General features: G+C 74.2%; 45 protein-coding genes and 2 pseudogenes (1 of these 47 running past the window's edge). 30 read left to right on the forward strand and 17 right to left on the reverse strand.

Annotation, left to right across the window (positions count from 1 at the left end):
- Both ACNTMW_RS25865 and ACNTMW_RS25870 read left to right on the forward strand, forming a co-directional pair.
- A protein-coding gene (locus ACNTMW_RS25865) for a hypothetical protein (protein WP_426636405.1) crosses the window boundary here: on the forward strand, positions 1-544 show its 3' portion. 236 nt of this gene lie to the left of the window's left edge; the window shows 544 of its 780 coding nt (coding positions 237-780); its start codon lies off the left edge, out of view; it ends in the stop codon at positions 542-544.
- Positions 545-635: 91 nt separating this feature from the next.
- A complete protein-coding gene (locus ACNTMW_RS25870) occupies positions 636-1,904 on the forward strand; it encodes a multidrug effflux MFS transporter (RefSeq protein ID WP_426636406.1) in 1,269 nt (422 codons plus the stop codon).
- Positions 1,905-1,918: 14 nt separating this feature from the next.
- Here the strand turns inward: ACNTMW_RS25870 and ACNTMW_RS25875 are convergent, their stop codons facing one another.
- On the reverse strand, positions 1,919-3,040 hold the full coding sequence (locus ACNTMW_RS25875; protein ID WP_426636407.1) for a DUF3866 family protein: 1,122 nt from the start codon (positions 3,038-3,040) through the stop codon (positions 1,919-1,921).
- A gap of 119 nt (positions 3,041-3,159) precedes the next feature.
- Here ACNTMW_RS25875 and ACNTMW_RS25880 point away from each other — a divergent pair, with 119 nt between their 5' ends.
- The 6 genes from ACNTMW_RS25880 to ACNTMW_RS25905 all read left to right on the forward strand — a co-directional run bounded on the left by ACNTMW_RS25880 (position 3,160) and on the right by ACNTMW_RS25905 (position 8,076).
- Positions 3,160-4,155 carry a helix-turn-helix transcriptional regulator gene (locus ACNTMW_RS25880; RefSeq protein WP_426636408.1) on the forward strand — a complete coding sequence of 332 codons (996 nt, stop codon included), beginning with the start codon at positions 3,160-3,162 and terminating at the stop codon, positions 4,153-4,155.
- Positions 4,152-5,114, forward strand: a complete 963-nt coding sequence (locus tag ACNTMW_RS25885) for a helix-turn-helix transcriptional regulator (RefSeq protein WP_426636409.1) — start codon at positions 4,152-4,154, stop codon at positions 5,112-5,114. Before ACNTMW_RS25880 ends, ACNTMW_RS25885 begins: the two co-directional genes overlap by 4 nt.
- Positions 5,115-5,299: 185 nt before the next feature.
- Positions 5,300-5,545: a hypothetical protein gene (locus ACNTMW_RS25890; RefSeq protein ID WP_426636410.1), complete on the forward strand. Its 246-nt coding sequence runs from the start codon at positions 5,300-5,302 to the stop codon at positions 5,543-5,545.
- Positions 5,546-5,812: 267 nt separating this feature from the next.
- Positions 5,813-6,067, forward strand: a complete 255-nt coding sequence (tatA, locus tag ACNTMW_RS25895; protein WP_426636412.1) for a Sec-independent protein translocase subunit TatA — start codon at positions 5,813-5,815, stop codon at positions 6,065-6,067.
- Between the two features lie 30 nt (positions 6,068-6,097).
- Positions 6,098-7,060 (forward strand): twin-arginine translocase subunit TatC, encoded by a 963-nt coding sequence (gene tatC, locus ACNTMW_RS25900; protein WP_426636413.1) that lies wholly within the window; start codon positions 6,098-6,100, stop codon positions 7,058-7,060.
- A 104-nt stretch (positions 7,061-7,164) separates the two neighbouring features.
- Positions 7,165-8,076: a diacylglycerol kinase family protein gene (locus ACNTMW_RS25905; protein ID WP_426636459.1), complete on the forward strand. Its 912-nt coding sequence runs from the start codon at positions 7,165-7,167 to the stop codon at positions 8,074-8,076.
- A gap of 69 nt (positions 8,077-8,145) precedes the next feature.
- On the opposite strand, the gene ACNTMW_RS25910 is transcribed toward ACNTMW_RS25905, so the two are convergent.
- Positions 8,146-8,946 (reverse strand): HAD family hydrolase, encoded by an 801-nt coding sequence (locus ACNTMW_RS25910; RefSeq protein ID WP_426636415.1) that lies wholly within the window; start codon positions 8,944-8,946, stop codon positions 8,146-8,148.
- A gap of 211 nt (positions 8,947-9,157) precedes the next feature.
- On the opposite strand from ACNTMW_RS25910, the gene ACNTMW_RS25915 reads away from it, so the two are divergent.
- Both ACNTMW_RS25915 and ACNTMW_RS25920 read left to right on the forward strand, forming a co-directional pair.
- Positions 9,158-11,947 carry a DEAD/DEAH box helicase gene (locus tag ACNTMW_RS25915; RefSeq protein ID WP_426636416.1) on the forward strand — a complete coding sequence of 930 codons (2,790 nt, stop codon included), beginning with the start codon at positions 9,158-9,160 and terminating at the stop codon, positions 11,945-11,947.
- 739 nt (positions 11,948-12,686) lie between these two features.
- Positions 12,687-14,069 (forward strand): DivIVA domain-containing protein, encoded by a 1,383-nt coding sequence (locus ACNTMW_RS25920; RefSeq protein WP_426636417.1) that lies wholly within the window; start codon positions 12,687-12,689, stop codon positions 14,067-14,069.
- Positions 14,070-14,094: 25 nt separating this feature from the next.
- Here ACNTMW_RS25920 and ACNTMW_RS25925 read toward each other — a convergent pair whose 3' ends face one another.
- Positions 14,095-15,006, reverse strand: coding sequence for a 5'-3' exonuclease (locus ACNTMW_RS25925; protein WP_426636418.1), 912 nt, complete (start codon positions 15,004-15,006; stop codon positions 14,095-14,097).
- A gap of 271 nt (positions 15,007-15,277) precedes the next feature.
- On the opposite strand from ACNTMW_RS25925, the gene ACNTMW_RS25930 reads away from it, so the two are divergent.
- Both ACNTMW_RS25930 and ACNTMW_RS25935 read left to right on the forward strand, forming a co-directional pair.
- Positions 15,278-15,724, forward strand: a complete 447-nt coding sequence (locus tag ACNTMW_RS25930; RefSeq protein WP_426636419.1) for a hypothetical protein — start codon at positions 15,278-15,280, stop codon at positions 15,722-15,724.
- Between the two features lie 44 nt (positions 15,725-15,768).
- Entirely contained in the window at positions 15,769-16,065 is a 297-nt protein-coding gene (locus ACNTMW_RS25935) for a hypothetical protein (RefSeq protein ID WP_426636420.1), read from the forward strand.
- A gap of 164 nt (positions 16,066-16,229) precedes the next feature.
- On the opposite strand, the gene ACNTMW_RS25940 is transcribed toward ACNTMW_RS25935, so the two are convergent.
- A complete protein-coding gene (locus tag ACNTMW_RS25940) occupies positions 16,230-16,670 on the reverse strand; it encodes a DUF7144 family membrane protein (protein WP_426636421.1) in 441 nt (146 codons plus the stop codon).
- Positions 16,671-17,375: 705 nt separating this feature from the next.
- Between ACNTMW_RS25940 and ACNTMW_RS25945 the strand changes: the two genes are divergently transcribed.
- Positions 17,376-20,039 carry a winged helix-turn-helix domain-containing protein gene (locus tag ACNTMW_RS25945; protein WP_426636422.1) on the forward strand — a complete coding sequence of 888 codons (2,664 nt, stop codon included), beginning with the start codon at positions 17,376-17,378 and terminating at the stop codon, positions 20,037-20,039.
- A gap of 289 nt (positions 20,040-20,328) precedes the next feature.
- Here the strand turns inward: ACNTMW_RS25945 and ACNTMW_RS25950 are convergent, their stop codons facing one another.
- The 4 genes from ACNTMW_RS25950 to ACNTMW_RS25965 all read right to left on the reverse strand — a co-directional run bounded on the left by ACNTMW_RS25950 (position 20,329) and on the right by ACNTMW_RS25965 (position 26,691).
- Entirely contained in the window at positions 20,329-21,276 is a 948-nt protein-coding gene (locus ACNTMW_RS25950; protein ID WP_426636423.1) for a DUF7144 family membrane protein, read from the reverse strand.
- 425 nt (positions 21,277-21,701) lie between these two features.
- Positions 21,702-22,877: a PP2C family protein-serine/threonine phosphatase gene (locus ACNTMW_RS25955; RefSeq protein WP_426636424.1), complete on the reverse strand. Its 1,176-nt coding sequence runs from the start codon at positions 22,875-22,877 to the stop codon at positions 21,702-21,704.
- Positions 22,878-23,069: 192 nt separating this feature from the next.
- Positions 23,070-25,718 carry a winged helix-turn-helix domain-containing protein gene (locus tag ACNTMW_RS25960; protein ID WP_426636425.1) on the reverse strand — a complete coding sequence of 883 codons (2,649 nt, stop codon included), beginning with the start codon at positions 25,716-25,718 and terminating at the stop codon, positions 23,070-23,072.
- A 760-nt stretch (positions 25,719-26,478) separates the two neighbouring features.
- Positions 26,479-26,691: a hypothetical protein gene (locus tag ACNTMW_RS25965; protein WP_426636426.1), complete on the reverse strand. Its 213-nt coding sequence runs from the start codon at positions 26,689-26,691 to the stop codon at positions 26,479-26,481.
- Positions 26,692-26,730: 39 nt separating this feature from the next.
- Here ACNTMW_RS25965 and ACNTMW_RS25970 point away from each other — a divergent pair, with 39 nt between their 5' ends.
- Positions 26,731-27,882 (forward strand): acyl-CoA dehydrogenase family protein, encoded by a 1,152-nt coding sequence (locus ACNTMW_RS25970; protein ID WP_426636460.1) that lies wholly within the window; start codon positions 26,731-26,733, stop codon positions 27,880-27,882.
- A gap of 114 nt (positions 27,883-27,996) precedes the next feature.
- Complete coding sequence (locus ACNTMW_RS25975; RefSeq protein ID WP_426636427.1) at positions 27,997-28,440, forward strand: Lrp/AsnC family transcriptional regulator; 444 nt, start codon at positions 27,997-27,999, stop codon at positions 28,438-28,440.
- A gap of 9 nt (positions 28,441-28,449) precedes the next feature.
- On the opposite strand, the gene ACNTMW_RS25980 is transcribed toward ACNTMW_RS25975, so the two are convergent.
- On the reverse strand, positions 28,450-29,022 hold the full coding sequence (locus ACNTMW_RS25980) for a histidine phosphatase family protein (RefSeq protein WP_426636428.1): 573 nt from the start codon (positions 29,020-29,022) through the stop codon (positions 28,450-28,452).
- Between the two features lie 79 nt (positions 29,023-29,101).
- On the opposite strand from ACNTMW_RS25980, the gene ACNTMW_RS25985 reads away from it, so the two are divergent.
- Entirely contained in the window at positions 29,102-30,724 is a 1,623-nt protein-coding gene (locus tag ACNTMW_RS25985; RefSeq protein WP_426636429.1) for a DUF885 domain-containing protein, read from the forward strand.
- A complete protein-coding gene (locus tag ACNTMW_RS25990) occupies positions 30,721-31,281 on the forward strand; it encodes a GNAT family N-acetyltransferase (protein ID WP_426636431.1) in 561 nt (186 codons plus the stop codon). The genes ACNTMW_RS25985 and ACNTMW_RS25990 overlap by 4 nt, the downstream gene beginning before the upstream one ends.
- 71 nt (positions 31,282-31,352) lie before the next feature.
- Here ACNTMW_RS25990 and ACNTMW_RS25995 read toward each other — a convergent pair whose 3' ends face one another.
- Positions 31,353-32,015 carry a hypothetical protein gene (locus ACNTMW_RS25995; protein ID WP_426636432.1) on the reverse strand — a complete coding sequence of 221 codons (663 nt, stop codon included), beginning with the start codon at positions 32,013-32,015 and terminating at the stop codon, positions 31,353-31,355.
- A gap of 87 nt (positions 32,016-32,102) precedes the next feature.
- On the opposite strand from ACNTMW_RS25995, the gene ACNTMW_RS26000 reads away from it, so the two are divergent.
- The gene (locus ACNTMW_RS26000; RefSeq protein ID WP_426636433.1) at positions 32,103-32,813 is read left to right on the forward strand and encodes an HAD family hydrolase; all 711 of its coding nucleotides are present in this window, start codon (positions 32,103-32,105) and stop codon (positions 32,811-32,813) included.
- A 221-nt stretch (positions 32,814-33,034) separates the two neighbouring features.
- On the opposite strand, the gene ACNTMW_RS26005 is transcribed toward ACNTMW_RS26000, so the two are convergent.
- On the reverse strand, positions 33,035-33,619 hold the full coding sequence (locus ACNTMW_RS26005; RefSeq protein ID WP_426636434.1) for a DinB family protein: 585 nt from the start codon (positions 33,617-33,619) through the stop codon (positions 33,035-33,037).
- Positions 33,620-33,920: 301 nt separating this feature from the next.
- Between ACNTMW_RS26005 and ACNTMW_RS26010 the strand changes: the two genes are divergently transcribed.
- Together ACNTMW_RS26010 and ACNTMW_RS26015 are read left to right on the forward strand one after the other, a co-directional pair.
- Positions 33,921-34,538, forward strand: a complete 618-nt coding sequence (locus ACNTMW_RS26010) for a TetR/AcrR family transcriptional regulator (RefSeq protein WP_426636435.1) — start codon at positions 33,921-33,923, stop codon at positions 34,536-34,538.
- Positions 34,535-35,788, forward strand: coding sequence for an MFS transporter (locus ACNTMW_RS26015; protein WP_426636437.1), 1,254 nt, complete (start codon positions 34,535-34,537; stop codon positions 35,786-35,788). Before ACNTMW_RS26010 ends, ACNTMW_RS26015 begins: the two co-directional genes overlap by 4 nt.
- 278 nt (positions 35,789-36,066) lie before the next feature.
- Here the strand turns inward: ACNTMW_RS26015 and ACNTMW_RS26020 are convergent, their stop codons facing one another.
- Positions 36,067-37,440 carry a KamA family radical SAM protein gene (locus tag ACNTMW_RS26020; protein WP_426636438.1) on the reverse strand — a complete coding sequence of 458 codons (1,374 nt, stop codon included), beginning with the start codon at positions 37,438-37,440 and terminating at the stop codon, positions 36,067-36,069.
- 94 nt (positions 37,441-37,534) lie between these two features.
- Between ACNTMW_RS26020 and kdd the strand changes: the two genes are divergently transcribed.
- From kdd to ACNTMW_RS26065, 9 genes and pseudogenes are all read left to right on the forward strand, one after another.
- Positions 37,535-38,563: an L-erythro-3,5-diaminohexanoate dehydrogenase gene (kdd, locus tag ACNTMW_RS26025; protein WP_426636439.1), complete on the forward strand. Its 1,029-nt coding sequence runs from the start codon at positions 37,535-37,537 to the stop codon at positions 38,561-38,563.
- Positions 38,564-38,568: 5 nt separating this feature from the next.
- Entirely contained in the window at positions 38,569-40,122 is a 1,554-nt protein-coding gene (locus tag ACNTMW_RS26030) for an amidohydrolase (protein ID WP_426636440.1), read from the forward strand.
- Positions 40,119-41,666 (forward strand): annotated as a pseudogene (gene kamD / locus ACNTMW_RS26035) (lysine 5,6-aminomutase subunit alpha); the annotation flags it as partial. The gene ACNTMW_RS26030 and the pseudogene kamD, both read left to right, overlap by 4 nt.
- 101 nt (positions 41,667-41,767) lie before the next feature.
- Entirely contained in the window at positions 41,768-42,514 is a 747-nt protein-coding gene (kamE, locus tag ACNTMW_RS26040; RefSeq protein ID WP_426636441.1) for a lysine 5,6-aminomutase subunit beta, read from the forward strand.
- Positions 42,511-42,894, forward strand: coding sequence for a 3-aminobutyryl-CoA ammonia lyase (kal, locus tag ACNTMW_RS26045; RefSeq protein WP_426636442.1), 384 nt, complete (start codon positions 42,511-42,513; stop codon positions 42,892-42,894). Before kamE ends, kal begins: the two co-directional genes overlap by 4 nt.
- A gap of 101 nt (positions 42,895-42,995) precedes the next feature.
- Positions 42,996-44,339: a glutamate mutase L gene (locus ACNTMW_RS26050; protein WP_426636461.1), complete on the forward strand. Its 1,344-nt coding sequence runs from the start codon at positions 42,996-42,998 to the stop codon at positions 44,337-44,339.
- 472 nt (positions 44,340-44,811) lie between these two features.
- Complete coding sequence (gene lnt / locus ACNTMW_RS26055; RefSeq protein ID WP_426636443.1) at positions 44,812-46,536, forward strand: apolipoprotein N-acyltransferase; 1,725 nt, start codon at positions 44,812-44,814, stop codon at positions 46,534-46,536.
- Complete coding sequence (locus ACNTMW_RS26060; protein ID WP_426636444.1) at positions 46,533-47,339, forward strand: polyprenol monophosphomannose synthase; 807 nt, start codon at positions 46,533-46,535, stop codon at positions 47,337-47,339. The genes lnt and ACNTMW_RS26060 overlap by 4 nt, the downstream gene beginning before the upstream one ends.
- 15 nt (positions 47,340-47,354) lie before the next feature.
- Positions 47,355-47,864, forward strand: coding sequence for an FxsA family protein (locus ACNTMW_RS26065; RefSeq protein WP_426636445.1), 510 nt, complete (start codon positions 47,355-47,357; stop codon positions 47,862-47,864).
- Positions 47,865-47,939: 75 nt separating this feature from the next.
- On the opposite strand, the gene ACNTMW_RS26070 is transcribed toward ACNTMW_RS26065, so the two are convergent.
- The 4 genes from ACNTMW_RS26070 to ACNTMW_RS26085 all read right to left on the reverse strand — a co-directional run bounded on the left by ACNTMW_RS26070 (position 47,940) and on the right by ACNTMW_RS26085 (position 51,037).
- Positions 47,940-48,281 (reverse strand): RNA polymerase-binding protein RbpA, encoded by a 342-nt coding sequence (locus ACNTMW_RS26070; RefSeq protein WP_426636446.1) that lies wholly within the window; start codon positions 48,279-48,281, stop codon positions 47,940-47,942.
- A 183-nt stretch (positions 48,282-48,464) separates the two neighbouring features.
- A complete protein-coding gene (locus ACNTMW_RS26075; protein WP_426636448.1) occupies positions 48,465-49,571 on the reverse strand; it encodes a hypothetical protein in 1,107 nt (368 codons plus the stop codon).
- Positions 49,572-49,641: 70 nt separating this feature from the next.
- Positions 49,642-50,055: a hypothetical protein gene (locus ACNTMW_RS26080; RefSeq protein WP_426636449.1), complete on the reverse strand. Its 414-nt coding sequence runs from the start codon at positions 50,053-50,055 to the stop codon at positions 49,642-49,644.
- A 61-nt stretch (positions 50,056-50,116) separates the two neighbouring features.
- On the reverse strand, positions 50,117-51,037 hold the full coding sequence (locus tag ACNTMW_RS26085) for an EamA family transporter (RefSeq protein ID WP_426636450.1): 921 nt from the start codon (positions 51,035-51,037) through the stop codon (positions 50,117-50,119).
- Between the two features lie 74 nt (positions 51,038-51,111).
- On the opposite strand from ACNTMW_RS26085, the gene ACNTMW_RS26090 reads away from it, so the two are divergent.
- Entirely contained in the window at positions 51,112-52,005 is an 894-nt protein-coding gene (locus tag ACNTMW_RS26090) for a LysR family transcriptional regulator (protein ID WP_426636452.1), read from the forward strand.
- On the opposite strand, the pseudogene ACNTMW_RS26095 reads toward ACNTMW_RS26090, so the two are convergent.
- Positions 52,000-52,114, reverse strand: a pseudogene (locus tag ACNTMW_RS26095) (IS5 family transposase); the annotation flags it as partial. The gene ACNTMW_RS26090 and the pseudogene ACNTMW_RS26095 sit on opposite strands and share 6 nt — an antisense overlap.

The raw sequence follows: 52,114 nt of genomic DNA on the forward strand, positions 1-52,114 counted from the left end.
GTGTTCCGGGCCCGACGCCGGGCCGGGCGGCCTCGTTCCGGCGGGGACGGCCGTCTTCAGCGCGTCCGCGGAGTCGCCCGGCAGTGCCGCTGCCACGTCGCGCGCGCCGGCGGCGACCACGGACGGCTGCCATGGGATCGTCACGGCGGCCCAGGTGTCGAAGGCGGCCGGTTTCGAGGCGGTGGGTGCGGGTGGGGACGCCGCGGCCGCGGTCACGGCGTACGCCGAGACGCTGCGCGCGCGGGGGCTCGCCGCCACCGTGCACGTCTGCCCGTTCGTCGGAACCCACGGCGACCAGGTGCACGTCATGGCCCTGGTCTTCCCCGACGCCCGGCAGGCCGAGCGGATGTACGCGGACACGAAGGTGGGGACGAAGGCGCTGTCGGGCGTCGGGGACGCGGCGGTCACCGATGGCGCGCGGACGTTGTCGGCGCGGCGCGGGCGCAGCGTGGTGCTCGTCCAGTTGATCCGGGTGGCCAGCCCCACCGCCGACAACACGGCGCCGCTGCGGGCGCTGGCGCTCGCCGCGCTGGCCAAGGTCTGACGGACCCCGAGGTCCGGGGCGACCGCTCTCAGGATCCAGCGGTACCGGCGCTCCGCACGGCTCTTTTTTAGCATCGCTTACTGTCTGTGGGGTGTGCGAAGCCCAGACGCGGGACCGTGTCGAGGTCCGACGACCAGGCTGGCTACTGGTACTCCTCGGGGCGGTGACCGGTATCGGGCCGTTCTCGATGGACATGTACCTGCCGGCGCTGCCCCGCATCAGCGACGAGTTCCACACCGGAGCCGCACAGATCCAGCTCACCCTCACCGCGTGCCTCGTCGGTCTCGCGGCGGGTCAGTTGCTGGTCGGCCCGCTCAGCGACCGGTGGGGCCGGCGTCGCCCGCTGCTGGCCGGTCTCGGCCTGTACGTGGTGACCTCGCTCCTGTGCGTCGCGGCCACCTCGCCGGCCACCCTGACGCTGGCCCGGCTGGGGCAGGGCCTGGCCGGCGGCGCGGCCGTCGTCATCGCCCGTGCCGTCGTCCGTGACCTGCACAGCGGGGCAGCCGCGGCGGCGTACTTCTCTCGCCTGGTCCTGGTCTTCGGGGTCGCGCCGGTCATCGCACCGAGCGTGGGTGGCATCGCCCTGCGGGCCACCGGCTGGCGCGGAATCTTCCTGATCCTCGCCGCGATCGGCCTGCTGGTGCTCGTCGCCGCCGCCACGGGACTGCCGGAGACGCTGTCCGTCGCGCGCCGCCAGGCCGGTGGCCTGGCGGAGACCGGCCGTGGCGTACGGGCACTGCTGCGCGACCGCTCGTACGTCGGGTACGCGTGCGCACTGGGTCTCGCGGGCGCCGGGCTGTTCGCGTACATCTCCGGGTCGTCGTTCGCGCTGCAACGCGTCTACGGTGCCTCACCCCAGGTCTACGGCCTGCTGTTCGGGGTGAACGCCCTCGGGTTCGTGCTCGTCGGCCAGCTCAACGGCCACCTGGTGCGCCGAGTACCGCCCCGCCGCCTGCTGGCGACCGGGTTGGTCGTCCTGGTCGCCGCCGCGCTCGCCCTGCTGCTCGTGACGCGCTGGCACAGCCTGTTCGCGGTGGCGGTACCGCTGTTCGTGTTCATGTCCGTGCTCGGCATGGTGCTGCCCAACACCACGGCGCTGGCCCTGGACCTGCACCCGGGCCTGGCGGGTACGGCCTCCGCGCTGCTGGGGGCGGCGCAGTCGCTGTGCGGGGCGGTCAGCGCGCCGCTGGTCGGTCTCGGCGGCGGCGCGACGCCCATGGCGCTCGCCATGACGGCCGGCGCGGCCGGCGGGATGGCCGCCTTCCTGCTCGCCGCGCGCGGCCCCCGCGGTGACCGCGGCCCCCGCGGTGACGTGCACGAGGACGTCGCCGAGCGCGGGGTGCGCGGGGGCACCAGCTAGACCGGGGGCACCAGCTAGACCGGGGGTGCGTCGGCCTGCTGGACCGGGGGTGCGCCGGCCTGCCCGATCAGGGTGGCCGCGTGCCGGCCCGCCGCCGCCGCGGCCAGGAAGTACGTGTAGTCGGCGTCGAGGCCGCGGCCCATCGTGGACAGCTTCACCGGCAGCGCCCGCAGCGCCTCGTCGAGCCCGTCGACGCCGACGGTCACCACCCGGTGCCGGTGCCGCAGCGGTGCGAGGGCGGCGTCGACGTCCAGGGACTCGTCGATCCCGGCCGGTACCACCAGGTCGGCCGGGGCGAGTGCGACCCGGCCGTAGGCGGTCAGGCTGTGATGGGAGACGCCGCGGTGGCGGGGGCGAGGGTCGGCATCCGAGATGCGCAGCGACCCGACCGGCCGGCCGGAGAGCACCGCCGTCGCGTTGACCGCCTCACCCACGGCGACCCCGGAGAAGCCCCAGGGCGTACCGGTGCCGAGGTTGCCCGGGCCCTGCGCGACGACCGCCACGTCGGCGCGCAGCACGTGGCGGGCGGCGAGCAGGCCGCTGTGCACGTTGGTGGCCTCCAGGTCCCCGCCGAACGCCTGCCCCACGGTGACCACCCCGGCGAGCCGGTCGGCGAGGGCGTCGAGGGTCCGCGAGAACCAGGCGGGCAGCGCGCCGCCGTCGGTCATGACGTAGGCGACCCGCACGTCGGCGCGGTCGGCGTGCACCCCGGCGACCACGGCGGGCAGCGCGGAGTGCAGGTCCGCGGCGACCACCGGCATCCCGTCCAGCGTGTCCGCCGGCGCCAGTACGTCCCGATGCGGGGAGTCGTCCTCGTCGGCGGCCAGGACGACCGCCTGCAGCGGCGTGTAGCGGGCCTTCACCACGTGCCCGGGCCGGTCGGTGTCCTCGGGCAGCCGGTCGGGCAGGGCGACGACCAGCGCGTACCCGCCGGTGCCCAGGCCGAGCGCCAGCGCGTTGGTGTTGAGCAGGACGGCGTCGCCGACAGCGGGCAGGCCCACCAGGGCCGGGTAGGCCAACGCGCGGACCGTGGGCGGGTCGTCGGGGTGCCGGCGGTCGAGGGCCACGTCGAGTTCGACCGCGCCACGCCAGGACCGGCGCAGCCCGGTCACGGTGCCACGCCGCCATCGGATCACCGTGTCACGCTAACGCACCCATCGGCGGGGCCGTCTCCGAGTCGGTCGATCGTACGAATGTTCGGGTAGAGGAGGGTGGGTACCGGCAGATCTCCGGCAACGCTGCTAGCGTCGCTACCGTGTCGCGCAGCCGCACCGAACGCCTCGTCAATCTGGTCATCTGCCTGCTGTCCACGCGCCGCTTTCTGACCGCGGCGCAGATCGCCGCGACCGTGCCCGGATACGAGCACGATCCGTCCGATCCGCGTGACCACGAGGCGTTCCAGCGCAAGTTCGAGCGGGACAAGGCCGAACTGCGTGATCTCGGGGTGCCCCTGGAGACGGGTACCGCCAGCATCTTCGACGCCGAGCCGGGGTACCGGATCGGCCGCGGGGAGTATGCCCTGCCCGACATCCACCTCGAGCCCGACGAGGCGGCCGCGGTCGGCATCGCCGCCCGGACCTGGCAGCACGCCGGCCTGGCCGCCGCGGCGTCGTCGGCGCTGGCGAAGCTGCGCGCCGCCGGCATCGACGTCGACCCGCACGCCACCCTCGGGGTGGAGCCGGTGGTGCGGGTCGACCCGGCGTTCGAACCGCTGACGGCCGCGGTACGCGACCGGCAGGCGGTCCTGTTCGACTACCGCACCCCGTCCGACGACCAGCCCCGTACCCGCCGCCTGCAGCCGTGGGGCGTGGTGTGCTGGCGTGGCCGCTGGTACGTGGTCGGCCACGACCTCGACCGCGACGCGGCCCGCTGCTTCCGCCTGTCGCGGGTGGTCGGCGCGGTGCGCCGCGCCGGCGACCCGGGCGCGTACGAGCCGCCGCAGGTCGACCTGATCAGTTACGTCGCGACCTGGTCCGGCCCGCGTGAACGCACCTACCGGGCCACGGTCCTGGTCCGCCCCGGCCGGGCCGCCGGCATCCGCCGCTACGCCGAGCAGGTCGTCCCCGCCGCCGACGGCGACCGGGTGGTGCTCACGTACGCCGACGCCGAGGGACTGGCCGCCTGGCTGGTCGGGTACGGCGCCGACGTGCTCGTGCTCGACCCACCGGAGGTGCGCGACTTCGTGGTGAAGCGGCTGCACGAGATCGCTGGCGCCCATCCCGGTTCGCGACAGGAGGTGACGCTGCCGTGAGCGGTTCCGCCGACCGGCTTTCCCGGTTGCTCAACCTGGTGCCCTACCTGCTGGCCCGGCCCGGCATCGCCGTCGCGGAGGCGGCGGCCGACCTCGGTGTCACCGAGCGGCAGCTACGCGACGACCTGGAGTTGCTGTGGGTGTGCGGCCTGCCCGGGTACGGCCCGGGCGACCTGATCGACATGGCGCTCGACGGTGACCGGGTCACCATCACCTACGACGCCGGCATCGACCGGCCGCTGCGGCTGACCCGCGAGGAGGCGCTGGCCCTGGTCGTGGCGCTGCGGCTGCTCGCCGAGACCCCCGGCGTCGGGCACCGGGACGCGATCGAGCGCGCCCTGGCCAAGATCGAAAGCGCCGCGGGCGACGAGGCAAGCCCGCCGGTGGCCGTCCGGCTGCCCGGCAACCGCGACCGGCTCGCCGCGCTGCGCGGCGCCGTCGAGCGCGGGCGGGCCCTGCGGATCACGTACTACACGGCCGCCCGGGACGAGACCACCGACCGGGTGGTCGACCCGATGCGCGTCCTCGTCGTCGGTGACCGGGCCTACCTGGAGGCGTGGTGCCGTCGGGTCGAGGCGGTCCGGCTGTTCCGCGCCGACCGCATCGATGCCTTCGAGGAGCTGACCGAACCGGCCGCCGTGCCGGCCGAGGCGCAGCCGACCGACGTCAGCGCCGGCGTCTTCCGGGCCACCCCGGACCAGCCGCTGATCACGCTTCGGATCAGCCGGGGAGCGCGGTGGATCACCGAGTACTACCCGTGCGAGGAGGTCCGTGCCGAGCCCGGTGAGCACTGGCTGGTGTCGCTGCGCGCCTCCGACCTGGCCTGGGCTCGCCGGCTGGTCCTCGGCCTCGGGCCGGACGTCACGGTGGTGGGGCCGCCCGAGCTGGTCGAGGCGGTGGGCGCCGAGGCGCGCACCGCGCTCGCCGCGTACGAGGAGCGCTTCTCGCTCTCCTGCTGACCGTCCGGCCCGCGGCGTCCACCAAGATCCCGGCAATGCCGCAAACGGCAATGTCGCGAACATTGCAGTATCAACGCCCCCGGAACCAGCAATGTTCGCGACATTGTCCGGATCTTGAGCCACCCGGCGGGCGGCATCGTCGTGGTGCGCGGCGGGGTGGGGATCGAGCTACTAGAGTTCGGTGAATGATCTGGTCACTCGTGATCGTCCTCGTGGTCGGCTCGCTCGTCCTGCTGGCGGTGGCGGTCGCACCGCTGGTGCGCCGCATGGGCGAGCTGGGCGTGGCGGCCCGGCGGCTCGGCCTGCGGAGGACGGACGTGCAGCGGCTGATGCCAGCCCTCGCCGCGCTGCAACAGCGTGCCGAGCAACTGCAGCACGACGTGGCGACGGTCGAGGACAGGGCGGCGCGGACACGGGCGCGCCGCAGGTAACGTGCGGCGGCGGGTAGGCGCTGCTGGTGTCGGAGTCGCCGCGGGTGACGTGCGGCGGTGGGCAGGCACCGGGGCCCTGAGCGCACGGCGGCTGACCGGGCGAGCATTGGTCGACGATCCGGTTAACAAGCCTGGTCGACGGTTGACGGTGTGGACACCGGTGGTCAAGACTTCATCGCCGGCACACCGGAAGCCGGTATGGGTCGAGCGCGCAAACACACGTACGATGAGGCTCGACGGTGACGACAACTGCGAGGTGGCTTTCCGATGGGTACGCTCCGACCGTGGCACATCGCCGTTCTGGTGGTGGTTCTGATCCTGCTGTTCGGTGCGAAGCGCCTGCCTGACGCCGCCCGCGGGCTGGGCCGGTCGATGCGCATTCTCAAGGCCGAGACTAAGGGCCTGGCCGACGACGACGTCAACGCCAAGGCGGAGGCGCAGAGCGGCCGTCAGCCGATCACCAAGGCCGACGACGACCGGGCGAGCATCATCGACCCGGTCGACCGGGTCCGCGACAAGTAATCGCGACGCGTAAGACAAGACACGTAACTCATGGCGCTTCCTGTCCGCAGGCGGAAGAAGGCTCAGTTCACCCGCGCCGCCGACGGCTCCATGACCCTCATGGAGCACCTTCAGGAGCTGCGCAGCCGCCTGTTCAAGGCTTCGTTGGCCGTCGTGGCCGGCTTGTGCGTCGGGTACTTCTTCGCCAGGCCGGCTCTCGACTTCATGATCAAGCCGTACTGCGACCTGAATCTGAACCCGCAGGACAAGTGCGCGTTCGTGGCCAACGCGCCGATGGACCCGTTCCTACTCAACCTGCGGATCGCGCTGTACCTGGGGCTGCTGCTCGCCGCGCCGTTCTGGCTGTACCAGTTGTGGGCGTTCATCGCGCCCGGCCTGCACCGGCACGAGCGGCGCTACACGTATGCGTTTGCCGCGGTCGCCGCGCCGCTGTTCTTCGCGGGCGCGACCCTGGCGTTCTTCATCGTATCGAAGAGCCTGCACTTCTTCCTGGGCGATACCAGCAAGTTCAGCATCACCATCGGCCTCCCGGGCTACTTCGACTTCGTCACGAACATGATGTTGCTGTTCGGCGCCGGGTTCGAGTTCCCGTTGATCGTGGTCATGCTCAACCTGACCGGCATGGTCTCCGCGCGCAAGCTGCTGAGCTGGTGGCGGGTAGCGGTCTTCCTCATGTTCGTGTTCGGTGCGGTGGTCACCCCGACCCCCGACCCGTTCGGCATGACGGCACTCGCCGGGGCGCTCGCGCTGCTGTACTTCGCGGCGGTCGGGTTCGCGTTCCTCAACGACCGCCGTCGGCGGCAGCGGCACGCGGCCGAGTTCGGCAACGTCAGCGACGACGAGATCTCACCGCTGGAGTACGACGTGGAGCCGGTCGAGGCCGGTGCGCCGGTCGACGCGTCGAGCCCGGTTGACGCGCCGAGCCCGGTCGAGGCGCCGACGCCGGTCGACAGGCTGAAACCGCTCGACACCCGATTCGACGACTTCACGTAGGCCGACGCCGGCCGTACGCTGCCGCCATGACCGACAGCCCCGCGCCAACCCGCGACGTCAACGACCCGGACCGCTCCGCTACGAGCGGTCCGGGTCGTCCCGGTATGGACGGCCCCGGCCGCGCCGGCGAACTCGTCGTGCTGGCCAACCCGGTAGCCGGCCGGGGCCGGCTCGGTCGGCTGCTGCCCGAGGTGCTGGCCGGGCTGGCCACCGGCGGCGCGACGGTACGGCTGATCGAGGCGCCCGACGCCGACCGGGCCGAAGCGGCCTGCGTCGAGGCCGTCGCGGGTGGCGCGGCGGCGGTCGTCGCGGTCGGCGGGGACGGCACGGTGCACACCGCGCTGCAGGCGGTGGCCGGCACGGGGGTACCGCTGGGCATTGTCGCCGCCGGCACCGGCAACGACTTCGCCGTCGAGGTCGGCGTGGCGGCGGAACCGGTCACCGCGGCGCACGCGGTCGCCCGGGCGCTGGCCGCCGGCCGTACCCGCACGGTCGACCTCGCGCACATGCGCGCCGCCGACGGCAGGACCCGCTGGTTCGGGGCGGTGCTGGCCGCGGGCTTCGACGCCGTGGTCAACGAGCGGGCCAACGCGATGCGCTTCCCGCGCGGTCCACGCCGGTACGACCTGGCCATCGTCGCGGAGCTGGCCCGGCTGCGCCCCCGCCGGTACACGCTGCGCCTGGACGGGCAGTCGCACACCGTCGACGCGGTCCTGGTCGCGGTCGGCAACACCGCCAGCTACGGCGGCGGCATGCGGATCTGTCCCGCCGCCGACGCGGGCGACGGGCTGCTGGACGTCGTCGTGGCGGGTGCGGTGGGCCGGCTGGCGCTGATGCGGATCAAGCCCCGGGTCTACCGCGGCACCCACGTGGACCACCCGATGGTGACCGCATTCCGGGCCCGTACCGTCGAGCTGGCGGCCGAGGAGATCGTCGGGTACGCCGACGGGGAGCGGGCGTTCCCGCTGCCGCTGACGGTCACCTGCGTCCCGGGCGCGTTGACCCTGTTGACCTGACGGTCACGGGCACTGTCTTACCGCCCGCTCACAGTCTTACCGCCCGCTCACAGCCCGCTTACCGCCTACTCACAGCCCGGCGAGGTCGAGCACGGCCGTGATGCCGTTGACCGCGCCCGGTGGCCCGGCCGGAACGATGAGCACGCGACAACCGGCCATTACCGCGCCGGCATCGGCCGGGGTGTCGCCGACCATGAGCGTGCGCTCCGGCTCGACCCGCAGCATGCCGCAGGCCCGCAGGAAGATCGCGGAGTCGGGCTTGCAGTGGCCGACCTCGAAGGAGAGCACGAACGCGTCGACGAGGTCGGCGAAGCCGAGCCGCTCGGCGACCGGCCGGATGTCGAACCCGATGTTGCTGACGACGGCCACGGGGACGCCCGCGGCGCGCAGCGCCTTGAGCGTCGGCAGGGTGTCGCCGTAGACGGTCCAGCCGTCCGGGCTCAGGATCCGCTCGTACAGCGCCTCCGGCAGGCCCTCCACGTCGCACGGCACGGTCTGCGCCAGCCCGGTGTAGGCGGCGCGGTGGGCATGCGGGTACAGGTCGCGGTCGGCATACACCTCGGCCAGGTGCGGCGGCACCCGGTGCGGCGGCGGTCCGCCGGCGCGGCCCGCCATGACCAGCCGGTCGGCGAGGGCCGTCGCCCGCAGCCGGTCCAGCTCCGTGCCGCAGCTGCGCGCCGCCTCCTGTACCCAGATCACGGGGTCCTCGACCTGCGCGAGCGTGCCCTGGAAGTCAAACAGCACCGCCTGTGGCGGGTCGGTCGGCGTCCGGCCGGCACTGGGTCGGCCCGTCCGGTCGGTCGAGGGCGTGGACCCGCGGTCGGGGTCCGGCGCGGGGTACTCCTGCGACGCTTCGAGGGGGTCCGGCACGCCGTGCACCATACAGACCCGCCCGTGGCGCGCTCCATCGAACCGGCACCGTCCTCGCGTCGCGGTCGTCGCGGACGCTCCGCACGGGCAGCCGTCGCGGACGCTCCGCACGGGCAGCCGGGTGCTGCGCACGGGTATCGAGGTGCTACTCACGGGTATCCATCGGGCTCCGCCTGCCGCGGTGGTGGAGGCGTCCCCTAGCCTTAGGGTTATGACCAGCCCCGCCGAGCGGTACGCGGCGGCCCGGCGGCGCGCCGCCGAGGTGGCCCGCTTCCCGGCTCTCCATGAGTTCGCCGAAGGGCTCGGGTTCGTGCTCGACGACTTCCAGCGCGAAGCCTGCGAGGCGCTGGAGCGTGGCAGCGGCGTTCTCGTGTGTGCCCCGACCGGCGCCGGCAAGACGGTGGTCGGCGAGTTCGCCGTGCACCTGGCGTTGCGGGGCAGTGCGGGCGCCGTCGACCAGCCGTCCCCGGACGGTCGAGGGTCGGTCCGCAAGTGCTTCTACACCACGCCGATCAAGGCGCTGTCCAACCAGAAGTACCACGACCTGGTGGAGCGCCACGGCGCCGACCAGGTCGGCCTGCTCACCGGCGACAACGCCATCAACGGCGACGCCCCGGTGGTCGTGATGACCACCGAAGTGCTGCGCAACATGCTGTACGCCGGTTCGGCCGTGCTCAAGGGCCTGGCCTACGTGGTGATGGACGAGGTCCATTACCTCGCCGACCGGTTCCGCGGTCCGGTCTGGGAAGAGGTGATCATCCACCTGCCCGAGTCGGTGACCCTGGTGTCGCTGTCGGCCACCGTCTCCAACGCGGAGGAGTTCGCCGACTGGCTGGTCACGGTGCGTGGCCGTACCGAGGCCGTGGTCAGCGAGCACCGACCGGTCCCGCTGTGGCAGCACATGCTCGTCGGCAAGCGGATGTTCGACCTGTTCCACGACCCGGAAGCGGCCGAGAAGCACGAGGTCCACCCGGAGCTGCTGCGCTACACCCGGGAGGTGCTGCGCCGGCTGGGCGAGTTCGACACCCGGGGCGGGCGTGGCGGACGGGGCCGCCGCTGGCTGCCGCCCGCGCGCCCGGACGTGGTCGACCGGCTCGACCGGGAAGGGCTGCTGCCGGCGATCGTGTTCATCTTCAGCCGGGCCGGCTGCGACGCGGCCGTGCAGCAGTGCCTGAACGCGGGGTTGCGGCTGACCGCGCCCGACGAGCGGGCCGAGATCCGCCGGGTCGTCGAGGAGCGCACCGCGCACATCCCCGGCGAGGACCTCCAGGTGCTCGGGTACTGGGAGTGGCTCGACGGCCTGGAGCGGGGCCTGGCCGCCCACCACGCCGGGATGCTGCCGGCGTTCAAGGAGGTCGTCGAGGAGCTGTTCGTGCGTGGCCTGGTCAAGGCCGTCTTCGCCACCGAGACCCTCGCGCTGGGCATCAACATGCCGGCGCGGTGCGTGGTGCTCGAGCGGTTGGTCAAGTTCAACGGCGAGGCGCACGTCGACCTGACCCCGGGGGAGTACACCCAGCTCACCGGTCGGGCCGGGCGGCGCGGCATCGACGTCGAGGGGCACGCGGTCGCGGTGTGGGCGCCCGAGATCGACCCGCGGCACGTCGCCGGCCTGGCGTCCACCCGTACCTACCCGCTCAAGTCCAGCTTCCGACCCTCGTACAACATGGCCGTCAACCTCGTCGGCAGCGTCGGCATGGAGGCCGCCCACGAGCTGCTGGAGTCGTCGTTCGCCCAGTTCCAGGCCGACCGGTCGGTGGTGGGCTTCGCCCGCCAGGTACAGCGAAACACCGACGCGATGCACACCTACCTCGAGGAGATGACCTGCCACCTGGGCAACTTCGAGGAGTACTTCGCGCTGCGGGTGGCGATCGCCGAGCGCGAGCGGCAGCTGGCGCGCCAGGGCAGGGCGCAGAAGCGGGCCGCCGCGGCCGAGTCCGTCGAACGGCTGCGGATCGGCGACGTGATCCGGGTGCCGCACGGGCGCCGGGCCGGCCTCGCGGTCGTCCTCGACAACGGCACGGGCGGTTTCGGCGAGCCGCGGCCACTCGTGCTCACCGAGGACCGGTGGGCGGGTCGGATCTCGTCGGGCGACTTCGGTGAGCCGGTCGAGCCGCTGGCGCGGGTACGCGTACCGAAGCACTTCAACCACCGCTCCCCGCAGGAGCGGCGCGACCTGGCGTCACTGCTGCGGTCGGCGGCCGGTGCCGTCGACGGGCAGCGTCGGTCGCGCCGTCGGCGCGTGGAGACCGGCGACGACCCGGAGCTGGCGCGGCTGCGTGAGCGGATGCGCCGCCACCCCTGCCATGCCTGCCCGGAGCGGGAGGAGCACGCCCGCTGGGCGGAGCGGCGGTGGCGGCTGAGCCGCGAGAACGAGGCGCTGCAGCAGAAGGTCGCCGGCCGTACCGGTTCGCTGATCCGTACCTTCGACCGGGTCTGCGCGCTGCTCACCGACCGCGGCTACCTGGCCGAGGGTGGCGAGGTGACCCCGCAGGGCCGGTTGCTGGCGCGGATCTGGACCGAGGCGGACCTGCTCGTGGCCGAGTGCCTGCGGCACGGCGTGTGGGACAAGCTGGACCCGGCGGAGCTGGCCGGGGCGGTCTCGGTGGTGCTCTACGAGTCCCGCCGGGAGACCGAGGACCGGGCTTCGGTGCCCCGGGGGGCGCTGGCCGAGGCGGTGGACGACACGTTGAAGCTGTGGGCGGGACTGGAGAGCGCGGAGTCGGCCCTCGGGCTGCAGCTGACCCGCGAACCCGACCTCGGCTTCGTGTGGCCGGTCTACCGGTGGGCGCGCGGGGAACCACTGTCCAAGGTGCTCGCCAGCGCGCACGGCATCGAGGGCGACATGCCGGCCGGCGACTTCGTCCGGTGGGCCCGGCAGGTGCTCGACCTGCTCGGCCAGCTCGCCGAGGCGACCGGAGCGTCGGCGGACCTCCGCCAGACGGCCAAGCAGGCGATGGGCGCGATGAAGCACGGCGTCCTGGCGTACAGCACGCTGGCCTGACCGTCGGCCTCCGCATACCCGCGCGGGTGCACGCCGCACATCTCACCGGCGGTGCCTCGCCGGTGCAGGTCGCCCACCCGACCGGCGTGCCTCGCCGGTGCACGCCGCGGCGCGGTACGCGGGGGGCCGCCGCCGCGCCGGGCGTGCGAGGGGTCGCTCCACAGTAGGTTCACCCCGTCCGGGTGATGAAGACGAACCCGTCCCGCTCCTACCGTTCTGGACGTTGCGGGCGAACCGGCGTTATGCCGCCGGTGCCCCGGTGCGGCAGTCCACGGGCGCGGGAAGGGGTAGCTCCCCATGGGTGTGCGCTCTCCGGCGACCGGCGAGCCGGTTCGTCGGCCGGTAGCGGCCAGGCGTCACCCGGCCGTTGTTCCCGGCTGCCCGCTTGCCGGGCGCGTGACCCGCGTGCGCCCGATCCCCGGCGCGCTGTCCCCGGGCGTCCGGGCACGGGGCGCGCCATCCCGGGACGCGTGCTCCGCGGACCGCTGCTTCCCACCGTGGACGGCGTTGCTGCGGCGCCCGGCCGGACCGGGTGGACGCGTGTGGACCGAGATGTCCACCGTGGAGCGTCACCCCCCACCGGTACCGGACCCATGACCACGGGCGGCGCGGAGCCGGCGCGCCCGGTTCCCGACACCGACGAGAGCGTAACCCCGGCACCGGCATATCCGGACGGCGCCGGGGCAGGCCCGTCTCCTGCGGACGTATCCACCCCGAACAGGCAATGAATGGAGTATTGATGGACCAGTCACCCGCGCGGGCTGCCGTGCCGGCAGCAGTACCCGAGACCACCGGCGAAGACGTCCCGCTCGTGGGCGAAGAGGCCGACCTGAACGCGTACTCCACCTTCGACGGAGCACTGCGCGGGTACGACCGGCGGCAGGTCAACAAGTACGTGACCCGTACCCAGCGGCGGATCGAGGAGTTGACCGCGGAGCTGGCCGGCATCCGCCGCAACGAGCAGGTACTGACCGCACGCCTGGAGGACTTGTCGAAGGCGAACGCCATGTGTACCTGCGACCCCAACAAGCCGGAGTCGGCGGTGCTCGGCGCGCGGCTGCGGCAGATCATCGATATAGCCACCACGGAGGCCGACGACGTGCGAACCCGCGCTGAGGCCGAGACCCGGGCGATGCGTGAGGAGGCCGAAAGCGCCCTGGTGTCCGCCCGCCAGCAGGCGGAGCAGGCGTCCTCGGCGCTGGAGGCGATGCTGGCGCACCGGCGGGCCGCCGAGGAGGCGACCTTGGCGGAGCGCCGCGCGGCGGTCGAGGGTTGGTCCCAGCGGCACGTGGCCGAGGCGCGGGACACCGCCCGCCGGGTGATCGAGCGCGCGGCCGCGGTCAGTGGCCAGGTCATCGCGTCGGCGCGGTGGCTGGTCGACGCGCTCGGCGCGCACCGCGACGCCTTGGCCGAGCAGCTCGGCGGCGTGCAGCGGCGGATCGACGAACTGCCCTCGTTGGAGGCCGCAACGGCCGTCAACGGGGAGAACCTGGCGCGCATACCGACCGACGAGCAGCCGGCCGGCGACGGCGCCGGTCGGCAGCCCGGGCCCGCCGCCGGTCGGCAGCCCGGGCCCGCCGCCGGTCGGCCGGCCGCACCGCCGACCGGTCGGCAGCCCGCACCGCCGACCGGCCGGCCGCCCGCGCCCGCGGCTGACCGGCAGCCCGCACCGCCGACCGGCCGGCCACCCGCGCACGCCGCTGACCGATCGGCCGCCCGCTCGGGCGAGCGCTTCCCGGGACACGGGTCCTCCGCCGAGCACCCGGACGAGTCGGGTCAGTCGGTACGGGCCGTGGTCCGGGTACCACCGGAGCAGGCGGCGCCGCCTCAGCGGGCGGAGGGGCCGGCCTGGGGACCCAACGTGATGCCGCCGCGCCCCGGTGCCGGTGGTCCGCCCGCCGGTGCGGCGGGCCCGTCCGGTCCGGGTGCGGGGGCGCCGGCAGCGATGGCCGGTCCGCCCGCCGGTATGGCGGGTCCGCCCGGCCCGGCTGCGGGAGCACCCGGCGCGGTGGCCGGTCCGCCCTCCGGCGTCGTGGGTCCGACGTTGCCGGCGGACATGCCGGTGCCGGGCCGTACCTGGGCGCCGGTCAACCCGCGGATCGGGGGTGCCCACCGCGGGTAGCCGGCGACCGGCCCGGACGGGTTGCTCACGCCGGCGCGGTCAGGGCGTCGACGGCACGGCGGACGGCGCCCGCGAGATTCCACTTCTCGGCGAGGGCGAGTACCCGCTCGCCCTCCACCGCCGCGGGCAGGTGACCGCCGAGCGGCGGCACCGCGACGTCCCGGGCCACCCGTACCACGTCCGGTGCCACCGCGAGGTAGTCCCGGCCGGCAAGCAGCTTGGCGCGCAGGCCGGGGGCGAACCCGGAGGCCGGGTTGTCGAGCGCGGTGAGCACGCCGGCCAGGCTGCCGTACCGGTCGACGAGGCGGGCGGCGGTCTTCTCGCCGACGCCGGCGACGCCCGGCAGCCCGTCGCTCGGATCGCCGCGCAGCGCGGCGAAGTCCGCGTAGCGGGCCGCCGGCACCCCGTACCGGTCGAGGACCGCCGCGTCGTCGTAGACCTCGAGCTTGGCCACGCCGCGGCCGCAGTACAGCACGCGTACCCCGCGGCCGTCGTCGATGAGCTGGAACAGGTCGCGATCGCCGGTGGCCACCTCGACCGGGCCGGGCTCGCGGGTGGCGAGGGTGCCGATCACGTCGTCGGCCTCGTACCCGGCAACGCCGACGGTCGGCACGCCGAGCGCGTCGAGGACGTCGAGAATGATCGGGACCTGACGGGTCAGCCCGTCCGGGACCTCCTCGCCGCCGTCGTCGGTCAGCCGATGGGCCTTGTAACCGGGCAGCAGTGCCACCCGCCACGCCGGTCGCCAGTCCGCGTCGAGGGCGCACACGACCCGCCCGGGCCGCCGGGTGCGTACCAGCGTGGCGAGCATGTCCAGCAGGCCCCGTACGGCGTTGACCGGCGTGCCGTCGGGGGCGGTCACGGCGGACTCGGGGATACCGAAGTAGGCCCGGAAGTACAGGCTGGCCGTGTCGACGAGCAACAGAGGTCGGGTCACGGCGGACAGCCTAGTGACCCGCCGGTCCCCGCGGGGGCCGACGGGCCGGCTCGTGCGCGCGTACCCCTCGCCCTCACCCCGGGCGGATGAGCGCGGTCGCGCGCCCCTGGTCCGCCCCGGGTGACGGCCCGCCGCGGTGATCGGGTGACGCGATCGGGTGACGCCGCCTCACCCGATCGAGCCCCACCATTGCGGGCAACGCCCGGGCCGGGACGCGCCGCCGGGCGACATCAGTCGACGCGGCCGGTGGCCGGAGAGGATGGGAGCGGTCATGGCGGGAGTCGGCCCACTCGAATTCCTGGTCGTGGCGTTTTCGGGCGAGGAGCTGCCGGATCGGGTCGGTTCTGTGCTGCGGGCCGTCGAGGCCGGTGGGGACGTCCGGATCGTCGACGCCCTGGTCGTGATCAAGGACCGGGACGGCCGGGTCCGCGCTGAGGAGCTGGTCGACATTCCGGCGCTGGCCGATCTCGCCGCCGGGTACCCGTTCACCGATCCACGGGCCACCCTGATCGACGCCGCCGACGTCGAGGAGGTCGGCCAGGCCCTCGACGCGGGCGGCGTCGCGCTCGCCCTGTTGGTCGAGCATGCCTGGGCCCGCGCGGCCGGCGCCGCCGCGCGTGACCTGGGCGGTGTGCTGGTCGCCGCCGTGCGGATCCCCGAGGCGTACGCCGACGAGGCGCTCCGCCGCCGCGAGGCGCCCGGCCGCGCCGTCCGCTGACGCGGGCCCCGTCCGTCGCCGTCGAGTACCCGAGGAGGAAGTCCATGTCATCGCACCGTCGGCACGGCGCGCCGCTGCTCCGCGGCGCCCTGAGCATCGGCCTGGCACACCGTAGGGCGGAGGAGGCCGTCGGGACGCTGTCCGGGGGCTGGCTGACCCGTACGCCACCCCGTCCGGTGCCGCCGAGTCCGATCTCGACGCCCCCGTCCACGTCCGGTGCCGGCGACGACGTGGTCGCCCAGCTCAGCCAGCTCGTCGAGCTGGCGGAGCGGGGTGTGCTGACCAGCCAGGAGTTCGCCGCGGCGAAGGCGCGCGTCCTGCGCCACGAGCAGTGGTGGTGACCCGGGGATGGTGACGCGGCGGTCATGGTGGTCGCGCAACCGTGATGATCGAGCGTCCCGGTGGCGCCGCACACGTGCGGGACGCCACCGGGAGTCGAATCGTCGGTAGGTCACCGGGAGCCACAGCGTGGTACATCACCGGGGAGCCGGCGCACCGGTACGCCTCAGACCTGCCGGCCGCCGGTCGTGGCGTCGGCGGCCGGCCAGCTGTCGGGCACCTCCCGAGCCTGCGGCCAGTGGACGGTCAGGGCGAAGATCACCACCACGTCCAGGGCGATCATGAGTAGCGACCAGATCGGGAAGGCCGCGAGCGCGGTCAATTGGACGAGCGCGTGCAGGGCTACCAGGACCACCGCCACCAACCGGGCCAGTTCGTGGCGCAGGAGAAGCCCCAGTCCGACGGCGCCGAGCAGCAGCCCGGAGACCACCGCCAGCACACCCCACGTCGTCACGTTGACCACGACGAGGCGTCCCTCATCGATGTAGCCGACCGTACCCATCGCGAGCGCGGCCGTGCCCTCCACGAGATTGAATACCCCGATCATCGTCAGCAGGACCGCGGCGAAGCTGATCCAGCCCGACCATACGTTCGTACGCTGGGTCATCTCGGTGCCTCTCCTTCCCGGACGGCTCGGCCGGGCTCGCCGGCGGGTGATGGCGCGTCGCGTGCGGCAGGAGCGGGCGGCGTTGTCGGCCGGTGAGCCGCCCGGCGGGTGAGTGTGCTCCCTGTCGCGGCCCGCCTGGCGAGCCCATTCAGCGGCCACCTCCCTGTATTGCCGATGCCAACCATGGACGCCGTCGATCCTGGCGGGGCATCGGGTGAACGCGCGTCACCTGCGACGGGTGGACGCCCCGGGCGGGTGCCTCGGCAGTATCGTGCGTGCGGCGGTGCCGCGTCGCCGCCCGGCCCGGCACGCCGGCGGGCCGTCGCCCCCGGCACCGCCGCGCCCCGACCGCCGTCGCCCCCGGCACCGCCGCGCCCCGACCGCCGTCGCCCGCGGTGCCCCGGCCGCCGGTGTCGTCCGGCGCGAGCGAGGCGGGCTCACCCGACCCGGCCGCATGCTGGAGCGGACCGGCCGCGACCCCGGCCGGTGAGGTCGCCGCGGGCGCTCGGCGTTCACCTTCACGGGGTGAAGACGGATCACCTCGGCCGCCTAAAGAATTCCCGGCGTGTCACACATCAACGGGCGGGGGGACCGCCGGGTGAACGCCAGACACGGCCATCACGATCTCGGGAGGTCCCACGGGGCGGGACATCGGGGTGAGTGGCTGTCACGCCACCGGACCGGCGCCGGACGGCGGGGGCCGGCATGACGTCGGACAACAGGTCGCAACCGACCGTCGCGGTCATCGACGCGTTCGTTCCGGACAACCTCGAACCGCTGCTGCCGGAACCGGCGATCCCGCAGCCGCCCCCGAACCTGGTCGCCCGGCCGCGCCTGTTCGACCTGCTCGACCAGGCGGTCACCCAGCCGCTGACGCTGGTCTCCGCCCCGGCCGGCTGGGGTAAGAGCACCCTGCTGGCGGCGTGGGTACGCGAGGGACGCGCGCCCGGTCCGGTCGCCTGGTTCACCGCGGAGCCCGATCGGTCGGCGGACTTCTGGGAACGGTTCGCCGCCGCGCTCGCCCGCGCCGAGCCGTTCGCGTACCGGGCCGACGACGGCCGGGACGTCGTGGACGCGGTCGCCGCCGCGCTGGAGGTGCCCGGTCCGGTCGTCGTGGTGGTCGTCGACGACGCGCACGAGGTGACCGACCCCCGGCTCTGGACCGAGGTGGAGGGGCTGCTCAGCCGGGCCGCCGGCCGGTTGCGGCTGGTACTCGCCTGCCGCGCCGACCCCGCGCTCGCGCTGTACCGGTGGCGCATGCGCGGAGCGGTGACCGAGATCCGCAGCACCCAGCTGGCCTTCTCGCTGGCCGAGACCGGCCAACTGCTCGCCGCGCACGACGTACGGCTGGCCGAGCCGGCGCTGGTGGGGCTGCACGCGATGACCGAGGGGTGGGCCGCGGGCCTGCGCCTGGCGGCGCTGGCGATCGCCGACCACCCCGATCCGGACAGCGTGGTACCCGACTTCGCCGTGCACGACCGGGCGTTGGGCGAGTACCTCGTCGGCGAGGTGCTGGGCAAGCTGCCCGACGACGTCCGCGAGGTGCTGCTGGCCACGTCCGTGCTCGACCAGGTCCGCCCCGAGCTGGTACAGGCGTTGACCGGGCGGACCGACGGCGAGCGCATCCTCGCCTCGCTGGAGCAGGCCAACCTGCTGGTGGCGCACGGCAGTGGCAGCCGCGGCTGGTACCGCTGCCACCCGCTGTTCGGGCTGATGCTCTACAACGAGCTGCGCCACCACCGGCCCGAGCAGTTGCCGCAGCTGCACCGGCGGGCGGCCGAGTGGTACTTCGCGCACGACATGCCCGCCGACGCGATCCGGCACGCCCTGGCGGCGGGGGAGTGGGGCCAGGCGGTCGCCGTGGTCGACTCGAGCTGGCACGAACTGGTGCCCGGCGCCCGGCTGCGTACCCTCAAGGAGGTCGTCCCGACCCCGCCGCAGCGGGTGCAGCAGGATCCGCGGCTGGCGCTCGCGTTCGCCGCGGAGCGCCTGGATGCCAGCGACCCGCGGGCCACCGAGACGTTCCTGCACTTCGTCGACCGCTGCCAGCACGCGTCGGACGACGAGGAGACCCGCGACCGGCTGCGGCCCATCGTGGCGGCGTTCCGGGTGGCGGAGGCGCACCTGTCCGGCGATCCCGACCTGGTCCTCGCCACGGCGCCGCTGCTGCTGCGCGAGGACGTACCGGTGTCCGAAGGGGACAGCCACCAGCTGCGCTCCCTGGCCCTCGTGGCGATGGGTGGCGCGCGGCTCAGCCAGGGTGATCTTCAGGCGGCCGAGGCGCCGCTGGAGGAGGCGCTCGTGCACGCCCGGCGCTCGGGGGTGGCGCAGGCGCAGATCGCGTCGTTGCGCCAGCTCGCCGCGCTGAACGCCGCCCGCGGCCGGCTCAACGCCGCGGTACGGTTCGCGAAGGAGGCCGTCAGCCTGGCCGACCAGCACGGCCTGATCCAGGGCAGTGACCTGGTGTGGACGTTGCTGACCCTCGCCGACGTCTGCCACCAGCAGAACCGGGTTCGGCCGGCGGTGTACTACCTCGAGCGGGCGGTCAACAGCGGCGGCCTCGTCGACCCGGGCATGGTCGCCTCGGCGGCCATCGTGCGGGCCCGGCTGCAGGCGGCCGGCGGTGACGTCGCCGGCGCCGCCGGTGACCTGTCGGTGGTGCGCCGCCAGCTCGTCGACTGCCAGATCGCCCCGATGCTGTGGCACTCGCTCACCCTCGCCGAGGCGGACCTGCACGTGCAGGCCGGCGAACCGGCGGCCGCCAAGCGGCTGCTCGGCGTCCCGCCACCCGACCTGCTGTCGGTGTGGTTCACGCTGGTACAGGCCAAGGTCCACCTGGCCGAGCGGCGGCCGTCGCCGGCGGCGTCCGCGGTGGTGGCGCACCTGGAGCCAGGCGGCACGTCGCTGCTGTGGACCATCGAGGCCAACCTCACGTACGCGCGCGCGATGCGGGCGCTGGGCGATCGGACGAAGGCCGGCCGGTCGGTGGAGCAGGCGCTGCGGTTGGCCGACGAGGAGGACATCCGGCGGCCGTTCCTGGAGGGCGGGCACGCGGTCAGAGAACTGCTCACCACGTACGTGCCGGCGGGCAGCAGTTACCGTGGGCTCGCCGACGACCTGGCCGGCGACCTGGCGCAGGGCGCGGCCCGGCAGAACGTGACGGCGAACCGGCTGCCCGAGCCGCTGACCGAGCGGGAGCTGACGGTCCTGCGGTACCTGCAGAGCATGCTGTCGGCAGCGGAGATCGCGTCGATGCTGTGCGTGTCGGTCAACACCGTGAAGACCCACATGAAGAGCATCTACCGCAAGCTCGGGGCCGGCCGGCGGCGCGAGGTCATCCAGCGGGCGCGCGAGCTGAACCTGCTCTAGGTCGGCCGGTGGTACGTCCGGGGTCGACGTCGGCGACCGCCCGGGCCAGGCGTCATCTACGGGTGTGACCATCCCGTCGGCGAGCCACCGTGGGTCGGCGCCGACGGCCGCGCGGTGATGTCCAGGACGCGGCCCGGTTCCGCTTGCCCCGCTGTCCGGGTCCGCGGCGGACTGCCTGTGGTGCGCGCCCGCCAGGTGCTGGTCACCGATCCGAAGGACGACGGTGCCCCGCGCCACCCCGGCGCACGGGGGGAGCGGGGCGCCCTCGTGGGAAAACGCACGGCGTCTGTCAGTTGGTGGCCGGTCTGCCGGCGTCCGGCCACCGGCCGGAGATGGCGCCGATGATGGGCGGGGCGACACCCCGTGCCGGGTTGCGCGGACCCGGTACGGCCGCACCTGTGGTGCTCCGCGCCACCGCACCGATCATCGTGGCGGTCACCGGCGCGGTGTCCGGCGCACCGGCTGCCGGCGCGGTGTCCGGCGCACCGGCCGTCCGCGCCGTGCTCGGGTCGCTCGCCGGGGTCGCCGTCGGTGCCTTCGTACCAGCGGGCAGTGCCCGGGTACCCGCCGCGACCGCGGTGCCCGCCGCGACCGCGTCGGCCGGCTTGCCCACGATGACCGACGCGGCCATCGCCACCTGGTGCCGTGGCCGGTACCCCACGCGTTCGTCGCCGTGGTGGCCGCGCCGGAGGAGCATCGTGCCCGTGTCCCGGCCGGCGGTGATGCCCGGTGCGTTGCCGCCGCGGCCGACGCCGGTCCGCTTGGCCCCGGCCGGCACCGCGGTGGCCGCGGTGGCCCCGGTGGCTCCGCGGCCGGTGTCGGCCGGTGCGACGGGCGTGCCGCCCCGGGCGACGCTGGCCGCGGAGCCGGCCGGCGTCGCGGTCAGCGCGAAGATGATGACGACGTCGAACGAGATCATGAGCAACGCCCATGCCGGGTACGCGGCCAGCACGCCGAGCTGGGTGAGCGCGTGCACTCCGACGACGGACAGCGCGGCGAGGCGCACCCGGACCGTGACCAGCGACAGCCAGATCGCGAGCGCCAGCAGCAACGCCCCGAGGGCCGTCGTGACCTGTGCCCAGCCGGTCGCGCCCAGCAGCAGCACCCGGTGCCGGTCGAGGCTGACCCCGTCCGCGTTGTAGATCGCGATAAGACCTTCCACCACGTTGAACGCCCCGACGAGGGCGAGCATCGCGGCGCTGAACCTCCTCCACTCCGCCCACCCGCTGTAACTCATGGGCATGGCACTCCTTCCCGCGCCCGGCGACCGGGACGCGGTTTTGGGGCAACCGCGAACGCGCCGGCCCGGCGTCAACCGGACCGGCGCGTTCGTACCCCCCGGACAGTAAGGTCAAGCGGTGTGCCGGCCGCGCGGCGATCGCGGCCGGCACACCATCGGAGGCCCGTTCAGCGGCGTGGACCCTGCGGCGAGTGCGACAACACCGGCCGCCATCGGCAAGGGTCGGTGCTGTGCGGATACCGGAGCAGGGTGGCCCGCGTGCTCGCGCCCACCGCGAACCGATGTCCGGGTCTCCACTGCCGCCATGAACGCCTCCACCCCCGGCACTCCGTCGTGCCTTGTCCATATAGAACGCCGGGACCGGGTGAGTGACCATCACCCTGCGAGGGTGAAATTTGCGCCCACCCCGCCCGCGTCCGGGCCTACCCCACCCGCATCGGTTGGACCGCGAGCATGCACGCGTCGTCGGTGGGGTTGCGTCGGTGCAGCCGGTCCAGGATGGAGGTCAGCCGGTCCGCGCGCGGTGCCCGTACGCCCTCGGCGACCTCGCGGGCCAGGTCCCGGACGCCTTCGTCGATGCCGTGGCCGCGCTGCTCGATCAGCCCGTCGGTGTACATCAGCACCACGTCGTCCGGGCCCAGCCGGACCGAGGCGTGCTCGTAGACCGCCTCCGGGTACACGCCCAGCAGGATGCCCGCCGGCTCGTACCGGGTGTCCACCCGGTCGGGCCCGGCCACCATGATCGGTGGATGGCCGGCCCGGGCCCACCGCAGCTCGCCGGTGCGTGGCCGGTACCGGGCGACCACCGCGGTCGCGGTCGCGTAGCCACCCTGCCGGCACAGCAGCGTGTTGAGGGCCGCGAGCACCTCACCCGGTTCGTGGCCGGCGACGGCGTACGCGGCGGCGGCGTGGCGCAGCGCGATCATCGGTGGCGCCGCGGCCAGACCGTGCCCGACGACGTCGCCGACGGCGAACACGACGTCGCCGTCGGCCAGCGGAAGGGCCAGGTACCAGTCGCCGCCGACGTCGGTGCCGACGTCGGTGCCGTCGTCCGCGGCGAGGTAGCGCACCGCGACCCGCGTGCCGTTCACGTCCGTGACGGTCGTCGGTACCGGCAGGATCACCTGCTGGAGCTGGTCGTTGAGCTCGCGCTGCTGGGCGAGCGCGCGTTGCTGGGCGACGACCGTACGGTGGCTGACGAGCAGCCGGTCGCGGACCCGATTGAGCTCGGTGAGGTCGTTGACGACCGCGTACAGGGTCCGCTGTCCGGGCTGTAGCTCGAAGGTGGCCCGCACCGGTCTGGCCCGGTCCGCGGCCCGCATCAGGTACTCGACGTCGACGGGTGTGCCGTTGTCGAGGAGCCGGTCGACGGCCGCCGTCAGCCGGCCCCGGTCGTCGGGCGCGGCGAGGTCGAGGAAGACCGGCAGCGCGAGCGCTCCGTCGGCGCGGCGCCGACCGGTCAGCCGGTACAGCCGCTCGGACCACTCGACCCGGTCGGTCCCCAGGTACCAGGCTCCCCAGCCCAGGCCCTGGCCGGCCGCGCCGGTTCCGGGGTCGATCGCCACGGCGCCGCGCGCACCAGCGCGGATGTCCTCCATCGCACCTCCCGTGCTGCGTCCGCTGACACACCATGGTTGGCGCGGTGTGGTGAGGCCGGCTCCCCCGAACCGGGTGATGTTCGGTCGCGGGCGCCCTCGCGCGGCACGACCACCCGGACGGGGTGCCGTGCGAGGGCCCGTTCGGGGCAGGGAAGTACCCGTTCGGCCGGTGAAATACGGCCGAACAGCCGGTCAGATCAGGCCCACCTCCTGTGCCCGGCGGATCGCGTCCCGGCGGCGGCCGACGCCCAGCTTGCGGTAGACGTTCTTGACGTGGGTCTTCACCGTATTGGCCGACACACACAGCAGGGACGCGATCTCGGTGGTGGACATCATGCTGCGCAGGTGGCGCAGGACGATGAGCTCCCGTTCGGTCAGTGGTTCGATGCCGGCCGGCCGCGCCGCCGCGGTGGCCGGCCGGTCGACGGCCACCGCGCCGGTGACGTCGGTGACGACGTTGGCGTAGCCGGTACCGGCGGTCAGGTGCGTCACCAGCAGGTCGCGTGCCAGCGGGGCGTTGACCAGGAACGGCTCGCGCAGGCCCGCGGCGTTGGCCAGGTGCAGCGCGCGCTCGACGACGCGGCCGGCGGCCAGCCGGTTGCCGAGGGCGCGCAGGGCCACGGCGTGCAGCAGACACGCCTCCGCCGTGTACCGCGAGGTACCGGTGCCGGTGGCGTACGGGCCGACCGCCGCGGCGGCGGCCGACGCCTCGCCGGCCACCAGGTGCAGCCGGGCGCAGACGACCGCGGCCCACTCGGGGAGGGTGCCTTCCCTCGCGGCCGTGGCCGCCAGCCGGCCGGCGGTACGCGCATCCCCGAGCGCCAGGCGCAGCTCCGCCTCGACCAGGACAAGGGCGATGCCGCACGCGGGAGGCAGGCCGTCGACGCCGACGTCGACCGCGGCGGTCGCGAGGACCTCCAGTCCGCGCGCCGGTTCGCCGCGTAACAGGTGCAGTCGGGCCTGGGCGATCGCCGCGTTCGTCCAGACGGCCGGCTCGGGCTGTGCCATGCCGGCGGTGGCCTGATCGATGTGGTACGCGGCTTCGTCGAGACGGCCGCGGGCCAGACAGACGCTGCCGAGGATGATCCGGGCCCAGCCGACCTCGGCGACCTGGGTGGAGCCGGCGCGCGACACCGCGCCGAGGACGAGCTGGCAGGCGTGTACCGCCGAGCCGAGACGCCCCCTGGCCAGGTCGACGAGCGCCTGCTGGCGTAGGGCCGCGACGTACCCGCGGCCGGACCCGCTGCGGCGCGCCAGCGGCAGCGCCTCGCGGGCCGCCACCTCGGCCGCCTCCAGGTGGCCGAGGGCGAACTCGGCGTCCCCGGTCGCGGTCAGCGCCATGGCGCTGACCTCGTCGAGGACCCCCGCCGGCGCGCCTCGGACGCTCGCCAGCAGCCGGGCGGCGGCGGTCAGCGTGCGGTCGGCGTCCCAGGAGGTCCGCGCCTCGGCCAGCTGGGTGGCGTGGAGGATCGGGATCGTCGCCTCGTCCAGGTGTGGGCTGGACTCCGCCCGGCGCAGGAACGCGCGCATCCCGTCGAGGTCGCCGGCGTCGTGGTGGGCGACGGCGAACGCCAGCGCGAGCCGGGCGTCACCGGCGACCGCGTCGGGCGGCGCCGGCAGGGAGGTGAGCGGGCTGCCCCCGCCGTAGCCGGTCAGCAGTTCGCGCCAGTTCTGTACCAGTACCAGGATCGCTGCGTCCCAGTCACCGGCGGCGAGGCAGTGGCGCAGCGCCTCGGCCGGCAGGCCATTGCGCGCGTACCACCGGGCGGCCGCCGTGTGCAGCGCCGGTATCCGCTCCGGCGCCGACCGGCCCAGCTCGGCGTGCAGCGCCCGGCGCAGCAGTCGCCGGTACCGGTACCAGCCCTGCGCCCCGCCGCGGTAGACGACGAACGCGTTGGCCTGCTCCAGCTCGCCGAGCACCCGGGCGCCGTCGTGCCGGCCGGTCAGCGCCTCGACCAGGCCGGGGCAGACGTACTCGAGCACCGACGTGTAGAGCAGCGTCTCCCGCAGGTCGTCGGTGAGCCGGTGCAGGACCTCGCGGTCGAGGTAGTCGAGGAAGGCCCGGTCGCCCACGCCCAGATCCTCGACGACGCGGTCGGGCTCACCGTGCCACGACATCGCCCGCGCGGCGAGGGTCAGGCCGGCGGCCCAGCCCTCGGTGACGCCGAGCAGCGTGCGCACGGTCGCCCGCGGTACGTCGAGCTCGTGCCGGCGCAGCAGCGCGCACGCCTCGTCCGGGGTGAACGACAGCTGCTCGGTGCGGACCTCGGCGAGCTGTCCGGTGAGCCGCCACCGGTACAGCGGCAGGCGCGGCTCGCAGCGGGAGAGCATGACCACCCGCAGGGCCGGTCCGCCCTGGTGCAGCAGCCGCTCGACGTTGGCGAGCACGGCCCGGTCACTGACCAGGTGGATGTCGTCGAGGACGAGGACCGTCGGGGCCACGGGGGCCGGCCGGTCCGGCATGGTGCCGTCGGCCTCGACGGGGAGGCCGGCCCGGTTCAGCGCCTCCACGACGTGCTGCCAGGCCCGGGGCCCGGCGGCGGTCTCGAAGCCGACCCAGGCGACCGGCCCGCCGGCACGGTCGGCGCGGATCCAGGAGCTGAGCAGGACGGTCTTGCCCCAGCCGGCCGGCGCCACCACCAGGGTGACCGGGTGGCGCAGCGCGAGATCCAGCCGGTCGAGCAGGCGGGTACGGCGGACGTGGGTGGCCGGTAACGCCGGTACCAGGTACCGCGCGTCGGCCGGTGTCCACGACGCGGCGCCCGCGGGGGGCGGCCCGGTGATCGGGGATGCCGCCGGGTCGGCGGCGGGCGCGGTCGGCCCGGCCGGTGCGGGGGACATGGCCGGCTCGCCGTTGGTGGGCTTGGCCGGTCTTCGCCGGCCGCCCGGAGCGAGGACGTCACGAGGCGCCCGGCCGGCCCGGGGCGCGTTGAGCCGTCGTTGTGCGGGCAGTTCCGAGACGGCGGACAGGACGTGATTTGTGGAACGGCGGCCGTCCGGTCCCGTTTCCACGTGTGTCGCGGATATCGGCCCCCACCTCCCCCCAATGGGACTGGTCACCACATACCCATGGTCAAGATACGGGTACGGAGTGCTCTCGGCCCGCGTTTCTTGCCCGGCCGCGCGGGCTTAAACGTCCGTCGCTACGGGTGAATGCCGGCGGCACGCCGTTAAGGTCTGCTAACTGTTTCGCCGGGCCGGTGGGTGATCCGGATTCCGGTATCGACGGTTGACTACTGGCGGTATTTGAAGCGGTTCAATTGCGCGCAGTGAGTTAGGCAAATGGGAATCTTTATCCCAAAAGACGGCTGGGTCGATCGCGGAGGGTGAGGCGCCGGTGTCGCCGATCCGCGCCGGCTGAACTGCCGCGGAGGCCGACCGCCGGCCCCGCCGAGGCGCGCGCCGGTAACCAGGGGGGTGGTCGACCGCCTCGCGGTAACACTCAGGCGACTGTTCGTAATCACTTAGCGCGGCCCTGCCGATGGTGACGGATTACTTGAATCGTCCGAAATGAGCCACCAGACTTGCCGGATATATCGGAAAGTCGCGGCGAGGATGCCGGCGGAAAACCGCGACACGCCAGCGAGGGTACCCTCGCTCCTCACGGCTTTCTCAAATGGCGAAAGACGGTCGCCCCGTCCCCGCACGTTTTGTCGGCGTCCATCGCGCCGGTAGCTGTGCGCCCGGTATTCGGCGCGATCACGCCCGTGCCGACCGCGGCGTCGACGCCGGTGCCGCGATCCGGCCGGCCCACGGTGGCCTCCGCGCAAAACCAAACGACCGTTAAGCTGACGGTGTGGTCAACGAGGACCACGGACGAACCTCACCCCACGGATCTGGTGACCACGTGAACGTGCACTCCCACGTCGAGCGCATCCTGCCCAGCGACGAGGCGTACGCGCTGCTCGACCTCACCCGTGAGCTGGCAGACCGCGAACTCGCCCCCCGCGTCGACGACTTCGAGGCGCGCGGCGAGTTCCCGCGCGACCTGATGCGCACGCTCGGCCGCGCCGGCCTGCTCGGCCTGCCGTACCCCGAGGAGTACGGCGGCGGCGCCCAGCCGTACGAGGTGTACCTGCAGGTGATCGAGGAACTGGCCCGGCGGTGGCTGGCCGTGGCCGAAGGCGTGTCGGTGCACACCCTGGCCTGCTACCCGGTGGCCGCCTTCGGTTCGGACGCCCAGCGCAAACGCTTCCTGCCCGAGATGCTCGGCGGCGAACTGCTCGGGGCGTACTGCCTGTCCGAGCCCGCCGGCGGCTCGGACGCGGCGGCGATGACGACGAAGGCGGTCCGCCGGGGCGACCGGTACGTGGTGACCGGTACCAAGGCGTGGATCACCCACGCCGGGCACGCCGATTTCTACAACGTTTTCGGCCGCACCGGCGGCCCCGGCGCGGCCGGGGTGTCGTGCCTGCTGGCCGACGCGGCCACGCCCGGCGTCCTGCCGCAGGCGCGCGAGCGCACGATGGGCCTGCGCTCCTCGCCGGTGGCGCAGGTCGTGTTCGACGGGGCGGAGGTGCCGGCCGACCGCCTCCTCGGCGAGGAGAACGGCGGCTTCCGCATCGCGATGAGTGCCCTCGACGGCGGGCGCCTGGGCATCGGCGCGTGCGCGGTCGGGCTGGCGCAGGCGGCGCTGGACTACGCGGTCGCGTACGCGCGGGAGCGCGAACAGTTCGGCCGGCCGATCGCGCAGTTCCAGGGGGTCGGCTTCCTGCTGGCCGACATGGCCACCCAGGTGTCGGCGGCCCGGGCGCTGGTGCTCGCCGCCGCCCGGCTGCGCGACGCCGGTCGCCCGTACGGCGCCGAGGCGGCCAAGGCCAAGCTGTTCGCCACCGACACGGCGATGCGGGTGACCACCGACGCCGTGCAGGTGCTCGGCGGGTACGGCTACGTCGCCGACCATCCGGTCGAGCGGTACATGCGGGAGGCGAAGGTGCTCCAGATCGTGGAGGGCACCAACCAGATCCAGCGACTGGTCATCTCCCGCGCGCTGACGAAAGACTGACCGCACCCGGACCGCCGGGCGGACCCGGGGACGTGAGTGAAGCCACCGCCGGAGGGCGTGAGTGAAATACGGGACTCCGCCCTCCGGCCCGGCCGGCAGTGTAGTTTTCCGGGCGTGGAAGAGACCGATCGGGCCATTCTCGCCGCGCTCGCCGCAGACGGCCGGCAGTCCTACACCGACCTCGCCGACAAGGTCGGCCTGTCGGTGTCCGCGGTGCACCAGCGGGTACGCCGGCTCGAACAGCGCGGCGTGATCCGGGGCTACGCCGCCCGGCTGGACCACGAGGCGCTCGGTCTGCCGCTCACGGCGTTCGTGGCGATCCGGCCCATCGACCCGTCGCAGCCCGACGACGCGCCGGACCGGCTCGCCGACCTGCCCGAGATCGAGGCGTGCTACTCGGTGGCCGGCGACGACTTCTACCTGTTGCTGGTGCGCTGCGCGAGCCCGGCCGACCTGGAGCGGCTGCTGCAGGACATCCGTAAGGCCGCGAACGTCGCCACCCGCACCACGGTCGTGCTGTCCACGCCGTACGAGGGCCGCCCGCCGCAGATCAGGTGACCGGGCGGGTCAGTCGACCGGGTTGTTCCAGCGGGTGATCACCCGCTGTTCCCGTTCGAAGCCGAGCACCGACAGGGTCCCGGTGTCCAGCCGCAGCAGCCCGCCGGCCGACGGGGGCAGGCCGATCCAGCGGGCACCCAGTACCCGCAGCGCGTGCCCGTGCGCCACCACGGCCACGTCACCGTCGACCAGCAGCGGCCGGATCCGGTCGATCGCCCGGTCGAGGCGCTCGCCGACCTGCTGCGGAGACTCGCCACCGGGGCTGCCGTCGGTCCACAGCGTCCAACCCGGCCGGGACTGGCGGATCTCGTGCGTGGTCACCCCCTCGTACTCGCCGTAGTCCCACTCGGCCAGATCCTCGTCGACGGCGGTGACCGTGAGGCCGGCGAGCTCCGCGGTGCGCAGCGCGCGCTGTCGGGGGCTGGCGAGCACGGCCACGAACCGGCGACCGGCCAGCATCCGGGCCAGCGCCTTCGCCTGCCGCTCACCCTCGGAGGTCAGCGGCAGGTCGGTGTACGAGGTGTGCCGGTGCGACCGGCTCCACTCGGTCTGCCCGTGGCGGACCAGAACGATCTCTCCCATCGGCCCATCATCCCTGGCCGGACCTGCCGCGCCCGATCGTGGGTCGGCGCCGTGGGTCGGCGCGGCGTACGGTTTCCCGATGGCTGATCCGATCTTCGCGCTCGCCGACGGGTACGTCACCGCGTCCGCGGCGCTGGACCCGGTGGCGGCGACCTACCAGGGCATCGCCGGCCACGACCACGCCGGTACCGACTACGGCCCGGATGGTGCCGCCGCGCGCGCCGACCTCATCCGGGACACCCTGCGCCGGCTCGCGGCGACTCCGGGTGGCGACCGGCTCGCCGCCAGTCACCTGCGCGAGCGCCTCGAGGCGCGGCTGGCCTGGTACGACAGCGACGAGTGGATGCGTGACCTGGCCGCCGCGTTCGGCCGGGTACAGGCCGTCCGGGAGAGCGTCGACCTGGTGCGTCGCGACGGCCCGGACGGCTGGCAGCCGGTGGTCGCCCGGCTGGCCGCGGTCCCGGCGATGCTGGCGAGCTGGCGCGAGAGCCTGTCGCTCGGGCTGTCCCGCGGCCTGCCCGCGGCCCGCCGGCAGGCCGTCGAGACCGCGGATGCGGCCGCCGCCTACGCCGCCGGTACCCATGACGCCCTCGTCGCCGCGTACGGTACCGGGCCGCTGCGGGACGACCTGGCCGCCGCCGCGGCGGCCGCGCACGCCGCCTACCGCCAGACCGCGACGTACCTGCGCGGCGGCTACGTGCCGGCGGCGGCCGACGGTGACGGCGTCGGGCCCGACCGGCACCGCGTCTTCAGCCGGCTCTCGCTGGGCGCCGACATCGACGCCCGGGAGGCGTACGAGTGGGGCTGGGCGGAGCTGCACCGGATTGAGGACGAGCTGGCCGCGGAGGCCGGCGGGCGCCCGCTCGACGAGGTCGAGGCGGCGCTGGACGCCACCGAGTACGTGGACGGCCCGGATGCGTACCGGGCCTGGCTGCAGGACGAGCACGACGCCGCGATCGCGCGCGCCGACGGCGTCCACTTCGACATCCACCCGGATCTGCGCCGGGTCGAGGTCGTCCTGGCACCCGCGTCGAACGTGGTGTCCGTGTACTACACCGGGCCGAGCGAGGACCTGGTCCGCCCCGGGCGCACCTGGTGGTCGGTCGGCGGTCGCGAGCGGTTCAGCGTGTGGCAGGAACTGACCACCGCCTTCCACGAGGGCGTACCCGGCCACCACCTCCAGATCGGCCAGAGCCGCGTGGCCGGCGACCGGCTGTCGCGCTTCAGCCGGTTCAACGGGGTCAGCGGCCACAGCGAAGGCTGGGCCCTGTACGCGGAGCGCCTCGCCGACGAGCTCGGCTGGTACGACCGGCCGGGCACCCGGCTGGGCATGCTCAAGGACTCGGCGCTGCGGGCCGCGCGGGTCGTGATCGACATCGGACTGCACCTGGACCTGCCGCTGCCCGCCGCGGAGGCGCGCCGGCACGGCCCGCGTTGGACGTTCGAGGTGGCCGAGGCGGTGCTGCGCGAGCGCGGACGGTGCGCCGAGCACCGGGTCCGCAGCGAGATCATCCGCTACTGCGGCTGGCCGGCCCAGGCGACGGCGTACAAGCTGGGCGAGCGGGTCTGGCTCGCCGCGCGCGACGAGGCGCGGGCGCGGCAGGGCGCCGGCTTCGACCTCAAGCGCTGGCACACGGAGGCGATCGGGCTCGGGCCGCTCGGTCTGGACACGTTCGCCGACGCGCTGCGGGAGCGCGGATGACCGTCCTGGAGACCGCGCGCCTGGTGCTGCGCCGCTGGCGCCCCGACGACGCGCCGGCGATGGCGGAGATCAACGGCGATCCCGAGGTGATGCGGTGGATCGGCGACGGCTCGACCAGTGACCTCGCGCGCACCGAGGCCGGGATCGCCGCCTGCGAGCGGCACTGGGACGAGCACGGCTTCGGGCTGTTCGCCGTCGAGGTCCGCGACACCGGCGAGCTGGCCGGCTTCACCGGCCTGGCGACCCCCGACTTCCTGCCGGAGATCATGCCGGCGGTGGAGATCGGCTGGCGGCTGGGCCGGCGGTACTGGGGGCACGGCTACGCCACCGAGGCGGCCGGGGCGGCGCTGCGGTTCGCGTTCGCCGGCCGGGGACTGGACCGGATCGTCAGCGTCCACCAGGTCGGCAACACCGCGTCGGAGCGGGTGATGCACAAGCTCGGTATGCGGCTGGACCGGGAGGCGGTCCAGCCGTCGTGCGGCCGGCCGGTCCGGGTGTACGCGATCAGCCGCGCCGGGTGGGCGGCCGAGCAGGAGCGGGGGCCGGTGCCGCACTGACCGGCCGGGCACCGGACCGCGGGTCGGACGGCGTCCTGGCGCGGGTCCGCCGTCTCGCCGCGCGACCTCGCTCAGCGCGGGGGAGCGGCGGTCACGGCGTCGAAGTGGGCCACCACGCCGCGGGCGCCGTCGACGGCGCCCGCGGCCTCGTCGGTGGTCGGCACCGCCACCTCGGCCACGTGCCGCAGGTGCCGGTCGACCGCGTCGGCCAGCCGGCGCCAGCGCGCCGGCTGCGGCTCGTCGGTGTCGAGCGCGTCACGCAGGGCCTGGAGCCGGTCCAGGCCGACGCCCCGCAGGTGGCTGGCGTGCGTGAGGACGAGGCCGATGACGTGGGTCAGGTCGTCGTGATGGCCGCCGAGCCAGCGCCGGGTGCGGTAGACGCGGCCCAGATCGGGCCAGCGCTTGCGGGCGGCCTGGCGGGTGCTGCCGCTGGTGGTGCCCAGGTCGGCCAGGCTGGCGCCGAGCCACACGGCGTCGGCCGCCTCGTCGGCGGCGAACGCGGTGGCGACCTCGTCGACCAGCGCGCCGGCGAGCTGCGCGGCGCGTACCCGGCGCAGCCGGTCGCGGCGCAACCGGTACTCCTCGTCGGTGTCGCCGGGCCGGGCGACCGGCTCGGACCGCCTGAGGTCCGGGTCCGCGGCGAGCCGCTGGGTCATGCGTTCGAGCAGGTCACGGGCGAGTTTGCGGAGTTCGGCGTGGTCGGCGGCGGGCGCGGTTTCGTGCGGTCGTTCCATCGTGGCCTCCTTCGACAACCAGAGGTTCACACCATACCTGGCGTGTGAACCCCTGGTTCACACCCGCGGCGGGTAGAGTCGGCGGCCATGAGCGGGGGAGTACTGGTGCTGTGGGACGTCGACCACACGCTGGTCGACGCGGCAGGGGTCGGCGTGCGGGCCTTCCGGATCGCCTTCCGGCAGGTGTTCGGCCGCGACGACGCCGCGCGGCTGCCGCCGATGTCGGGGCGCACCGATCGGGCGATCGTGGTCGATCTGCTCCGGGCCAACGGCATCGCCGACCCCGACCGGCACCTGGAGGACTTCCGCGCCGCGGCCGAGCGGGCCCTCGCCGACCTGGACGGCGCGCTGCGCGCCGAGGGGCGGGCGCTGCCGGGAGCGGCCGACGCGCTGCGCGCGCTGAGCCGGGAGACGGCGGTGCAGACGCTGCTCACCGGCAACATCCGGGCCTTCGCCGAGGCCAAGATGCGCGCGTTCGCCCTGGCCGAGCACCTCGACCTCGACATCGGCGCGTACGGCTGGGCGCACGCGGTGCGCGCCCGGCTGGTCGACATGGCGCGCGCCGCCGCCGGCGCCCGGCACGGGCGGGAGTTCACCGGCCGGTCGACGGTCCTGGTGGGGGACACCCCGCGCGACGTGGAGGCGGCGCTCGACAGCGGGGCGGCGGTGGTCGGTGTCGCCACCGGCGGGTACGGCGTGGCGGAACTGCGGGCCGCCGGTGCCCACGTGGTGCTCGGCGACCTCACCGACACGCCCGCGGTCCTGGCCGCGATCACCTCCGCCGCCCGCCCCGACTGACGCACCCGCACCGCCTGCGCGGAAACCTCCGCCGCCGGGCCCGCGGGCGGACACACCCGCTCCATCCGGCGGCCCGGGCAAGACACCTAGCATCCTAGGACGCCTTGGCGGTGGTGCCGCCCGTCACCATTGCGGCGCACACCCCGCTGGCCGGGCGGGGGAGCCGTCGCAGCCCAGCCACCGGGGTGTGCGCCGCCCGGCCACGGACGGGCGGCGCCACGTCAGGCGGCGTGTCCGGCCCTCGCGCCGAGGGTGTGGCGGTTGCGGTACAGGTCGCGCAGCAGTAGCACCTCGGCGCCGTGGTGGAGCACCTCACGGTTGATGTGCAGCACGAGCGCGGCCAACGGGTGGTCGGCGAACGCACCCTCGGCCGGACCGCACGGCCGGGCCAGGCCGTCCGCGCCGAGGCCGCGCACGCCGTCGCGCCACACCGCGTACGCCACGTCGAGCTGCCGCAGCGCGCCGGCAGCCGTGCCGGAATACGCGAACGTCCGGTGGTCCACGGCCGGCGCACCGAAGTGGGAGGCGGCCCGCTCACCGAGGACCCGGGTGATGATGTGCCCGAGCCGCCAGGCGATCGTAGTGACCGGCACCGGCCGCGGCTCCGGCACCATGAAGTCGACGGTGAAGTCCCCGCCGGCGGCGATCGGTGCGGTGGCGGTGCCCCGCGGACGTACGTTCCAGCAGCCGGCCACCGGCTCCCAGCGGTACTCGTCGTCGGTGAGGCCGTCGAGCCGTGGGCGCAGGTGGTGCTGCCAGTGCCAGTCCAGCTGGTCGATCAGGTGGCCGTTCCAGTCGATGTCCATGCCGACGACGGTAGGGGAGATCGAGGACAGTACCGGTCCTCAATGGGGGACAGACTCCGGTTCGTGCCGGCCATCCCCGCCGCGGACACCTCGGCCCGGCTGCTGTCGCCGCTGCGGTCACGGCCCGACTGGACCGGCACGGACCTGGCCGAACGCCTCGCGGTCACGCTCCGCACCGTGCCGGGACACCGACCGGCTGCGCCGACTCGGCTATCCGGTGCGGTCGGCCGCGACCGGTACATGACTCCGTCACCGGAGCGCGTTATGTACAGCTGTACATTTCAGGTGTATGGTTGCGCCCATGCCGACGGAGATCGAATCGGGGGCCCGGCGGGTCCGGCGGTTCGACCCGCGGCGACGGGAGCGCATCCTCGACGCCGCGATCGAGGTCATCGCCGAGCGCGGCGTGGCGGGCACGACGCACCGGCTGATCGCTCACGCGGCGAACGTGCCACTGGGGTCGTTGACCTATCACTTCACCGGCCTCGACGAGCTGCGCGCGCAGGCGTTCACCCGGCTGGCCGAGCGGCTGTCGCGGGCGTACGTGGCGCACTTCGACGGCGTCCGCACGCTGGACGAGCTGGTCGAGGCGGTCACCGACCTGGTGCACGGCAACGTCGGCGCCGATGCGGCGGAATGGACGGTCAGCTACGAGCTCTACCTGGCCGCGCTGCGCGACCCGGCGCTGCGGTCAGTGACCGGGGAGTGGATGCGCACCAGCCGCACGGTGCTGGAGCGGTTCGTCGACCCGGACACCGCCCGCGGCCTCGACGCCCTGATCGAGGGCCTCGCGATGCACCGCATGCTGTCGACCGCACCGTTCCCGCGCGCGGTCACGCGGGCCGCGGTCGCCCGCGCCGTTCAACCGCTGCCCGGCGCCACCGCCGCGCCCACCCCTGAGCCCGAAGGACGCCCATGACCCCGACCACCGCCGCACCGATCGCTCCGGCCGCGGTCCGCGCCGCCACCGCGGCCACCTACGCCGCGTTCATCGGGTCAGGTTTCGCGTTCGCCAGCTGGGCCGCGCGCATCCCACAGGTGCGCGACCGTCTGCACCTCGACCCGGCGACCCTCGGACTGGTGCTGCTGGCGATCGCCGCCGGCTCTCTCCTCGCGTTGCCGCTGTCCGGGCCGGTCGTCACGCGGTTCGGCTCCGCGCGGACGGTCAGGGCGATGGCGATCCTGCTCGGTGTCGGCCTGACCATCGCCGCGTTCGGCTCCCTCGTCGGCGTGGCGCCGGTGGTCGTCGGACTGTTCCTGCTCGGCTTCGCCAACGGCGCGTGGGACGTGGCGATGAACGTGCAAGGGACGGTTGTGGAGCGGTACCTCGGCCGGTCGATCATGTCCCGCTTCCATGCCGGGTTCAGCCTCGGCACCGTCGCCGGCGCACTGCTCGGCGCGGCCATGGTCGCGCTGCACGTATCGGTCGCCGCGCACCTGGCCGCCGTTGCGCTCGTCGTCGCGGTCGGAGTGCCGTGGTACGCGCGACGCTTCGTCTCCGACCACGACGAGACCGAGCCGGTCACCGCCGGCGAACCGTCCCGCTCCGGCGCGCTCGCCGCCTGGCGCGAGCCGCGCACCCTGCTCGTCGGGGTGTTCGTGCTCGCCTTCGCGTTCGCCGAGGGCACCGGCAACGACTGGATCAGCGTCGCCGCCATCGACGGCCACCACGTGGCGGACGCGCTCGGTACGCTCGCCTTCGCCGGCTTCCTCATCGCCATGACCCTCGGCCGCTGGTTCGCCCCCGGGCTGCTGGACCGCTACGGTCGGGTCCCGGTGGTGCGGACCCTCGCCGTCGTCGCCCTCGCCGGCGTCGTCCTGTTCGTCTTCGGTCCGTCGCCGGTCTACGCGTTCGCCGGCGCCCTGCTCTGGGGCCTCGGCGTCTCGCTCGGCTTCCCGGTCGGCATGAGCGCCGGCGGCGACGATCCGCGACGGGCGGCCGCCCGGGTCAGCGTCATCGCCTCGATCGGCTACTGCGCCTTCCTCGCCGGCCCGCCCACCATCGGCTTCCTGGGCGACCACATCACCGTGCTGCGCGCCCTGACCGTCGTTGCCGTGCTGCTCGGCCTGGCCGCCCTGGTCGCCGCCAGCGTCCGCCCGCTCCGTACCGAACCGGCCGCACCCGGAACCGTGCGTGACGACCGCGGGACGCTCTCGCCGACCGGGTGAGCGCTCCGTCGGCGAGCCGAGCACGTCGACGGACACCGACCGGCTCGTCGGTGTTGCCCTGCGCCGGCAAGGCTAGGGGTTGACCAGCGGAAACACCTCTTAACCTAGCGTCCTAGGATGCCCGAAGCGGATGTGGCTACCGCCACATCGCAGCTCAACGCCGCTACGCGGCGTGTTCTCGGCTTTGGTCCTCCCGCGTGCGCGGGTACGACGCGGGACACGACGACGGCGTGGACCCACGGTGGGTCCACGCCGTCGTCGGCTGCCGGCTGAGTCCGTCAGGCGGGTACCGCCACCGCCTGCTTCTCCTGTTCCTGCTTGCGCCACCACTTCTGGCCGGATTCGGGGAGGGTGTCGATCGGGTCGTAGTACGGGTAGGTGCGGGCGAGCGCCTCGGCGTCGTCGGACTCGATGGAGGTGCGGTAGTTCTTGGTCCAGTACGAGACGCCGCGCTCGCGGTCGTACTCGGTGAGCATGTGTACCCAGCGCTTGCCGACGAACGGTACGTCGCACACGATCCGCGGGGTGGCGTAGCCGGGCAGGTAGCCCATGATGTCGTGCTGGAGCTGCTGGGCCTGCCAGACGGCGACGCGCCAGTGTTCGGCGTTGGGGATCATGTCGCACATGTAGAAGTAGTACGGCAGGATGCCGGCTTCGCCCTGGAGGGCGAAGCACAGGTCGAGCAGGTCGGCGGTGGTGGCGTTGACGCCGCGCATGAGGACGCCCTGGTTGCGGACGTCGCGGACGCCGACTTCGAGGGCGGTGTGTGCGGCCTTCGCCACGAGCGGGGTGAGGGACTGCGCGTGGTTGACGTGGGTGTGGATGGCGAGGTTGACGCCGCGGCGGGCGGCGGTGCGGGCGACGCGTTCCATGCCTTCGACGACGTCGGGTTGCAGCCAGTGCTGGGGGAGGCCGGCGAGCGCCTTGGTGGCCAGTCGGATGTCGCGGATGGTCTCGATGTCGAGCAGGCGCATGAGGAAGGACTCGAGGTTGCGCCACGGCACGTTGGCGACGTCGCCGCCGGAGACGACGACGTCGCGGACGCCGGGGTGGTGGCGCAGGTAGTCGATCATGGTGTCGTACCGGTCGACGGGTTTGAGCTGCAGGCGCAGTTTGTCGACGGTGGGGGTGGAGTTGCCGACGAGGTCCATGCGGGTGCAGTGGCCGCAGTACTGGGGGCAGGTGGCCAGCAGTTCGGCGAGGACCTTGGTGGGGTAGCGGTGGGTGAGGCCTTCGGCGACCCACATGTCGTGTTCGTGCAGTGAGTCGCGGGTGGCGTAGGGGTGGGACGGCCAGTCGGGGTGCCGGTCGGAGGCGACGGGGATCATGTACCGGCGGACCGGGTCGGCGTAGAAGCTGTCGGTGTCCGGGGTGGCGGCGGGCACCATGGTGTTGAGCATCTGTGGTGTGACCAGCATGGACATGGTGGCCAGGCGCTGCTGGTCGGCGACGAGGTCGGTGTAGAAGGTCTCGTCGACGAGGTCGCCGAGGACGGTGCGGAGTTGTTTGACGTTCTTGACGCAGTTGGTGCGCTGCCACTGCGCGGATTCCCACTGTTCGCGGGTGACCTGGCGCCAGCCGGGCAGCCGGGTCCAGTCCGGTTCGACCAGCTCGCGTCGCTGATACAGGTAGGGCTGGCCGGTTGTGTTCACGGCGGCTCCTTAGAGAAGGTGGAGAATCTTTGGCAAGTAGATTAACCTGCCGGAAGATTTCTCGTAAGGTCGCCATATAAACGTAGGAGCTTTCATGACGTCGCGTGTCGGGTTGCACCGGGTGCTGGAGCCACGCGGAGTGCTGCCGCAGGCGGCGCAGCGGCTGGACAACCGGCCGCAGATCGGACCGGACGAGGTACGCGTGCGGGTCGAACGGCTCAACCTGGACGCGGCGAGCTTCCGGCAGCTGGCGACCAAGCACGGCGGCGACGGCGCGGCGGTACGCGCCGAGGTGCTGGCGATCATCGAGGCGCGCGGCAAGATGCACAACCCGGTGACCGGCTCGGGCGGCATGCTCATCGGCACGGTCGACGAGGTCGGCCCGGATTCGCCGCTGGGGCTGAAGGCCGGTGACCGGGTCGCGACGCTGGTGTCGTTGACGCTGACGCCGCTTGCCGTCACCGACGGGCTGGCCCGTTGGGAGGGGCTGAGCGAGCAGGTGCCCTGCGACGGGCACGCGATCCTGTTCGGCCGGTCGATCGCGGCGGTGCTGCCCGACGACCTGCCGGCGGAGCTCGCCCTGGCGGTCCTGGACGTGTGCGGGGCGCCGGCGCTGACCGACCGGGTCGTGCGCGGCTACGAGCACCCCACGGTGGCGGTGATCGGCGGTGCGGGCAAGAGCGGCAGCCTGTCCCTCGCGGCCGCCCGCCGCGCCGGGGCCCGTACTGTCGGGGTGGTTCCCAGCACCGTGGAGCGGGACCTGCTGGCGCGGGCCGGCCTGGCCGACGCGGTGGCCCTCGCCGACGCCCGCGATCCGGTGGCGCTGTCCGACGCGGTCACCGCAGCGCTGGGCGGGCCGGCCGACGTGACCGTGGTCTGCGTGGACGTGCCGGGCTGCGAGCACGGGGCGATCCTGTCGACCACCGGCGGCGGTACGGTGATCTTCTTCTCGATGGCGACGTCGTTCGCCGCGGCGGCGCTGGGTGCGGAGGGCCTGGCCGCGGACGTGACGATGCTGGTCGGCAACGGGTACGTGCCGGGTCACGCCGCGTTCGCGCTGGACCTGCTGCGTGGCGAGCCGGCGGTGCGGCGGCTGTTCGAGGCACGGCTGGCGGCAGACTGAAGCCCATGACCCCCTCGACTCTGTACCGCAATGCGCGGGTGTACAGCGCGACCGTGCCGGGTGCGACCGCCCTGCTGGTGCGCGACGGCCGGATCGACTGGTTGGGCGGCGACCAGGACGCCCCGCCCGCCGACCGGGTGGTCGACCTCGGCGGCGCACTGGTCACCCCCGCCTTCGTCGACGCCCACGTACACGCGTTCGACACCGGTCTCGTGCTGACCGGCCTGGACCTGTCCGGTACCCGCTCGCGGGCGGACGTGCTCGACCGCGTCGCCCGGCACGCCGCGGACCTGCCGGGCGACGCGGTCGTGGTCGGCCACGGCTGGGACGAGTCCGGCTGGGCCGACCAGCGGCCGCCGACCGCCGCCGAACTGGACCGGGCCGCCGGTGGCCGGGCGGTGTACCTGTCACAGGCGTCGGTGCACTCGGCGGTCGTGTCGTCGGCGTTGCTGGCGCGGGTGTCGCCGGACGTGCCCGGCTACGCGGGCGACGGCTGGCTGCGCCGGGACGCCCACCATGTGGCGCGGGGCGTGGCGCACGGTTCGATCGGGGCGGCCCAGCGCCGGCGGGCGCAGGTGGCGGCGCTGCGGCACGCCGCGTCGCTGGGGATCGCGGCGGTGCACGAGTGCGGCGGGCCGGGCACCAGCGACGAGGAGGGCTTCCAGGCGCTGCTGGCGAGCTCGCGCGAGGGTGGTCTGCCGGAGGTGTACGGGTACTGGGGTGAGCTGGGCGCGGCGGCGAAGGCCCGCGAGTTGGGCGCGGTAGGGGCCGGTGGGGACCTGTACGCCGACGGGGCGCTCGGGTCGCACACCGCGCATCTGCGGGAGCCGTACCGGGACGCGGACACCTCCGGGCACGGGTACGTCAGCGCCGAGCAGGTCGCCGAGCACCTGGTCGGCTGCGTGCGCGAGGGGGTGCAGGGCGGGTTCCACGCCATCGGCGACGCGGCGATCGGTACGGTCCTGGACGGGTTCGCGAAGGCGGCGTCGGTGGTGGGGGTCGACGCGTTGCGGGCGGGCCGGCATCGCATCGAGCACCTGGAGATCCTGGACCGGGAGCTGATCCGGGGGCTGGTGGAGTACGGGGTGGTCGCGAGTGTGCAGCCGGCGTTCGACCGGCTGTGGGGCGGCGAGCACGGCATGTACGCGCAGCGCCTGGGGGTGGCGCGGTCGCTGTCGTCCAATCCCCTCGGCGCCTTGTCGGGTGTCGGGGTGGCGCTGGCGTTCGGGTCGGACTCGCCGGTGACGCCGCTGGATCCGTGGGGCACGCTGCGCGCGGCGGTCGGCCACCACAACCCGGTGTACCGGATCGGTGTGCGGACGGCGTTCGCCGCGCACACCAGGGGCGGGTGGCGGGCGGTGCACCGCGACGCCGACGGGCGGCTGGCCCCGGGCGTGTCGGCGACGTTCGCGGTGTGGGACGTGCCGGTCGGCGCCGGCCTGACCGGCGGACTGCCGACGTTGGTGCCGGCGGGGCCGGACGAGCCGGTGCCGGCGCTGCCGGTGTGCCGGCGGACGGTGCTGCGCGGTGAAGTGATCTACGACGTGGAGGATGCGTGAGCGGGAAGCTCGACCTCGACCCGGCGGTGGTGGAGCGGGCGCGGCGGTTGGCGCGCCGGGCCGGCCGGCCGGTGGTGGACCTGGCGCGTAGCCATACGACGGTGTCGGTGGAGCGGGCGGTGCTGCGCCTGGCGGGGGTGTCCGGGGCCGACCCGGACGGCATCCCGTGGGTCAACCGCCTCGTCGACGCGGTGGTGGCCGACGTGGGCCTGGGGCATGGGGTGGCGCTGCCGGTGTTCGACGCGATGGCCCGCGAGGGCGTCGAGGACGTGACGCTGCTGGCGCAGAAGGCCGCGGCCGGGTCGGTGCGTTTCCAGGTGCCGGTGGGGAAGCCGGCCACGGCCGCGAAGCGGGCCGCCCGGCGGGCGGTCAAGGCGGGCATCACGCGGATCGACCGGCGGCGGGCCGAGCGGGAGCGGCTGGTCAAGCGGCACGGTGATCCCCGGCAGCGGCCGTGGATCTACCTGATCGTGGCGACCGGTGACATCTACGAGGACATCCCGCAGGCGCAGGCGGCCGCGCGGGAAGGCGCGGACATCATCGCGGTGATCCGGTCGACGGGGCAGTCGCTGCTGGACTACGTGCCGGAGGGCGCCACCCGGGAGGGGTTCGCCGGCACGTACGCCACGCAGGAGAACTTCCGGCTGATGCGGGCGGCGTTGGACTCCTCGTCGCGGGAGCTGGGCCGGTACGTGCGGCTGACCAACTATGCCAGTGGCCTGTGCATGCCGGAGATCGCGACCCTGGCCGGCCTGGAGCGGCTGGACATGATGCTCAACGACTCGATGTACGGGATCCTGTTCCGCGATATCAACCCGATCCGTACGTTCGTTGACCAGCGGTTCTCCCGCCAGGTTCACGCGCGGGCCGGGATCATCATCAACACCGGTGAGGACAACTACCTGACCACGGCCGATGCGGTGGAGGCGGCGCACACGGTGACGGTGTCGCAGCTGCTCAACGAGTACTTCGCGCACGAGGCCGGGTTGGCGGACTGGCAGCTGGGTCTGGGTCACGCGTTCGAGATCAACCCTGATCTGCCGGAGTCGTTCCGGCTGGAGCTGGCGCACGCGTTGTTGGCGCGGGAGCTGTTTCCGGACGCGCCGTTGAAGTGGATGCCGCCGACGAAGCACATGACCGGGGACGTGTTCCGCGGCAACCTGCTGGGCGGGTTCTTCAATCTGGTGGGCGCGATGACCGGTCAGGGCATCCTGCTGGTGGGGATGATGACCGAGGCGGTGGTGACGCCGTGGTTGTCGGACCGGGACATCGCGCTGCAGAACGTGCGGTACGTGCTGAACGCCGCCGGTGGGCTGCACGAGGACTTCGTGCCGGCGCCGGGCGGGTTCATCCAGCAGCGGGCGCACCGGGTGTTGGCGGAGTCGGTGGAGCTGCTGGAACGCATCTGTGACGACGGGCTGCTCAACGCGATCGCCGACGGCACGTTCGGCATCATGAAGCGCCCGGCCGACCGGGGCAAGGGCCTGGACGGGGTGGCGCGGCACGAGGCCGGCTACTACAACCCGGCGACCGAGATCCTGGAGGCCGAGGCCCCGGCCGTCGCCCCCACGGTCGGCGCGACGTCGGGGACGTTGTCGTCTCAGGGCCGTGCCGAGACCACCGTCTCCCGGGAGTTGTGAGGATCATGGGCGAGATCGTGCGTCCGTACGGGGACACCACCGGCGACGGGATGGTGCAGGTGTCGTTCACCCTGCCGGTGCCGTGCGACAAGCGCGCCGAGGGTGCGGCGCTGCAGTTGGCCGCGAAGATGGGCCTGGACCCGGCGATGGTGGTGCACGCCAAGCAGATGGGCGAGGGTTTCACGTTCTTCGTGGTGTACGGGCGGGTGAACCACCTTGTCGACCTGTCGCAGGTTGTGGTGGCCGAGCGGGACTTCCCGCTGTTGTCGCCCAAGGAGGTCAACGGGCTGGTCAAGCAGCGGCTGCGGCGCAAGCTGGTGGTGGTCGGGGCGTGTATCGGCACCGACGCGCACACCGTGGGTATCGACGCGATCCTCAACGTCAAGGGCATCGCCGGGGACAAGGGGCTGGAGTACTACCGGGAGCTGCGGGTGGTGAACCTGGGCGCCCAGGTGGCGGTGCCGGACCTGGTGGCGGCGGCCCGGGCGGAGAAGGCCGACGCGGTGCTGGTCAGCCAGGTCGTCACGCAGCGCGACGCGCATCTGCACAACACGCGGGAGATGTCGGCGGCGTTCCGGGAGGCGGTGCCGGCCGACCGGCGGCCGTTGCTGGTCGTCGGCGGGCCGCGGTTCGATGAGCTGATGGCCGCCGAGTTGGGCGTGGACCGGATCTTCGGTCGGGGTACCACCCCGCGTGAGGTGGCCAGCTACCTGGTCCACGCGTTGATCGTCAAGAGAGCGAAGGCAGCATGAGCGTTGGTCTGACCGTCACCCACCGGCGGTACGTGCCGTACTCGCACGCCCACTACGCCGGTGCCCTCGTCGACGGCGCGTACGCGTTGGGCCTGTTCGGCGACGTCGCCACCGAGGTGTGTATCCGTATCGACGGTGACGAGGGGCTGTTCGCGTCGTACTCCGACGTGCAGTTCCGCGCGCCGGTGCGGGCCGGGGACGTGCTGGAGGTGACCGCGACGGTGACCCGGATGGGTACCCGCAGCCGCACGATCGACTTCGTCTGCGCGGTTGTCTGCCGCGGCCGTCCCGACACCGGCGGGTCGGCGGCGGAGGTGCTCGACCCGCCGGTCGTGGCGGTGACGGCGACCGGCACCGTCGTGGTGCCGCCGCGGGCGTGACGGCCACCTGCGTGACGGCCGGTCCGGCGGCGACGGTCGCCCGGACGGTCGTCGGGGCGGCGACCGCGGTGCGGTACACGGTGCCGCCGGCCGGCGCGGCGCTGGTGGTGTGCGCCGACGTCGGGTCGACGTACACGAAGGTGGCGGTGGTCGACGTGGCCGGCGGCGCGCTGGTGGCGACGGCGGCGCATCCGACGACGGCGGCCACGGACGTGATGCGCGGCTTGGACGCGGCGGTGGCGGCCGTGGCGGGGCTGCTGCCCGGCCGGGACCTGTCGCGGTGGGAGGTGTGTTCCAGCGCCGGTGGCGGGCTGCGGCTGGCCGTCGTCGGGTACGAGGCCCTCGTCAGCGCCGAGGCCGGGCAGCGGGTGGCCACCAGCGCCGGGGCGCGGGTGGTGCACGTGGCCGCGGGGCGGCTGGACCGGGCCGGCGTGGCGGCGCTGCGGGCGGTCCGCCCGGACGTGGTGCTGCTGGTGGGCGGGACCGACGGTGGGGACGCCGACACGGTGCGGCACAACGCGGGCCGGTTGGCGGCGGCGCGGCTGCGGGTGCCGGTGGTCGCCGCCGGGAACGCCGACGCCCACGACGACGTGGTGGCGGTCCTGGCCGCGGCGGGGGTGCCGGTGGTGGCGTGCGCCAACGTGCTGCCGCGGATCGGGGTGCTGGCGCCGCAGCCGGCGCGCGCGGCGATCCGGGAGGTGTTCCTGCGTCACGTCATCGGCGGTAAGCGGCTGTCGCGGGATCCGCGGTTCGCGGCGGCGGTGCGCGGCGCGACCCCGGATGTGGTGCTCACGGCGGTGGAGTTGCTGGCCGAGCGGGGCGCCGGGGACTTCGCGGTGGTCGACGTGGGTGGGGCGACGACCGACGTGTACTCGGTGGTGACGCCCGACGCGGAGCGTGCGCATGGCCCGGCGCGGGAGGTGGCCGGGGTGTTGTGGCGTGGCCGGACGGTGGAGGGTGACCTGGGGGTGCGGTGGAACGCGCCGGGGGTGGTGGCGGCGGCCCGGGCGGAGAAGCTGGTCGACGAGGCCGAGGCGGAGGTCCTCGATGCGGCGGCGCGTACCCGGGCGGCCGATCCGGGGCTGCTGGCCGCCGACGTGGCGGTGGATCTGCGGCTGGCGGAGCTGGCGGCGGTGGTGGCGCTGCGCCGGCACGCCCGGGGGGAGCCGGCCGGTGGGCCGGGGACGCCCCGGCGGGGCGGCAAGGATCTCGGTGGGGTGCGGCTGCTGGTCGGTTCGGGTGGGGTGCTGCGGCACGCGCCGGGTCCGGCGGGGGCGGCGGTGCTCGACGCGGTGTTGGCCGATCATGCGGGCGGGTGGCGGTTGCCGCGGGCGGCGGCGCGGCGGGTGGACACCGCGTACGTCCTCGCCGCGGTGGGGTTGCTCGCCGGGGATTTCCCCGACGCGGCCGTAGCACTAGCGCAACGATATATGTACGCTCAGTGATACCTTCCGACACGCCCGTGCGACACGCCGTCCCGGTCGGGGGATAGTCGCCCGACCGGTTGACAGCGCCCGGGGTAGGTCACGTACCGTCTTTGAGTCCAGCTTCGGAAAGCGACTGCTGTTCGCTTTGCCTCTTCGTTCGCTGGCCGTACGTCGAGCCATCCGGCATGGCGTGGGCCAGGTCCAGTGGGCGGGGGTCGGCGGGGCGGCGCGAACCGGTCGCGCTCCGGTGTGCAGGGCGTGTCGCACGGCCAGTAGACAACGACCAGACGCGGGCAGCCGGTCCGCTCCTGGCCGGAACGAAGGTCGTGTTCGGCGCGGGCTGTGACACCGGCCGGGAAGGGCCTGGGAGCGCGGGGCGCGGCCATTACGGTCGCGCCCCGATTTCATGTGCGGCCCCGGGCCGGTCGAGGCGTCCTCCCGGTCCGGGTGAGGCGCCCCTCCCAGCTGTTTCCCAGTCGCTGCGGGCAGAATGGGCAGCCCAGCCCAATCGAGAGAGGCCCACGTGACGGCGGTAGGCATGGACACGGTGACCCGCCCGGCATCGACGGCCGCGCCGGCGGCGTCGCGGGCCGGCCGGACGGTCGCCGGCGTGGTGGCCGCGGTGCTGGCCGGGCTGGCGCTGCTGGTGGCGTTCCCGCCGTACGGGCTGTGGTGGCTCGCCCCGGTCGGGGTGGCGCTGCTGGCCCTGGCGGTCACCGGCCGGCGGGTCGCCGGCGGCCTGGCGCTGGGCGCGGTCACCGGTGCGGTGCTGTTCACCCCGCTGCTGCACTGGACCAACACGCAGGTCGGCTGGATGCCGTGGCTGCTGCTGTGCGGGCTGCAGACGGTGTACGTCGCGGTGATGGGCGCGGCGGCGGCCTTCACCGGGCCGCTGGTGCGGCGGTTCCCGGCGGCGCTGGCCCCGGTGACCGGCGTGCTGTGGGTGGCGCAGGAGGCGCTGCGCGACCGGACCCCGTTCGGTGGGTTCCCGTGGGCGCGGCTGGCGTTCAGCCAGGCCGATTCGCCGCTGCTGCGACTGGCCGCCGTGGGCGGGGCGCCGGCGGTCACGTTCGCGGTGGCGTTGACCGGGGGACTGCTCGCCGTCGCGCTGCGGTACGCCGCGGCGTACCGGTACCGCGGTCCGGCTCCCGTGTCCGACCAGGCCGGTGCCGGGGTGGACGGCGCCGGTCGGCGCCCGGCGCCCCGGGCGGGCCGGCTCGCGGCGGTGTACGCCGCCGTGGCAGCGGCGGTGCCGGCGCTCGCGGTGGCCGTTCCGACCGCCGCGCCGACCGGCCGGCCGGTCACGGTCGCCTACGTGCAGGGCAACGTGCCGCGGCTGGGATTGGACTTCAACGCCCAGCGCGAGCGGGTGCTGCGCAACCACGTCGAGGGCACCGAGGAGCTGGCCCGGCAGGTCGCCGCCGGTCGGGTGGCCCGGCCCGACCTGGTGGTCTGGCCGGAGAACGCCAGTGACGTCGACCCCGTCGCCGATCCGGGCGCCGGGGACCTCATCACCGGGGCGGCCCGTGCCGTCGGCGCGCCGATCCTGGTCGGTGCGCTGCGCGAGGGGCCCGGCGACCACGTGCGCAACGTCGGCCTGGTGTGGCTGCCCACCGGCGGGCCGGTCGACATGTACGTCAAGCGGCATCCGGTGCCGTTCGCCGAGTACGTACCGATGCGGTCGCTCGCCCGTAAGGTCACCACCAAGGTCGACCTGGTCCGCGCGGACTTCCTGCCCGGCGACCGGGCCGGGCTGCTGCGGGTCGGGCCGGCAACGGTCGGTGACGTCATCTGTTTCGAGGTCGCCTACGACGGCCTGGTCCGCGACACCGTCACCGGCGGCGGCGAACTGATCGTCACCCAGACCAACAACGCCACGTTCGACGCGGACGAGGCGAGCCAGCAGCTGGCGATGGTGCGGCTGCGGGCCGTCGAGCACGGCCGGGACGCCATGATGGTCTCCACCGTGGGGATCTCGGCGTTCGTGACCGCCGACGGGCGGGCGCACGAGGCGAGCGCGTTCAACACCCCGGCCGTGCGGATCCGCGAACTACGGTTGGGGCAGGCCCGTACGCTGGCCACCGAGCTGGGCGCCGCACCGGAGTACGTGTTGCTGGCCGCCGCTGCCGCCGCGCTCGTCGGCGCGGCCTTCCTGCGCAGGACGCCACGGCCGGCCGCCACCGGCGGTCGCCTTCACCGCGAGGAGGAAGCGTGAACGACAGCGCCAATACCCCGGCCAGCCCGCCCGCGAGCCACCCCGGCGTCGGCCGGGTACTCGTGGTGATCCCCACCTACAACGAGGCCGACAACATCGCCGCCATCGTCGACCGGGTGCGCCGCGCGGCGCCGGCCGTCGACGTGCTGGTCGTCGACGACAACTCCCCGGACGGCACCGGCGTGGTCGCCGACGAGCTGGCCGCCGCCGACCCGCAGGTGCGGGTGCTGCACCGCGCCGGCAAGGAAGGCCTCGGCGCGGCGTACATCGCCGGGTTCACCCTCGCCCGGGAACGCGGCTACGACGCGGTCGTCGAGATGGACGCCGACGGCTCGCACGCCCCGGAGGAACTGCCGCGGCTGCTCGACGCCGCCCGCGACGCCGACGTGGTGATCGGGTCGCGATGGGTGCGCGGCGGGAAGGTCGTCAACTGGCCGGCGCACCGGCTGCTGCTGTCGCGCGGCGGTTCGCTGTACACGAGGGTGGCGCTGGGCCTGCCGGTGCGGGACGCCACCGCCGGCTACCGGGTGTACCGCACGCCGGTGCTCGACAAGCTCGACCTCGACCGGGTCGCCTCGCAGGGGTACTGCTTCCAGATCGACCTGGGGTGGCGCGCCTACCGGCAGGGTTTCCGGATCGCCGAGGTGCCGATCACGTTCGCCGAACGGGAGCGGGGGGCGAGCAAGATGAGTTCGGGCATCGTGCGGGAGGCGCTGTGGCGGGTGACCGCGTGGGGCATGCGGGCCCGGGTCGAGACGGTGAAACGGGCGCTGCGCCGCGGCGACCGGCGGTCGGGCACGTGAGTGGGGGTGCGTGACATGCGCCGCGCTCCGCTGATCGGCCTGGCCGTCGCCGTGACGGCCGTGGTCGAGGTCGTCGTGTTCGTCGGGGTCGCCCGGGCCCTCGGGCTGGGCTGGGCGGTCGCCGCGTTGCTGGCCGTGTCGCTGGTGGGTGGTTGGCTGGTGCCGCGCCAGGGGGTACGGGCGTGGCGGCGGTTCCGGTCGGCCGCCACGGCGGGTCAGCCGCCCGGCCGGCAGGCCACCGACGGGCTGGTCGGACTGGTCGGGGCGCTGCTGCTGGCCGTACCGGGGTTCGTCACCGGCCTGCTCGGCGCGGCGCTGCTGGTGCCGCCGCTGCGCTGGTACGCCCGTGACCGGGTGGAGCGGATGGTCGAGCGGCGGACGTCGCCGTCTTTGGCGGGCAGCCTGTTCGGGCCGCGCCGGGTACGGGTGCGGGTGCGTCGCGGACGGCCGAACCCGCCACCACCGCCGCCGCCGGCCCCGCCGACGGCGGCGATCGAAGGGGAGATCATCGACCGTCGGCCGTGAGTCGATACGACGACAGCCGCCCCGACCAGGTCGGGGCGGCTGTCGTGAGTCCTGTGGTGCCTCGTGCGGTGGCCGTCAGGCCCGGCCGCGCCGGGTGCGTACCTCCTGCAGCCGCTCGGCGAGGATGTCCTCCAGCTCCTCGATCGAGCGCCGCTCCAGCAGCATGTCCCAGTGGGTGCGCGGCGGCTTGGCCCGCTTCTGCTCCGGCTCGCTGCCGTCGACCAGCCGCGCGACGCTGCCGTCGAACTTGCACTCCCAGGTCATCGGGACCTCGGCGTCGACGGCGAAAGGCACCTCGAACTGGTGGCCCTTGGCGCACAGGTACTCGCGGGTCTGTCGTGGCGCCAGCTCGGTGTTGCGGTCGGACTCGTAGCTGACGGCTCCGAGGCGGCTTCCGCGCAGCATGCGCTCGCCCATGATCGGATCTTCCCCTTCGGGTAGTGTGCGGTCTTCCTCTGCTTCAACGACACGGGTCGTCCTGGCGATTCCCGGGCCGGCTGATGGTATGTCCGCGACCGTCCGGGCAAGCTCGGTACGCCATTTTACCCATGATTCATACGCGGCGGCGAATCGTACGCCGCACGACCTTGGCGCGCAACATCACGGCGTGAGCGCGGCGGCCAGGTTCGCCAGCTGTTCACCGAGGCGGCCGATCTGCGCGTGCGCGGCCGACAGTTCGGTGCGTACCGTGTCGCGTTCGGTCTCGGCCGCCCGCAGCCGCTGTCGCAGGTCGTCGGCGCCGGTCCGGGCGGCGGCCAGCTCGGCGGTGAGCGTCGCCAGCTGCTGCTGCGCGGCCGACAGTTCGTCGCGCAGCCGCTGTGCCTGTGTCTCGGCGGCCGTCACCCGGTCACGGGCGGTGTCGCGGTCGCGGGTGGCGGCGTCGGTGGCGCGGACCGCCGCGGCGCGGGCGTCCTCGGCGTCGGCGGCCTGCCGGCGGGCGGCGTCCCGGTCGCGGTGCGCCTCCGCCCGCAGCGCCTCCGCGGCGACGGCCCGGGCGTGGGCGGCATCGGCGGCCTCGCGGGCCGCGGCCGCCTCGCGCCGCGCGGCGTCGGTGGCCTCCCGGGCGGCCGCGACCTCCCGGTCGGCGGTCTGGCGGATCTCGCGGACCGCGTCGGCCGCCTCGGCGTGGGCGGCCTCGACGCGCTGGTCGGCCTCCACCCGGGCGACCCGGATCCGCTCGTCGGCCTCCACCCGGGCGGCCTCGACGCGCTGCTCGGCGTCGGCGTGCGCGCGCCGGACGGTGTCGGCCGCGGCCGACACCGACTCCTCGGCCTGCGCCCGGGCGGTGTCGGCGTCGGCGCGGGCCGCGTCCGCGGCCTCCCGCGCCGTGCGGGCCTGCGCCCGGGCCGCCCGGGCCTCCTCGCGGGCCTCGTCGCGTTCGGCGTGCGCGGCCGCGACGGCGGCGGCCGCCTCCGCGCGTACCGCCGCGACCTGCCGCTCCACTCCGGCCGGGGACAGTTCGGCGTGCAGCGCCGCGGCGAGGGTCTCGGTGGCCTGTTCGAGCCGGTCGACGACCTCGAACGCCCGCGCGACCTGGCCGGACAGGCCGGGGGAGTTGCGCTGGCGCATCCGCGCCGCGCGCGCCGCCGCCTGGCAGGCGCCGTCGTTGTCCCGGCAGTACCGGAACGGACGCCCCGCGCTGCCGCGCTGCGGCACGTCCCGCCCGCAGTGCGCGCACGGCCGGGTGGACTCAGACTGCTCACTCACCAGCGAGAATCTACTGGTGTGCCGGCCGGGACGGGAGGGCGCCACGGCCGGTATCGGCCCGCGCCGGTCGTCACGCGACCCGCGCCGCCGACCGCCGCGGGGCGCCCGACGTCACCAGGCTCCACAGCAGCAGGCTGAACGGGGCCAGCACCGCCAGCAGCGCCAGGCCACCGGCGGCGCCCGCCACGGCCAGACCGAGGACGGCCTGTATCACCAGCGCCGCCACGATCAGCCCGCGGGCCACCCGGCCGAACGGGCGGCCGCGCACCGCGGCGACGGCCAGTGGCACCGCCGGGGCGGCCAGCACCGCCGCGAGCACCGCGCCCGCCAGCCACACCGCGAGTCGTCCGTGCGCGGCCGGCAGGCCGCCCATCGACATGGAGTACGCGTCGATGACCTCGCCGAGCACGTACATCGCGCCGCCGACGGCGGCGGCCTCCAGGACGCCGCACACGGCGGCGAGCAACAGGACAAGCGCGCGCATGGGCAACCTCCCCGTGAACGGCGGATGTGCGAGTCAAGCTACCGACAGGTAGCGGCCGGTTTCAAGCGCCCGCGACGCCGGCGGGCGCCTGCGCGTGGTCGGTGGTCCGCGGTGGATGCCCGCCGGTGCCGGGCCGCGCGCCGACCACCAGGGCGAGCCCCACGAGCACCACCGCCGCCACGGCCGCGGTGCGCCAGGTCAGCGGCTCACCGAGGACGACCGCCGAGGTGGCCACCCCGACGACCGGTACGAGGAGACTGAACGGGGCCACCCGGCCGACCGGGTACCGGCCGAGCAGTCGGTTCCACCCGCCGAAGCCGAGCAGGGTCGACACGTACGCGATGTACGCAACCGCCAGCAGTGCCCTGCCGGTGAGGTGGCCGAGCATGTGGGTGACCGTCGCGGGGCCGTCGGTTGCCGCCGCGAGCGCCAGCAGCGGCAGCGGTGGGACGAGGCTGGAGTAGGCCAGCATGGACACCGGCCGGCGTTCCCCGCTGGCGCGCACGATGACGTTGCCGGCCGCCCACGCGGCGGCCGCGAGGAGGGTCAACACGAACCCCGCCGCGGTGGCGTGCCCGCCGTGACCGGCGGCCAGCACGCCGATACCGGCAGACGCCACGACGACCCCGACGGCCTGGCGGGTGCGGATCCGCTCGCCGAGCAGGGTGGTGGCCAGCAGCACCGACAGCGGCGCCTGCGCCTGCAGCACCAGCGACGCCATCCCGGCCGGCATGCGACCGGCCATGGCCGTGAACAGCAGGCCGTACTGCAACGCCCCGAACACCGCGCCGTATGCGACGACGTACCGGGCGGACGCGGTCGGCCGCGGCACGAAGAACACCAGCGGTACCGCGCAGGCCGTGAACCGCAGCGCGGTCAGCACCAGCGGGGACAGGTCCCGCAGTCCGACGTCGGTGACGACGAAGTTCACTCCCCAGATCGCCGCGACGACGACGGCCAGGACACGGTGGCGTAGCTGCATGGGACAAGCCTCGCCACCACCACCATTCACGTCCAGTTCATAATCCTTCACTCATGCTGTAGCGTCGCTTCATAATGGAGCTGGATGCGCGGCGGCTGCGGGTGCTGCACACGGTCGCGCTGCGCGGCAGTGTGACGGCTGCCGCCGCAAGCCTGCACATCAGCCCGTCCGCGATCAGCCAGCAACTCGCCCAGCTCGAACGCGAGGCCGGCTGCGACCTGGTCGAGCGGGCCGGTCGGGGGATCCGCCTCACCCCGGCCGGGCAGGCCCTCGCCGCCCACGCCGAGCAGGTGCTGCACGCCCTCGACCGGGCCGCCGCCGCGGTCGCCGCCGCCCGCACCGGGGTCGCCGGCACCGTCTGGGTCGGCACGTTCCCCAGCGCCGGCGTGTTCGTCGCGCCGGCCGCGGTGCGGGCCCAACAGCGCCACCCGGCGCTCGACGTCCGCGTCACCGAGGCCGAGGACGAAGCCAGCCTGCTGGACCTGCGGCTGACCGCCCTCGACGTGGTCGTCATGCAGGAGTACGACCACGTGCCGGTCACCCTGCCGCCCGGTGTGACCGCCCAGACGGTCGCCCACGACCCGCTGTACCTGGTGACGCCGGCGACCGGCCCGCTCGCCGGCCGCGCCCCGCTGTCCGACCTGCGCGACGCCCCCTGGATCGCCCCGGGCCCCGACACCCCGTGCGGCCGCGCCACCCGCCAGGCCTGCCGCGACGCCGGCTTCGAACCCGACATCCGCCACACCGCCCTGGACTTCGCCCTGATACTGGACATGGTCGCCGCCGGCCTGGGCGTGGCGTTGATCCCGGCGCTGGGCCTGCGCACCCTCCCCACAGGGGTGCGCGCCGCGCCGACGTGCGTCCCCGCGCTCAAACGCACGATCTTCGCGGTGACCCGTACCGTCGGCGTCGGTCAGCAGCGCCCCGCCGTCGCGGCGCTGCTGACCGAACTAGGCCGTGTTTCATAGGCCGGGCCGGAGCCACTCGTTGATGGCGACGACGTGGAGTGTGGCCAGGTAGCGCACGGCGAGTTTGTCGTAGCGGGTGGCCACACCACGATGACGTTTGAGCCGGTTG

Origin of the sequence: Planosporangium spinosum (genome assembly GCF_049999945.1) — a bacterium.
Classification (GTDB): Bacteria; Actinomycetota; Actinomycetes; order Mycobacteriales; family Micromonosporaceae; genus Planosporangium; species Planosporangium spinosum.

Excerpts from the sequence above, each read along its gene's own strand:
- ACNTMW_RS25890 (WP_426636410.1), top strand. The coding sequence starts at position 5,300 with ATGATCTGGTCACTCGTGATCGTCCTCGTGGTCGGCTCGCTCGTCCTG.
- tatA (WP_426636412.1), top strand. The coding sequence starts at position 5,813 with ATGGGTACGCTCCGACCGTGGCACATCGCCGTTCTGGTGGTGGTTCTG.
- tatC (WP_426636413.1), top strand. The coding sequence starts at position 6,098 with ATGGCGCTTCCTGTCCGCAGGCGGAAGAAGGCTCAGTTCACCCGCGCC.
- ACNTMW_RS25905 (WP_426636459.1), top strand. The coding sequence starts at position 7,165 with ATGGACGGCCCCGGCCGCGCCGGCGAACTCGTCGTGCTGGCCAACCCG.
- ACNTMW_RS25915 (WP_426636416.1), top strand. The coding sequence starts at position 9,158 with ATGACCAGCCCCGCCGAGCGGTACGCGGCGGCCCGGCGGCGCGCCGCC.
- ACNTMW_RS25920 (WP_426636417.1), top strand. The coding sequence starts at position 12,687 with ATGGACCAGTCACCCGCGCGGGCTGCCGTGCCGGCAGCAGTACCCGAG.
- ACNTMW_RS25930 (WP_426636419.1), top strand. The coding sequence starts at position 15,278 with ATGGCGGGAGTCGGCCCACTCGAATTCCTGGTCGTGGCGTTTTCGGGC.
- ACNTMW_RS25935 (WP_426636420.1), top strand. The coding sequence starts at position 15,769 with ATGTCATCGCACCGTCGGCACGGCGCGCCGCTGCTCCGCGGCGCCCTG.
- ACNTMW_RS25940 (WP_426636421.1), bottom strand. The coding sequence starts at position 16,670 with ATGACCCAGCGTACGAACGTATGGTCGGGCTGGATCAGCTTCGCCGCG.
- ACNTMW_RS25945 (WP_426636422.1), top strand. The coding sequence starts at position 17,376 with ATGACGTCGGACAACAGGTCGCAACCGACCGTCGCGGTCATCGACGCG.
- ACNTMW_RS25950 (WP_426636423.1), bottom strand. The coding sequence starts at position 21,276 with ATGAGTTACAGCGGGTGGGCGGAGTGGAGGAGGTTCAGCGCCGCGATG.
- ACNTMW_RS25955 (WP_426636424.1), bottom strand. The coding sequence starts at position 22,877 with ATGGAGGACATCCGCGCTGGTGCGCGCGGCGCCGTGGCGATCGACCCC.
- ACNTMW_RS25960 (WP_426636425.1), bottom strand. The coding sequence starts at position 25,718 with ATGTCCCCCGCACCGGCCGGGCCGACCGCGCCCGCCGCCGACCCGGCG.
- ACNTMW_RS25980 (WP_426636428.1), bottom strand. The coding sequence starts at position 29,022 with ATGGGAGAGATCGTTCTGGTCCGCCACGGGCAGACCGAGTGGAGCCGG.
- ACNTMW_RS25985 (WP_426636429.1), top strand. The coding sequence starts at position 29,102 with ATGGCTGATCCGATCTTCGCGCTCGCCGACGGGTACGTCACCGCGTCC.
- ACNTMW_RS25990 (WP_426636431.1), top strand. The coding sequence starts at position 30,721 with ATGACCGTCCTGGAGACCGCGCGCCTGGTGCTGCGCCGCTGGCGCCCC.
- ACNTMW_RS25995 (WP_426636432.1), bottom strand. The coding sequence starts at position 32,015 with ATGGAACGACCGCACGAAACCGCGCCCGCCGCCGACCACGCCGAACTC.
- ACNTMW_RS26000 (WP_426636433.1), top strand. The coding sequence starts at position 32,103 with ATGAGCGGGGGAGTACTGGTGCTGTGGGACGTCGACCACACGCTGGTC.
- ACNTMW_RS26005 (WP_426636434.1), bottom strand. The coding sequence starts at position 33,619 with ATGGACATCGACTGGAACGGCCACCTGATCGACCAGCTGGACTGGCAC.
- ACNTMW_RS26010 (WP_426636435.1), top strand. The coding sequence starts at position 33,921 with ATGCCGACGGAGATCGAATCGGGGGCCCGGCGGGTCCGGCGGTTCGAC.
- ACNTMW_RS26015 (WP_426636437.1), top strand. The coding sequence starts at position 34,535 with ATGACCCCGACCACCGCCGCACCGATCGCTCCGGCCGCGGTCCGCGCC.
- kdd (WP_426636439.1), top strand. The coding sequence starts at position 37,535 with ATGACGTCGCGTGTCGGGTTGCACCGGGTGCTGGAGCCACGCGGAGTG.
- ACNTMW_RS26030 (WP_426636440.1), top strand. The coding sequence starts at position 38,569 with ATGACCCCCTCGACTCTGTACCGCAATGCGCGGGTGTACAGCGCGACC.
- kamE (WP_426636441.1), top strand. The coding sequence starts at position 41,768 with ATGGGCGAGATCGTGCGTCCGTACGGGGACACCACCGGCGACGGGATG.
- kal (WP_426636442.1), top strand. The coding sequence starts at position 42,511 with ATGAGCGTTGGTCTGACCGTCACCCACCGGCGGTACGTGCCGTACTCG.
- lnt (WP_426636443.1), top strand. The coding sequence starts at position 44,812 with ATGGGCAGCCCAGCCCAATCGAGAGAGGCCCACGTGACGGCGGTAGGC.
- ACNTMW_RS26065 (WP_426636445.1), top strand. The coding sequence starts at position 47,355 with ATGCGCCGCGCTCCGCTGATCGGCCTGGCCGTCGCCGTGACGGCCGTG.
- ACNTMW_RS26070 (WP_426636446.1), bottom strand. The coding sequence starts at position 48,281 with ATGGGCGAGCGCATGCTGCGCGGAAGCCGCCTCGGAGCCGTCAGCTAC.
- ACNTMW_RS26080 (WP_426636449.1), bottom strand. The coding sequence starts at position 50,055 with ATGCGCGCGCTTGTCCTGTTGCTCGCCGCCGTGTGCGGCGTCCTGGAG.
- ACNTMW_RS26085 (WP_426636450.1), bottom strand. The coding sequence starts at position 51,037 with ATGCAGCTACGCCACCGTGTCCTGGCCGTCGTCGTCGCGGCGATCTGG.
- ACNTMW_RS26090 (WP_426636452.1), top strand. The coding sequence starts at position 51,112 with ATGGAGCTGGATGCGCGGCGGCTGCGGGTGCTGCACACGGTCGCGCTG.